Here is a 55,861-nt window from a genome sequence, read left to right on the forward strand (position 1 = left end):
AGCAATGTTCCTGCGCTGGCCGCGATTGGAACCGAAGAGCAAGCGGAGGTGAGGCAACTAGTCGCGGCCTAAAAAGTTAGAATGAATCCCTCACCAATTAGGTTACGCTACGCAATTTCCCCGGACATCGGGGCACGGCCCCGATCGGAGAGGAGCGATCGACTGAACTTTAACACCAAGAAGATCCGCAACATCGCCAGATCGATGAGCTCCTGGTCCCAATTCAGCTAATGCGCGAAGATAGTCCTTCTCACGCGGAGTCAAACGATCGAAGCGTACTCTAAAAAAACTTTCATCAAGCTTCTTGATAGCCGCGACCGTGGCACGCAACACGACGGCTTTATCGATGGGAGACTTCGCGGCCAGATTCCAGGCTTGATATCCCCATTCTTGAAGGAAATATGGATAACCCTTGGTCTGGCTCATGATCTCTTTGAGAGCATCCTCCGTAAAAGCCACCCCTCCCTTCTTAACAGGATCTAGCACAGCCGCCATTGCGTCGGACGCAGTCAAAGGTCCGATTGCAGGGTATTGAAACAGACGCTCTGCGTAAGACTTGGATCTCCCGGCTAGACCAACGAGCTGCGGAAGACCAGCGGCAACGAGAACGAGAGGCAGTTGCCTTTGCGACACGCGATGAATTGCCATAATAAGCGCGCTCATTTCAGATTCACTCAAATATTGAATTTCATCGATAATGATTGCAATCGCAGTTCTCCGCTCCTTCGCCGCTTCCCCCAATGCAACGAATAGCTCCGACAAATCGGTCTCAAAGTCGCCGGAATCCGCCTTTCCCTTCTCCGGATCCATACTGAGCCCCATCTCAATATCGCCAACCATAACCCTCACTGATCCAATAAAGCTTCGTAGAACGCGAAGTCCCATTTTGACCTTACTGCTGACGCCCTCCATCTTGTCAAATTGGATCAACACTCCACGAAGGGCAGGGATGAGGAGTTCCGGAAGAGACCGGCTCTCTGTAGTCTCAACCAGAACAACGCCGTACTTTTGAGATTCAGCCAAGTCTCGAATACGATTGAGCAGGACCGTTTTACCCACACCGCGCAACCCCACAAGCATCAAGCTTTGTTCATAACGGCCGGCCTTGACTCTACCCAACATAACCTGCGCAAGCGTGAGCAGTTCATCGCGGCCCGCCAGTTCAGGTGGAGGATTTCCAGCTCCGGGAGAAAAAGGATTTTGAAGAGGATCCATTTATATCTAAGTTATCTAATTATACTAAGTTTATAATTTAGTTAGATAACTTACCTATAATTAGAAACCGCTATCGCCCTGGCAAATGGCTCCTATTATTATGACGCGACCCCTTAGGAAATGATGGCCAGGCTCGAGGTGTAGCCATGGACATAATTCTTGTCGCCCACCGGCCCGATCTCGCCCCCGGCGAAAAACCCCGCCAAGGGGATCGGCCCTTTCAAGGCCTGCACGAGGCCGACGTCGTGGTCGGGTTTCTTGTAAAGCCCCTGGCCGCGGCCCGCGCAGTTGACAAGAAATGCTCCCCGCGCGCCCTCTCGCCCGGGCAAACCCTCGAGAATGGCGCGCAGCTCCCTCTCAGAGGCCTCGGCATCGCGCAGTTGGAACTGGAAAGTCTGCCCGACGCGCAGAGCCGATCCTATCATCATGGCTCCGCTCTTGGGATCGAATCCCCCCAGGTTGCGGATCAAGAAGTCGCCCCTCCTGAAGCGAGAGCGGCGCTCGTCCATCAGAAGTCCTGCGAAAAGGGAATGCGCGGCCACGTCCCGATCCTGGGAGGGGACGGACTGCAGGAGTTCGCGCGCGATGTCGAAGGGCGGACGCCCCCCCAACTCGTAGAGGATGCGCCCCTCGGCCTTGGTGATGGTGAGCGGCGTGCCGATCGGGCGGCAGCCCTGGGCCACGGCGGTCGCAAAGCGCACCTCGCCGGAAAGAGCCACTCCCACGCAGCCGCTGGTGTAAAACTCCGAATTAAGCAGAAGCCAGCTCGGTTTTCCCAAGGCCGGGCCCGAGGAAAGTCCCCCGATCACCGGAGCCTTGGGGTAGGCCTCGTTGAAAACCTGAACCAGGTTCTCAATATCGCAGCTCATGGGGTCGGCCAGGGCCAGGAACTTAGGCTTGTCGGTGGGATAGAGATCCAGAAGTTCGAAGAGCTCCGAGGGCTTCTCCACGGCTTGACTCGGCTCGGCCGAAAGATAGAAAGGGGTCAGCTTGGCCCCGGGGAGCCTCATGCCCATCAAGGACACTCCAGGGGATTTCTCCACCTCACGGCTTCCCGCGATAACGCCGACGCCGTTGCAGCCGAGCAGGATCGAGGCTCCCAGGGAGTCCTGGACCATTTTTGGCAAAGCCGAGGGCGCCACGGCGGGATAGAGCTCGGCCACGAACAGGAGGGCGAGGTCGCATCCGCCCCTCAAGTCCTGGCGGACCTTCTCGCAGGCCGCTGCGACGGCTTTTCCCCAGTCCTTGTCCGTGGAAAGAGCGCAGGCAAATTCTTTCCGGGCCATCAGCTTTTGGCCCTGTCCTCGGAGAGCTCGAACATCCGCTCGATGGGGCGCCGGGCCCTCTCCCGGATCTTGGACGGCACGTTGATGCGGTGGCCTGCCGAGGGTTTTTCCATGACTCGAAGCACATGCTCGAGGTCGGTCGCTTTCATGTACGGGCAGAGCCGGCACATGGGCACGAATTTTTTATCGGGGAAGCGCGTGCGGGCCAAATCCCCGAGCCCGCACTCCGTGATGAGCATGTAGGCGGGGGCCTTGGTCTTCTCGACACGGGACATCATGTCGCCCGTGCCCCCGACGAAGTCGACCACGGACACCAGGCCCGGGCTGCACTCCGAATGGGCCAATATTTGGACCCCCGGGTACATTCTGCGGTAGAGCGCGACGGATGCCGCGTCGAAGTTCTCGTGCACGATGCATCGCCCCCGCCAGATCACCATCTCGCTTCCCAGCTCCTTGCCCAGGGCCTTGGCGAGGTTGCGGCCCATCATCTCGTCCGGCAGGAAAATGACCTTGCGGTACTGGTCGTAGAGTTTTCCCAATATCTGGACCGCGTTGGCGCTGGTCACGATGACGTCCGACTCGGCCTTGACCGCGGCCGAGGTGTTGATATAGGACGCGACCGGAGCTCCCGGATGCTCGGTCTTGAGCCTGCGCACGTCCGCGGCCTCGATGCTCTCCGAAAGGGAGCAGCCCGCCTCCAGGGCGGGGAGAAGAACCTCCTTCTCGGGATTGAGGATCTTCGCGGTCTCGGCCATGAAACGCACGCCGCAGAAGACGATCCTCTCGGCCTGGGCCTGTGAGCACAGCTTGGCGAGCTTGTAGGAGTCTCCCACGAAATCCGCGATTCCGTGGATGATTTCCGCCCTTTGATAGACGTGCGCCGCAATCACAGCCTTCTGGGAAGCCTTCAAGGAGTTGATTTTCCAGGTGAGCCGGGCGCAGCGCCCGAGCTCCGCGTCCGAGTAGCCGAGATCGCCCAGGCCTTTGGCGGCCAGGCGGTCCATCTCTTGGTCGAGTTCCTCCCGGGTCGGCTCCGGGGCCGCCGTCATTATAGTCGACATTAAACCTTGATCTCCGGGAAATTGCTGAATATGCCGTCCACCCCAAGCTCCTTGAGGCGGTCGGCGTCCTTCTGCTTGTTGACCGTGTACACCAGAACGTCAAGATTCCTCTTATGGCACTCGCGCAGGCCGCGGACCCCCACCTGCCTCAAATTCATGTGCAGGCTCTCGGCCCCGAGCTCTCCAGCCTGGGCGAAGGCCCTCTTCATGACAGTGGCCCCCAGCAAATACCCGATGCGGACGCCCGGATCAAGTCCCCGCACCTCGTAGAGGGCCTTATGATCGAAGCTCGAAACCACGATCCAGCCATGCGCCCGGCGCCTGCCGATCAAATCAACGACGCGCTTCTCTATGCCCGGATACAAGCGCGAGCCGCTCTTGATCTCCAAATGGAGCTCGGCCTTGCCTTGAGTCAAGTCCAAGACGTCCTCCAGGCGCGGCACGCGCTCGGCGGCAAAGCGCGGGGCAAACCAAGAGCCCACGTCCACCAGGGAGAGCTCCTCCCAGGGAACGGCCCCCACCCGGGCGCGCAGGCCCGCCACGCGCCTCAAATCCTCGTCATGGATCACCACGAGCTCCCCGTCCCGGGTCTGGTGCGCGTCGAGCTCGATGGAGCGGGCCCCCATCTCGAGGGCCAAAGCGAAAGCCGCCATGGTGTTCTCGGGGGCGTGGGCGCTCGCGCCGCGGTGGGCTATCAGGCGCACCGCGAAAGCCTCTCCATGAATCGGTCAAAGACCCGGTCCGGCACCGCCACCCCGAGGGCGCGATTGCGCCCGCTCCCGGGGCCGTGAAAATCCGATCCTCCGGTCGCCAGAAGCCCGCGGCTCTCGGCCAAGGCCGCGTAGCGCGCGGTCTCGCTTGGCGAGTGCAGCGCGTAATACGCCTCTATCCCCTCCAGCCCCTGCTTCATCCAGCCCTCCAGGCTCTCTAAATCCCCGACCGTCTTAGGGTGCGCCAAGCTCGCGAAGCCCCCTGCCTCCCGGATGAGCGAGATGGCCTCCTCGGGGCTCGGCCCCATGGATTCGACATAGCCCGGGCGGCCTTGAGCCAAAAAACGATTAAAGGCCTCTTGCCGGCTCTTCACCCAGCCCTTGCGGATCAAGGCGTCTGCCACGTGAGGCCGCCCCAAGGTCTCGCGGGACGCGGCCCGGACATCCTCGAAGGACAGGGGCACGCCCTGCTTCTGGAGAGCCTCCACGATCCGCCGGGCCCTGAACTCCCGGCGCGAGCGGAACTCCTCCAAGCGCCGGACAAACCCGGGGTCCCGCCAGTTCAGGCCGTAGCCCAGGATGTGGACTCGGTCCGCCAGCCGCGTGTTGATCTCGATGCCGCAGCGTATATTCAAGCCAATGGCACGCCCCGCCGCAAGGGCCTCTGGAAAGCCCGAGACGCTGTCGTGGTCGGTCAGAAAGAATACCTCGAGGGAGGAAGCCTTGGCCTTGGCGACAAGCTCCGCGGGGCTTAATGTCCCGTCCGAGTAGCGGGAGTGGGCGTGGAGATCGAGGCGCTTCAGATGGCGACGACTTCCTTGATCTCGGGAACTTCCTGCCGCACCATGCGCTCGACCCCGCCCTTGAGGGTCATCATGGCGCTGGGGCAGGACCCGCAGGCCCCATGCAGGGATACCTCCACTATTCCCGTGTCTTCGTGAACCTCGACCAAGGAGATGTCTCCCCCGTCCGACTGGATGTAAGGCCGGATTTTCTCGATGACCTTCTCCACCCTTTCCTTAACCGTTGCCATGCGCTCCCTCCGACCGGCCGGAGACGCCGCCCAGCATCAATTCCACCCCATCGCAAGGAGACTTCTCCTCCAAAATCTGGGCCAAGGTGATGCCGTCGAAATAGTCCTCGATGAGGCTGCCCAAGCGGCGCCACACCGGGGATATCCCGCAGTGAGTCTGGCGGTGGCAATCCTTCTGGCCGTGGTCATACTTGTCGCAGACGCTCTCGAAAATCGGACCCTCCACCGCCCGCGCCACCTGCCCCAAGGTGACCTCCGACGGCGGCTGGGCCAGGAAGTAGCCGCCCCTGAGGCCCCGCTGGCTCCGCACCAGACCCGCGCGCTTGAGCCTCAGGAAGAGCTGGTTGATGTAGCCGACCGGTATGTTCTCAGCCTCCGAGAGCTTCTCGGCCGAGAGCGGGGTCTGCCCATGGACGCGGGCAAGGCTCACCATGAGCCTTGCCGCGTACTCCACCGAGCTCGTAATTCTCATATTTTAATAAATTCCAAGGTGGTCCTTGGCTTCCTCGCTCGCCATCACTCGGGGATCCCAATTGGGATTGAAGCTCAAGTCCACGTCCACGTCGCGCACACCGGGAATTTTGGCCAAGGCGCCGTGCACCGAGGCCATCAGCATGGGGCCGTAGGGGCAGGCGGGAGATGTCAGGCTCATGACCACCTTGACCGAGGCCCCGCCCTTCTCCGACTCGCTCACCTGGGCGCCGTAGATGAGCCCCAAATCGACCACGCTTATGTGGATCTCGGGGTCGTTGACGGGCTGGAGGGCCTCGCCGATCTGCTTGAAGGAAATCGAAGGCATGTCCTATTCCACCTCCTGGAATTCGCCGGCCGCAGCCGGGCTCGAAAGGCCTTGAAGCAAGGTGTTCCAAGCCAAAGTGGCGCATTTGACCCTCATGGGATATTTTCGAACGCCTTCCAACGCCGCCAGGGCTTCGAGCTCTGTCGGGAGGAGCTTCCGCTCCGACCCGGAGAGCATCATCTCCTTAAAAATTCCCACCAACTCCCTAGCCCTGGAGAGACTACTCCCTTCCAGGGCCTCCGCCATCATGGCCGAGGAGGCCTGGCTGATCACGCAGCCGTGGCCCTGGTAGCGGATAGCCTGAATGCTCCCTTGCGGGCCCAAGCGCAGCGTGATCTCGACCTCGTCGCCGCAGACCGGATTGATCCCGTGGGAATGGCAGTCCGCCGGCTCCACCTTGCCCTTGCGGGAGGCGCTCCGGAAGTAATCCAGGAGCACGTCCCGGTAAAGGTCCTGCAGCTCCGCGTCTCCCTCGGCCATGGTCTATACCGCCGTCGTCTTTTTAAAGAATTCCCGGGTCTTGCGCAAGGCCGGGCCCAGCTTCTCCACTTCCGCGAGCGTATTATAAAGGTAGAAACTGGCGCGCGCCGTGCCTGCGACCTTCAAGCGCATCATGAGAGGCTGGCAGCAGTGGTGCCCGGCCCGGATGGCGATGCCGTCCAAATCGAAGGAGGTTCCGACGTCATGGGGGTGGAGTCCCTCGATGTTGAAGGAAACGACCCCGCCCCTCGCCTCGACATCGGCGGGGCCGTAGACAGCGACCTCGGGCTCCGCTCTGAAAATCTCGAGGGCCCGGCGAGTGAGGGCTTTTTCATGCTCGCGAACCGCCATGAGCCCGACCGCGCTCAAATAGTCCAAGGCCGCTCCGAAGGCGACGGCATCGGCGATGTTCGGGGTCCCTGCCTCGAACTTATGGGGCAGGACGTTGGGGGTGAAGCGCTCGAGGAATACCCGCTGGATCATGTCCCCGCCTCCGAGAAAGGGCGGCATGGCATCGAGGAGCTCCTCCCTGCCGTAGAGCACGCCGATTCCGGTCGGGCCCAGCATCTTGTGCGCGGAAAAAGCGAGGAAATCGCAGTCCCAGCGGCTCACGTCCGTGGGAAGATGGGGAGTCCACTGAGAGGCGTCCACTAAAGTCTTGGCCCCGGCCTGCTTGGCGAGTGAAATCAGCCTCTCGACCGGGTTCAACGTGCCCAAGGCGTTGGAGGCGGCCGTGAAGGCGACGAGCTTGGTCTTGGGGCTCACCAGACGCGAAGCGGTGTCCATATCCAAGGTCCCCTCGGCGGTGACCGGGATGAAGCGCAGGCGCACCCCTTTCTCCTGGGCCAGCATCTGCCAGGGCACGAGGTTGGAATGGTGCTCCATCTCGGTCAGGAGTATCTCGTCCTGGGCGGCTAGGAATTTCCGGCCCCAGGAGTGCGCGACCAGGTTGATGGCTTCGGTGGCGTTGCGCGTGAAAATGACTTGGGATGGCTTGGGAGCCCTTATAAAGGAAGCGGCCTTGGTCCGGGACTCCTCGACGAGCTGGGTCGCCTCGTCGGAGAGGGTATGCACGCCGCGGTGGATGTTGGCGTTGTGATTCTCGTAAAAGCCGATTAGGGCCTCGAGCACCTGTCGCGGCTTTTGGGTGGTGGCCGCGTTGTCGAAATACACCAGGGGCTTGCCGCGCACCAGGCGCGAGAGAATGGGAAAATCCTTGCGCAGATCCTTCATCAGCCCGCCTCCACCAGTATATCCTCCCCTTCCACCCGCACGGGAAATGTCCTCACGGGAACCACGGCCGGCATGCGCGTGACCGCCCCGGTCCTGACGTCAAAGCGCGCCCCATGCCGCGGGCATTCCACCTCGCAGCCGCGCAAAGTTCCCTCGCCCAAGGGCCCGTCGTCGTGGGTGCATACGTCCTCGACCGCGTAGAAACGGCCCTCCACGTTGCAGAGGGCGATGCGCAGCCGCCCGGCCTCCACGACGCGCATGCTCCCGGCTGGGATATCAGAAACGCTCGCGACTTTCGCAAATCCCATGGCTACTCCTTCCTCAAAAGCCTCTGGGCCATGCGCGACTCCAGGCGCGCGCCGATCTCGGGACTCGGGATTTTGGCCAAAACCGGGGCGAAAAAGCCCATCACCAGCATCTGCTCGGCCTCCTCGACGGAAAGCCCGCGGGAAGCCATGTAGAACAGGTCATCCGCGTTCAGAGGCCCCGCCGTGGCCCCGTGCTTGCAGCGCACCGCGTCGGTCAGGATCTCCAAGAGCGGCGTGGTGTCGGCCCGGGCCTCGGAGGAGAGCAGGAGATTGTGGTTGGCCTGGTAGGCGTCGCACTCGACCGCGCCTTCCTCCACGCGAATGAGACCCGTGTAGATCGAGCGCGCCCGGCCCATGAGCACCGAGTCGAAAAGGAGGTTGCTCTGCGTGTTCGGGGCGGCATGCCTTTGCGAGGAATGAAAATCGAAAACCTGTTCCTTGGATCCCAGGATGGCGCCGTTGAGCTCCGTCCTGGCTCCGGCCTCTTGGAGATCGACCTCCAGACGGCTCTTGTGGACGCGGCCGCCCAATAAAATCGAGCCGTGCTGGAGGCTCGCCTGGCTCTTGAGCTCGCAGCGCTGGCTCCAGAAATGAACGTCATCGGCGCCCACGTCCTGCAGGTAGAAGTATCGGGCCTCGGCCCCGGGGCCGAGGGCTAAATGGGAGAAGGCAATCGAGGAGCCCGAGGACTGTGCCGCTCCCGCGGCACGGTGTTCCTCTATGATCGTGGCCGAGCTGCCCTCCTCGAGAACCGCGACCACGCGCGGGAAGGCGAATCCCCTCCCATATGAGAAGCAGAGATGCAGGGGCTGGGCGACCTGGACGCCCTTGGCCACGTGCACGAAGGCCCCCCGGCTCCACAGGGCGCGGCTGGCGAGCTCGAATTTGCGGTAAGCCGGCGACGCTTGGACGTCAAGCCCCCGGCGCGCCAGCGCCCCGAAGCGCTCGTCTCTTAAAGCTTCCTCGAGGGGAAGCATTGAGACGCCTTGGGACGAGTTCCGTGCCTCCAAAGTCAGGCCCGCGCCGTCCGGCATGGGCGCCTTCAAGCGGGCCAGGCTCCACTCGGAAAAACGAGTGCGCCGCCATTCCTCCACGGTCCTGGCGGGCTCCGGCTCCTTGAGGAACGCCTCGAAGGCCTCGAGCTTGGCCGAAAGGATCGAATCCTGCGCGGGGGCTTGGGAGCTCATCCGACGGAACCCTCCATCTCCAGCTGGATCAGGCGGTTAAGCTCCACTGCGTACTCGAGGGGAAGCTCGCGCGTGAACTGCTCGAAAAATCCGTTGACCACCAAGGTCACGGCCTCGGTTTCCTTGAGCCCCCGGCTCATCAGATAGAAAAGCTGCTCCTCGCCGATCTTGGAGACCGAGGCCTCGTGCTCCACGGCCACGCGTTGGCTGTCGATTTCCATGGTAGGGTAGGTGTCGGAGCGGGACTTATCGTCCAAGAGGAGGGCGTCGCAGCGCACGTTGACCTTTACGTCGTGGGCTTGGGGATGGACCTTGACCAGGCCCCGGTAGCTGGCCCGGCCCCCGTCCTTGGAGATGGACTTGGAGACGATGGTCCCGGAGGTGTAGGGGGCGGCGAACACGAGCTTGGCCCCCGCGTCCTGGTGCTGGCCGGCGCCGGCCATGGCGCAGGAAAGGATGTCGCCCCGCGCCCCCTTGCCCACCAGGTACACGCCCGGGTATTTCATGGTGAGCTTGGAGCCGAGGTTGCCGTCCACCCACTCCACGATGGAGTCCTGCTGGGCCACGGCGCGCTTGGTCACGAGGTTGAAGACGTTGTTGGACCAGTTCTGAATGGTCGTGTAGCGGATGTGGGAGCCGGGCATGGCCACGAGCTCCACCACCGCCGAGTGCAGGGAATCCGAGGCGTAGTTGGGAGCCGTGCAGCCCTCGATGTAGTGAACCTTGGAGCCCTCCTCGGCGATGATGAGGGTCCTCTCGAACTGTCCCGCGTTCTTGGCGTTGATGCGGAAGTAAGCCTGGAGAGGCATGGTCACCTGCGCCCCCTTGGGGACGTAGACGAAAGACCCGCCGGACCAGACCGCGGTGTTCAAGGCCGCGAATTTGTTGTCCGAGGCCGGGATCACGGTGCCAAAATAGCGCTTGATGACGTCGGGGAACTCGCGCAGGCCGGCGTCCATATCGAGAAAGATCACTCCCTGCTTTTGAAGCTCCTCGTTGATACGGTGGTAGACGGCCTCGGAGTCGTATTGGGCCGTGACCCCTGCCAGGAACTTGCGCTCGGCCTCGGGAATGCCCAGCTTCTCGAAGGTATTTTTGATGTTCTCCGGGACCATTTCCCAGCTGGTCTCGGCCTTCTCGGTGGGCTTCAAATAGTAGTAGATGTCGTCGAAGCGGATCTGGCTCAGGAAAGCGGTGTCTCCCCAGTTGGGCATGGGCTTGCCCATGAAAAAGCGGTAGCCCTCCATGCGCTTCTCCAGCATCCACTCCGGCTCCTTCTTCATCCAGGATATCTGCTGGACGGTTTTCTCGCTCAAGCCCTGCTCGGACTTAAACAGCAGCTTCTCCTCGTCGTGAAAGCCGTATTTGTAGTCGGATTTTATGTCGTTGAGGTTGTCCTTTCTCATGAAAGCGCCGCCTTGCCCTGGAGCCACTCATAGCCCTTCTTCTCGAGCTCCTCGGCGAGCTCCGGCCCTCCGGACTGAACGATGCGTCCTTCCATGAATACATGGACGAAATGGGGCTTGACGTACCGCAGGATGCGCTGGTAGTGGGTTACCAAGAGAATGGCGTTCTGCGGGCCGGAAGACTTGTTGATGCCGTTGGCCACTATCCTCAAGGCGTCTATGTCGAGCCCGGAATCCGTCTCGTCGAGCACGGCCAAGGCGGGGGCCAGGCACGCCATCTGTAGGATCTCGAGGCGCTTCTTCTCGCCGCCCGAAAATCCATCATTGACATAACGGGTGGCGAACTTCTCATCCATCTCGAGGAGAGACATCTTCTCGCGCAAAGTCTTGCGGAACTCCCGGATCCCTTGCTCGGAGCCCAGCACGGACTTCATGGCGGTGCGGATGAAGTTAGCCACAGTTACACCGGGGAGAGCATGCGGGTATTGAAAGCCTAGGAAAATACCCTTGCGGGCCCTCTCATAGGGAGCAAGCCCGGCGATGTCTTCGCTTTGGTAAAGAATTTGCCCGCTCTTGACCTCGTACTTGGGGTGGCCCATGATCACATGGGACAAGGTGCTCTTGCCCGAGCCGTTGGGGCCCATCAAGGCGTGCACCTCTCCTTTCTCGAGCTTCAAGGAAACCCCCTTTAAAATGGGCTTTCCCTTGATCTCGGCGTGCAAATCCCGCACTTCCAGCAAAGGGGCCATAATTCTCCTATGTTTTACTAAGGAATAAGCCGACAACTAGGAGTATAACATTGTTGACTATTTTAGTCAAGTTAACGGCGTCGAGGCGCCTCTACCGACTTCGCGGAAGGAGGCCCGAGTCCTGAATGGCTTTGCGGAGCTTGTCCGTCAACTGACTGAAGCTCCTTCTAGTCCTGATGGCGGATTCCAGCCTTTCTATGCGTTCCCGGGTGGAAGGATGGTCGTATGCGTAGCTGGACAAGGGGTTTTTGTCAGTGGGATCTTTCACAAAACGGGAGGCTCTCTTCAGCGCCCTCGGCGCCGCCATCGGATCGTAACCCGCGCGTTCCAGCAAAGTCAGGCTCATAAAGTCGGCCTCGAGTTCCTGGGCTCGGGACAAAGGAAGCGACACGGACATGGCGAAGAGACTAGAATAGAGGGCATCCATGGTGGGATAATTCAACGGGTTGCCTCCCGAGGCCACAGTCATGAGCGCTGGGGCGTATTGGCTTAGCTCTATCTTCCGCAGCTCCGCCCCAGCCTTCTCGAGAGGATGATGAGCCAACACATGGCTCACCTCATGGGCCAGGATCGCGGCCATGCCAGACTCGTCCTGGGCGATGGGCAGAATACCCTCGAATATGACGATTTGCCGACCCGGATACGTCATAACGTTCGGGGCGCCCCTGCCCTCGCAGCTCTCCACGAGATACGTCGTCCACAGGCGAGGGTCCTCCCCGGCGGCCAACAAAATCCTCAAGCCCGCCTTCCCGGTCAGCTGGAACAATTTTTGGCTCCCGCTCGGCCGGCAGGAGGAGATGATGCCCTGAACGCGCGGGCCCATAATAGCGTCGAACACGCTCTGTGACATGGGCAGCCGCTGTTTGCGTCCCGTGATGGGCACGGTCGCCTCCACGCTGATATCCATGTCCTGGGCGCGTCCGGGCCCCACCCCTAGGACGAGCACGATCGCGGCCAAAACGCCTCTTATTCTCGCCATGCAATAATGATAGGCTCCGGCACTCCGGGGCGCGAGGGCCTGAAGTCCTAAACAGGCGTGGACCGAAAGACCTAGCAGGAAAATGATATACTCCTCGACCCCATGGCTTTCGTTTGTTCACTTCTCCTGAGCGCCGCGTTTGCCTCATCGGCGCATGCCAGCCACGAGACCGAAATCTCCGTCCCCGCCCCCGAGCTCGCCGCAAAGCCGGCTCCGCCCCCTATCGCGGCCTTAAAACCGGCGGCCGCCACCGAGCCCCGGCCTAATCCAAGCCGGAACAGGACGCCGATACGCGGCATCCACCTCACCGGCTGGGTGGCGGGATTTGCCAAGGCGCGCCGGCAATTCATAGCCGAGGCCAAGAAGGCTGGCCTCAACGCAGTGGTGATCGCTCTCAAGGAATACGACGGCCGGATGTTCGTGCGCGGCGTGGCCGAGGCGAAGGCTCTCGGCTCCTACGTCAACGCGATCCCGGATCTGCCCGCGGCGGTCCGCGACTTCAAGGCCGCGGGCCTCTACACGGTCGGGCGCATCGTCCTCTTCAAGGACGATTGGCTGGCCCGCAGGAGGCCGGACTGGGCGGTCCGAAAGCCGGACGGCTCGCTTTGGACCAACGACAAGGGCGTGGCCTGGGTGGATCCCTACCGCCGGGAAGTCTGGGAGTACAACCTCGCCATCGCCGAGCGCGCGGCCGCGGCGGGCTTCGACGAGATTCAGTTCGACTACATCCGATTTCCCTCGGACGGCAACACGGCCCTTTGCCGCTACTCGCGTCGCGACCATGGCGACAAGACCGCGGCCCGGAACCTGCGGGACTTCCTGGCCCTGGCCGGAAGCAGGCTCAGGCCCCGAGGGGTCAAGCTCTCCATCTGCGTTTTCGGGATGACCACGAGCGACGACAGCGGTATGGGCATCGGCCAGCACATCGCGGAGCTCGTCCAAGGCGCGGATTTCGTCTCTCCCATGATGTACCCCTCGCATTACAGCAAGGGCCAGTACGGCATCCGCAATCCCAACCGCGAACCGTATAAAACCATCCATCTGGGCCTTCGAGACGCGACGCGGAAGCTGGGAGGGCTTTCTCCCCGCCTGCGCCCCTACCTCCAGGACTTCTCCCTGGGCTGGCGCTACCGCGCCGAGCAGGTCCGCGCCCAGATACTGGCCGCGGCGCGGATGGGCGTGACGGACTGGGTTCTATGGAACCCGCAGAACCATTACACCTGGGCCGCCATACCCAGCGAGGAACAGCTGAAATTGCATGAATCGAAATCCCCTTAAAGCCGCAAGGCTCGCTTGGACGCCTCTTTGTCTTCTTATCCTTCTCGGCCCGGCTTGTCCGGCCCGGGCCGAAAACTGGGCGCCGCTTGTCCCGCAGGTCTTGGAAGCGCCCAACCCCCAGGACCCTCTCAAAGCCACCATTCACAGGCTGGAAAACGGCCTCACCGTTTATCTCAGCCCCAACCCCCAGGAGCCGCGCATCGCGGCCTGGATCGCGGTGCGGGCGGGCTCCAAGCACGACCCCGCCGACAACACGGGGCAGGCCCATTACTTGGAGCACATGCTCTTCAAGGGCACGAGTGCCATGGGCAGCATCGACTACGCCAAGGAAAGGCCTCATCTTGACCGCATCGTATCCCTCTACGACAAGCGTTTCGCCTCCAGGGATCCCAAGGAACGGGAGGCCCTCTATAAGGAGATAGACACCGAGAATATCGCGGCCTCGCGCTACGCCGTTCCCAACGAGATAATCAAGCTCTACAATCAAATGGGCTTCCAAGGAATCAACGCCTTCACCTCCGACGAGATGACGGTTTACGTCTGCGACCTTCCCGCCAACCGCCTCGAGGCCTGGGCCCTGGTCGAGGCCGAACGCTTCGCCCATCCGGTTTTCCGCCTTTTCCAGAGCGAACTCGAGGCGGTGTACGAGGAAAAGAACCGTTCCATGGACAACCCCGAGAGGATTTTGGGCGAGGCCATGGCCAAGGCCCTGTACAAGGGCCACCCCTACGCCCGAAGCACCTTGGGCTCGGTCGAGCACCTCAAGAACCCGGCGCTCTCGGCCATGTACGAGTTCTACCGCAAGCACTACGTCCCGGGAAACATGGCGATCGCCCTCTCCGGGGATTTCGACCGGAAGGCAGCCCTGGCTGCGGTCAAGAAGTATTTCGGAGCGCTCCCGGGCAAGCCTCTCCCCCAGCCCCAAGCCCAGGCCATTCCCCCGCCGCGAGGCATCGAGCGCGTCGAGGTGCGCTACGAGGCGGAGGAGAAGGCGCTGATTTCCTGGCCCGTGCCGGGGATTCTTCATCCCGACAACGAGGCCCTGACCGTGATGAGCCTGCTCCTCGACAACTCCCAGGCGGGCTTGATTGACCTCGAGCTCAACCAGGCCCAAAAGGTAAAGGGTGCGGGCGCCTCGCTTTCAGTCGAGAACGAGGGCGGAGAGCTCACCCTCTGGGCCGTCCCGAAGCTCGGCCAGACCTTGGAGCAAGCCGAGGCCCTGCTGTTGGAGACCCTGGAGAGGCTGAAAGCAGGGGCCTTCACCGATGAGGACCTCAAGGCCGTGATTACGGATTTCGAGATCGGCAAGAAGCACCAGCTAGAGTCCAACGAGAGAAGGGTCGAGGCCATGGCCGAGTCCTTCCTAGCTTTTGAACCCTGGGCCCGCCGCGTCCAGCGCCTGGAGCGCCTCGGCCGGGTCTCCAGAGAAAACGTCCTGCGCGTCGCCCGCAAGTACCTAGGACCCAACCGGGTCGCGGCCTACCGACGCCCCGGCAAGCCCGACATCCCCAGCATCCCCAAGCCCGCCTTCACAAAGATCGCGATAGACCCAGCGCGGCAGTCCGCTTTCGCGGCCAAGATCCTGAATCTCCCCGCCAAGCCCATCGAGCCGCGCTGGCTGGCGCGGGGCAAGGATTATTTCATCGAGGACGCGCCCCAGGGCAGGCTCTACGCCGCCCCGAACCCCTTCAACGACCTCTTCGCCCTTTCCTGGGAGTTCGAGCGTGGAAGCCGCCAGGAGAGGACCCTCTGCGCGGCCCTGGGACTCCTCGAGCTCTCCGGGGCCGGAAGCCTCGGCGCCGAGGAATTCAAGAAGCGCCTCTATAGGCTGGGAACAAGCCTGTCCTACTCTTGCGGCGAGCGTTCCTCGGGCGTCCACCTGAGCGGGCTCAACGAGAACCTCTGGCCTTCCCTCGAACTCATGCGCGAGCGCTTCGAGACGCCCAACATCGCTCCCGATATCCTCAAAAAAGCCGTGGAGGTAGCTCTCGGAGCCCACCAGGACAACAAGAAGAATCCGGGCAGCGTCTACCAGGCCCTGGCGGAGTACGCCATGCGCGGCCGGAAAAGCGCGGTCCTCAACGAGCTCACGGATCGGGAGCTGAAGGCTCTGGCCTCGGCCTCCCTCGAGAAAATCATCAAGGACTTTCCATCCTACAAGCGCCGCGTCGGCTACGTGGGCAACCGCCCGCCCAGAGAGGTCGCCAAGCTCCTCGATTCAAGAACGTCCTGGCGGGACACCCCCAAGCCAGAGCCCTTGCTTCTCCAGAAGCCGCGCAAGACCACGGTCTACTTTACGCACCGCGACATGGTGCAGTCCCGGGTCGGGCTTTTCGCGGCCGACGAGACTTACGACAAGAGCCACGCCGTGGACTACGCCTTCTTCGGCGAGTACATGGGCGGAGGCATGAGTTCGGTCATTTTCCAGGAGATCCGGGAGGCCCGGGCCCTGGCCTACGCCGCCGGCGGGGGTTACGCGCGGGGCGAGCTCCTGGGCGACGAGAACTACGCCTACGGGCGCCTGGGCTGCCAAGCCGACAAGACCCCCGAGGCCGCGCGCCTGCTTGCAGAACTGTTCCAAGCCGTGCCGCTGTCGCAGGAGCGCTTCAAGGAAACCGCCAAGTCCATCGAGGAATCGCTCCGCTCCGACCGCATTTCTTTCCGGGCCGTTCCCGGCGCGGTCATGGACTGGGAAGACCACGGCCTGGATGGAGACCCCAGGCCAGAGCGCTTCGCCAAGGCCCTGAAGTACCGCCTCGAGGATTTGAAGGACTTCTCCGCGCGCTTCAAGGACAAGCCCATGACTTTCTACATAATGGGCCACAGGGACCGCTTGGGGCTGGGCGAGATCAACAAGCTGGGAGATTTCGAGGAGAAGGCCCTGGACCAGCTTTTCCCCTACTGAGGGTTTTTGAGCCCCTCGAGGGCTTGGACGAGCTGGACGTCCCGGGGGAAGCGCTCGAGGGCCTCCTCGAGCATGCGCAGCGCCGCGGCCTTCTGGCCCAGAGCCGCCAGGGCGTCGGCTCCGTGGAGCGGAAAAAATTTCTCGGCCGGGTAACGCTCGAGGCCTTGGCGGCAAAGGTCGGCGCAGTCCAAGAGCTTCCCGTTCTTTTGGTAGATCACGGCCAGGGCCATCCAGGCGTAGGCCTGCCGGCCCCGCTTTTCGAGCCACTCGCAAAGGGCCTCAGCCTCCCCGTACATCTGGAACTCGACCAAGGCGCAGAGAAGATCCTCAACGTAGCGGCTGGTCTCGCCCTCCTCGGAGCCGCGCAAAAGGCGCAGGACCTGCAGGAAATGCCGGCAGGGCATCCAGGCCGCGTCCTCGCCGCCCAAATCGAGGCGGACGAGCTTTCTCAAGTCCTCGTTCTTGAAATGACCAGCCTGGGGCAGGTATAGAAGCTTTCCTTTTCCCTTGGCGCCCCCCACTTCCACCTTGCCGTAGGCCACCTGCATCCCCGCGGGCAAAGTGAGCCGGGCCACAGGAAGGTTGTATAGCTCGGGAGTCTCGCCTGGGATCTCCCCCAATGACAGGGCCTTGACCTCTGGCCAGGAGAGCTGGACCGCGGCTCCCTCGTCCAAGTACAGCTTGATGCCCGAAAAGCACTTGATGCCGCGCAGCAGGCCGAAAACCGAGGCTGGATCGTGCCCCATCCAGAGAAATTCCTGGCCGGAGGGCGCCTGGAGGCCCTTGGCCTCCACGTAGAGAGCCACCGAGTCCTTGGCCGGGAATACCGGCACCCAGACCCCTCCCAACTCCGAGTCGCGGTCGGCCCAGATGGGGAAGCTCTCGGCCGAGCGCGTGACGCGCTTCTTCTCGGCCTCGGCCATGGGCTCATCCACGGTCAAAAGAAAGCTCTCCGAGCGCAGAAGCTCGCGGTAGAGGGGCAGGCGCGGCTGGCGCGGGTGATGGGCGGCCTGCCGGATCAAGTGTTCCAAGGTTTCAACCATCGCAGGCCCAGCTTAACCCGGCCCGCGAATCCTGTCAAGGCCTATGCCGCAGGCCTCCCCGCGGGAGGCGCGCAGCCGCGAAGGGGGCTTGCTCTAATGTTTGGAGGGTTCTGTTTTTGTGGCGCCGAAGCGGTTGATGCCCGGCGCCATTCTATCTTTGTAGCGTTCTGCTTTAACCTGCGGCAGTTCAGCCATGAGGCGATGGGAATGGAATCGGCCGTCGGTTGGATAGCTGACTATGGCGTCGTAGAGATCCCTCAGTCGAGGCCGGTAATTCGGTGAGGCTCGATGGTGGCCTCCGCCAGCCTCTTAAAGTTAGCATTTCTCCGCGAAAAGTGGCATCATGAAATAATGGTCGTGGGAACGGCAATCCGGAAGGTGACGGTGCTCGGCCATCCCGTCCTGCGCGCGCCGACGCGCGACTTGAGCCCGAAGGAGATACAAGCTCCCGAGGTCCGGCGGCTTATCGCCGAGATGGAGGCCTCCATGCTGGAGTACGCGGGCGTGGGGATAGCGGCCAATCAAGCAGGGGAAGGGCTGAGCCTCTTCCTGATGGGCTTGGAGCCGGGGGGCTCGCGCCACCCGGCCGGGATCGAACTCGCCATGGTCTTCAATCCCAAGCTTAAGCTCCTGGGGCAGGAGACGACCGAAGATTGGGAGGGCTGCCTGAGCGTCCCCGGCCTGCGGGGCAAGGTTCGCCGGCACCTCAAAGTCGAACTCTCCGGTCTCGACCAGGACGCCAAACCCTTCCGGCGCCTCTACGAGGGCTTCCCCGCGCGGGTCGTCCAGCACGAGTGCGACCACCTGGCTGGCAAGGTCTACCTCGACCGCATGGCCGATCTCACGACACTCTGCTACACCTAAAGAAGTTCAATAAGTTGCATAAGTTGCAAGTCTGACACCAGCATCAGCATTCCCATGATAGAAACCTGCAATCTCACCAAGGATTACCGCGTGCCGGAGAAGGACCCGGGGCTGGCCGGGGCCTTGAAGTCATTCTTCCATAGGCGCTGGCGGATAACGCGGGCCGTGGACAACGTTTCCTTCAGGATAGAGGAAGGCGAGCTCGTGGGCTTTTTGGGGGCCAACGGCGCGGGCAAGACCACGACATTGAAAATGCTCTCTGGACTGCTTACCCCAAGCTCCGGGAAGGCCACGGCCCTTGGGTACGTCCCCTGGGAGAGAAAATCCAGTTTCCAAAGGCGCTTCTCACTAGTCATGGGCCAACGCACCCAGCTTTGGTGGGAAATCCCGGCCCAGGAGACTTTCCGCCTGAATCAGGTGATTTACGGGCTCTCGGAGGGGGAGTATCGGCGCAATTTGGGGGAGCTCGTGGAGCTTCTCGAGCTCGAGGAATGCCTCTGCGTCCCGGTCAAGAAGCTCTCCCTGGGCCAGCGCATGAGGGCGGAGCTGGCCGCGGCCCTCCTGCACCGGCCGGCTCTCCTTCTCCTCGACGAGCCCACTTTGGGGCTCGACGTGGTGATGCAGAAGAAAGTGCGCACCTTCATCCGGGAATACAACAAGCGCCACAAGGCCACTATCCTTCTCACCAGCCACAACATGGACGACGTGGTCGAGCTCTGCCCGCGGGTGCTCATCATCGAGCGCGGGCGCATACTCTACGACGGCAGGCTCGACCAGCTCGTGTCCAAGTACGCGGAGCACAAGGTGATCCGCATGGTCTTCGACAAGGAGGTGGCCTTGGCCGACCTTAAGTCCCTGGGCACGGTCGTGGAGGCGGAAGGCCTCCGGGCCGCGGTCGAGGTGCCGCGCTCCAAGGTCTCCCAGCGCGCCGCCGAGTTCCTCAAATCCTTCCCAGTGGCCGACCTCACCATAGAGGAGGCCTCCATCGACGATATCGTGCGCAAGATATTCACACATGGCGCCTAACATTCATCTCTCGTGCTGAAATATTGGACGGCCTATTCGATCTCTCTGCAGCACGTCCTGCAGAGACGCTCCTCGCTGCTCATGGACCGATTAGGAGGAATCGCCGTGATCGTGAGCCTCTATTACTTCTGGATCGCCTTGCTGGGCAGCAAGAGCTCGTATCTAGGCTACTCCCGGGAGCAGATGCTGAGCTACGTCCTGGCCATGAATCTCCTGCGCTCCTTCGTCTTCACGGGGCGGGGTTGGGAGCTCGTGGGCGAAATCTCCTCCGGGCGCATTTCGTCGTACCTCGTGAGGCCCATCAGCTACCATGGCTACAGCCTGGCCCTGGACCTGGCCCAGAAAACGGTCCACGTGGCCGCGGCCTTCATCGAGATCGGGGTCCTGGTTCTTCTGGTCCGCGCCCCCGTTTATCTGCCCAAAAGCCCAATGGCTTGGGCCACTTTCGCCGTGGGCGCGGTCCTGTCCTCCTTGGTGTTTTTTTTCCTCGAGTTCATGGTGAGTTCCCTGGCCTTCTGGACCTCAGAGTCGGGAGGACCGCTCTTCTGCTTCGAGCTTTTTCTGCAGTTCGCGGCGGGAACATTTTTCCCGCTGGATGTCCTTCCCCTCGGCCTTCAGAAGGCCCTCGCCTTCACCCCTTTCCCTTATATGGTCTTTCTGCCCATCAATATCTATTTGGAAAGGCTCTCACCGGTCCAGGCCCTGAGAACGCTCGCCTTGCAAGGGCTATGGCTCGCGATTTTCTTGAAGGCAAGCTCCGCCTTGTGGAAGCGCGGCCTCCAAAATTACTCCGCGGAGGGCGGTTGAGAGGGAACCTCCGCTTCTATATGGCCGTTTGGCTGCGCATAGCCTCCATGAGCCTGCAGGGGCAGCTCGCCTATGCCCTGGGCTCGGTGGGTTTTCTCCTGGGCAAGCTCGTGCGCTTCGCGTTTTTCTTCGCCTTCGTGGCCGCGGTCTTCCAGCATACCGACACTTTGGCGGGGTATTCCTTGGTGGAGATGGCGCTGTTCTTTCTCACCTTCAACATCGTGGACATCGCGGCCCAGATATTCTTCCGCGGGATCTACGGAGCCAGGCGCGCGGTGACCGATGGGGACTTCGACTTCTACCTCATACAGCCCTGCTCTCCCCTGTTCCGTCTCCTTTTCGGTACGGTGGACTTCCTCGACATCGCGCTCACCGTCCCGGTCCTGGCCATGATGGGAGCGGTCTTGGCGCGGCTTCCGGCCGGCATCGGGATGGGCCGCTACGTCCTTTACGCGCTTCTCACGGCCAACGGCATAGGCATCGCCATGGCGATCCATGTCCTCGTGGCGGCCCTGGCCGTGCGCACCCAGGAGCTGGAGAACACCATCTGGATTTACCGCGACATCATGTTCATGGGAAAATTCCCCACGGACATCTACGGCGCCGCCGCGCGCCTGGTGCTGACGACGGCGCTTCCCATCGCGGTCATGGTCACCTTCCCGGCCAAGGCCCTCTTAGGCCTCCTGGAATCCCGCTGGACCGCCTACGCCTTCGCTCTCTGCGCCGTCTCCCTGGCCGCCAGCCGCTGGTTCTGGCTCGACTCGGTCAAGCGCTACACCTCATCCTCGAGCTGATTCGGGCGCTAGGAAGCGTCCGCCCAGGCAGTAGTAGACGGTCTTGAATATCTCGAGAATGGCCGATCGGGCCATGCCCTGGTCCTTCCACCAACAACGGGAAAACGATTCGTAAGGGGTCGCCGCGACGCGGACCGTGGCGCCTTCGAGGACGTCCGATAAAATCCTGCGGCTGCGCCGGGCATGGTAGCGAGAAGTCACGACCAGCACCCGCTTGCCGCGAGTCGCCGCGGCCCGGCGCAGGGCCAGGGCCTCGTCCACCGTGCTCACGACCCGATTGCCGTAGAAGTGTATCCTGTCCGCGGGAACCCCGCGGGCAAGCAGGATTTTCCTGTTGATGTCCTCTTCAAAAGGAAGGGAAATGCCCACGCTCTTGAGCAAGGGCTCTTCTTGGCCGGGATCTGGCCGGGATATCCAGACCTCGGGAGCGTAGCCCTTCTTGTAAAGCTCTGCGCCGTAGAAGGGCCTGGCGAATCCCCCCGCCAGGATCACCATAAGGTCGCTGGGCTGGGGGTCGTCCGAATAGTCTATCCACCAGCCCACGCCGAGGAGGGCGGCGCCCGCGCACAAAGACAGGGCCGCGAGCCCGGCCATGACCCTCTTGAGCCAGCGCCTCGCGGTTTTCACTTGGGAAACGGGTTGATTTTCGGCGGGGGATGTTGTTTAATGAAATTGAATCTCAATAAGATGCTGGGGTCAAAATCCAAGATCGTCTGCGCATGCCTCAATGTCAATGAGGCTCAGATCCTCGAGGCCATCCACGCCCGGCGGATCAAAACGGTCAAGGACATCATCGCCTACACCTCGGCGGGGGAGGGCTGCACGGCCTGCCATCCCATCCTAAAGGAATACCTGGAGCGCGAACTGCCGCGCGCCAATCCCTAGCCTGAATAATTCAGGCTAGCCCTTTTTTTCCTCCCCCAACTGCTCGGATAGATAGTTGGCCAGGCCGATCTCCCCGATCACGTGCAGCTGGGACTCGAGCCAATCCACGTGCTCCTCGGATTCCTCGAGGATATGCTCTAAAATCTCGCGGCTGCCTCCATCCTTGAGCTTGGCGCAGAGGTCGATGGCCTCGTTGTACGACTTGACACCCCCGATCTCGAGCTTCAAGTCGTTCTCGAATTGCCGTTTGACGTCGGTGCCCACGCGGATCACGTCGTAGCGGGCGATGTTGGGCACGCCCTCCAGGAATAGGACGCGGTCTATGAGCTTCTCGGCGTGGCGCATCTCCTCCAAGGACTCGTCGAAATGCTTCTTGGCGAGCTTGTGGTAGCCCCAGTTGCGGCACATCTTGGATTGGACGAAATACTGGTTGATCGCCGTCAGCTCTATGGTCAAAGCCTTGTTCAAAGCCTCGATGATCTTGGAATCGCCTTTCATGAATGACCCCGCTCTTCTGATTAATATTCTAAGGCTGGATATATTAACATTTTCCAGCCTAAACACCGCAAGAACCCCAGGTTTAGTCCCGGTGCTTGTCCAACAGGGGCGCCAAAGCCCAACTGAGACCGAAGGTGCCCGCCGTGCCCAGGATCACGAGCCAGCTCCAGCCCAACGGGAATATCTTGAGCTCGGAGAAATAAAGGAGGGTCGCGTTGACCCCCGCCATGATGAGCATCGAGGCCACGTTCGCCTTGTTGGCGCGCAGGTCCGTCAGAAGCCCGAATAGGAACACCCCGAGAAGGGAGCCGAAGGTCACCCCCCCGATCTTGAAGGCAAGCCATAGGATGCGGTCGAAGAAGCTGAAGAAATAGGCGATGGCCCCAAGCATGACGGCGAAGGCGGCCACGGCGAGGCGGGAGACGCGCAGGTAATGTCTTTGGTTGGCCTGGGGCTTGAACAGCGGCTTGTATATGTCGGTCACGAAAACAGCCGTGAGCGAGGCCAAGGGGGAGTCTATAGAGGCCATGACGATCGCGGCCAGGACCAGGCCCCTCAATATCTCTGGCATGCTCGTGGCCGCGAAGTGGGGAAAAATCTTGTCGAGCTTCTCCGGGAGAGCCATTCCGGGGTTGAGCTGATAAAAGACGAAAAGTCCAGTGCCCACCGCCATGTAGAGGATGAGCACGAAGAAGCTCCCGAATATGCTCAGCACCATGGTCTTCTGGCTTTCGACCCGGGTCTCAACGGTCAGGAGCTTCTGCATCATCTCGTGGTCCGTCCCGAAGGCGGCCATGGAGCCGAAGAAGCCGTTCAAGATCGCGACCCAGATGATGTTGGGGTCCGAGAAGAATTTATGGATGAACCCCTCCTCCCCCAAGGACGGCCCCCAGTTCACTATGTCGAGCTTCCCGGCCTGCCCAGCCACCTGGAGGACCGCGTCCATGCCGCCGTCTATACGGGAGTAGACGTAGCCCAGGGCCGCCAACCCCGCCGCGATGAAGGTCAAGGCCTGAAGGACGTTGGTCCAGACCACGGCCTTGATGCCGCCGTAGCCGATGTAGACCACTCCGATTAAGGAGAACAAGGCGATGACGGGAACGATATGCCAGCCCAGCAGCACGCTCACGGCCAGGCAAGCCGCCATGAGCCTCACCCCCGAGGCCAGCAGGCGGGTCGCGAAAAAGAAGCAGGTAGCCGTGTACTGCGTGTGTCGCCCGAAGCGGTGGCGCAGGAATTCGTAGATCGTGGTGCATTTATATTGGTAGAACGCCGGGATGAAGAGGAACGCGATGAATATCCTGGCCAAGGCCGAGCCGATAAAGAATTGGGCGTAGTTCCAATTCTCCCGGTAGGCCGTGGCGGGCACCCCGATGATGGTCATGGCCGAGATCTCGGTGGCGACGAAGGAAAGGCAGGCCACCCACCAGGGAATGGCCCGTCCGCCCAGGAAGAAATCCTCGGTGCTCTCCTCCTTGCGGCCGAAATACCAGCCCATCAAGAACATAACGGCCAGAATGGACGCAAGCACCGTGAAATCAGCGACAGAGAGGTTGGTCTGCCCCGAGAACCAGCGCGTCATTTCTTCCATAAAGTCCGCGGCCGGGATTCGCCTAGAACGGCATGCGGCCCGACACCTCCACTCGCCCCAGCAGGGCCTTGGCAGCGGCCTTCTGGGCCGGGCTGTTCTTCGAGAAGGCGCAAAGCCCCGCAGCCTTTAGGGTCTGGAACACGAAGGGACTGCCGAAGGAAACCACCCGGGCCCGGGGAAAACGGCCAAGCATGGATTGAATGCGGGCGATTTCCCCGCGGCCGTAGACGATCCTTCCGGTGTAGGCCCTGGGGCCGAGGAAGGAACCGACCACCAAAACGTCCTCTGGCTCGGCCCCTTGGTCCGGCCGAACCGGGCTCACCCGGGCCCCGGCTTGCGCGAGCTCTTTCGTAAAATCCTTGCCGAGCCAGTCCTTGGGATTCTCCTCCTCGGGCTCCCAATACCTGATCTGCGCGCCGGCCGTCAGGGGCTTGGGGCCCGCCGACCAGGCCAGGCAGGCCTCAGCCATCTTCCGGGCTATCTCACAATTCTTGGGCGAGCCCACTAGACTCAACGCATCTCCGGATGAGTCTCGGGGCCGCTCCGCGGCCGCGGAGCGGCCCACGGCATATCGCTCCCGGACCTCGACCAAGCGCCCGCAGGCCGCGGCCGCGGCCGCGGCGAGTCGGGAATCCTCCTCCACTGCTGAAAAGAGCGCGGCGACCAGGTCTCGGGGCTTTGCCGGAACCAGGAGGATGTCGGAGCCTCCCATGAGAGCCAGGCGCGCGGCCCGCGTCTCCTCGAAATGACCGGCCACGGCCTGCATGTTCAAAGCGTCCGTACACACCAAGCCCTTAAAGCCCAGCTTCTGGCGCAAGGTCTTTTCCACGTCCGAGGAAAGGGAATAGGGCAGATCCTTGTCCTTCTCCAAGGCCGGCACGCTCAAATGTCCGGTCATCACGGAGTCCCCCTCCTCGGCTAAATTCTGGAAGGGAACGAGCTCCCGCTGGGATAGAGTCGAGCGCGGCACCTCAAGAATGGGCAGCTCCAGGTGCGAGTCCTTGATAGTCTCCCCATGGCCGGGAAAATGCTTGAGGCAGGAAAGGGCCCCGCCCGCGTGCAGGCCCTTGATGTAGGCCCGGGCTAATCTCGTGACCGTGGCCGGATCGCTCGAGAACGAGCGCGTGTTGACGATGGGATTCTTGGGCTCGGTCGCCAGGTCCACGACCGGCGCGAAAACCCAGCGCACGCCCAAGGCCACGGACTCGGCGGCCGTGATGGCGCCCTTTTGGTAGGCCAGGCTCTCGGAGTTGGCCGCGCCCAAGCCCATGTTGGCGGAGAGGGCCGTGCCTCCGGGGCACTGAGAGGCCACGCCGTCCTCGTAATCGGCGCAGAAGAGAAGAGGCGTCCGGGCCTTGGCCTGGAGCGTTCGGGTAAAGCGCGCCACCTCGACGACCTCTCCGCCGTAAAGGCAGAAGCCTCCCACCCCCAGCTCGACCAGCTTCAGGGCCTCGTCAGGGTCGTCCAGGCCGAATTTAAAGCCTGGAAACACGAGCTCCGCAGGATTCACGGAAGCCATTATGGCATTTTCTAGCGGCGGGTAAAGAGGTCCCGCCCCTGCGCAGGGGCGGGGCCGGTCAGTGGCAGGGAGGGCCTACCCGGGGCATGCCCCTTTGGCCCTGGTAAAAGGCAGCCTGGCGCAACATTTATATAATACATGGCTTCCATAATACCCCTGGGCTGCGGACCAGCAATCGGGTAGCGTCCGTAGTTATCCACAAAACTTTCCCAGGAAATTTTTGTGGATAACTACCGCTCCTGATTTCTAGACCATGCGATCATTGGCGCGACGACGCGAGCTGTGAGAAAATACTATATCTGCGCCCTAACGGCGCTTTCATTCGGGCTGGGATATTCCTTGGCGCTTGGCCTCGAGGCGCCTCCGGCCACGCTTAACCCGGCAACCGCGGCCGTGGGCCACGCCTTCTCCGCAAGCCAAATCAAGCTCCTCGTCAAGAACCACTACCGAATCCGAGCCGACGGCTCGATCCTCGACCCCAGTTCCCAAGCGGTCCAAGCCTCCGAGATACCCTACCTTCTTCAACGCTTGGAAAGCGCCCAGCGCCTGCGGGCCTTCCTACAGATCAAGCTCATCCTCGGAAACAGCGATGGAGAGAAGAATCTCACCCCTCTTGAGCGCGAGCAAATACGCGGCATTTTGCGCGAGAACTGGAGCGTCTTCACCTGGAGCACGCGCAAGAAATTCCGGGCCTATTTCACCTTGCAGGAGCTCGAGGAAATCAACCAGACCCCTCCCCCCATGGTGAGCGACGAACTGGCTTTGAGCGATATGAGAGACCCCGAGCCCGATCTTTCCCCGGAGCCGGAAGCGCCGGCCGAGACCCCCGGAGCGCTCGCGCAAGTTGCTCAAAAGCCCGTGCCCAACCCGAGCCTGGCCCCGCGGTGGGCGCCCCAGCCGAGGCCCTTCCTCGCCGCGCCGGCCATCGCCTCGCCTAGAATCGAGGGCTCCTCCGCGGCTGCTTCGCCCGCCGCGCCTCCGGCGTTCGCTGTTCCGGCCGCCGTTGCGGCCGGCCCTGTCGTGGCTCCGCCTCCAATCGCGCCTCAGCCGCCGGCCCCCGCGGACTTGGGAGTGCTCAAGCCCGTGCCGAGCGCCCCGGCCGTCGCCGCGGCCCCTCCGGCAGGAACGGCCGCAACGGTTGCTCCAGTAACCGCCGCCCCGACCGCGGCGGCCGGCGCATCCCAAGATCTGGTGGCCATGGCCGCGGCGGCCACGGTCCGGCCCCCGGCTGCCGCAGTTCCACCGGTACCCCCCTCGACGACTGCCGCGGCCGGGACAAGCGCCGGAACAGTCGCCCCCACCACGCCTCTTCCACCAGTCCCGGAAACATTGAAGGGCGTTTCGCACGCCGAGTTCGAGATGTTCTTGGCCGATGCGCCCTACTCCCGGGACATCAAGGCCCTGCTTCGCATGATCTCGGACAAGGCCCCGGCCTTCGCTCGGCCCCGGGCCCTGAACGCGCTCCTGGCAAGTCTCCCCCTGATCTCGATGGATTCAAATCGCGCCGGCCGGAGCCTTTACGGCAACGTCGTAGAGCAAACCGCCCCTTCCGGGGAGAAGAGCTACGTCATCGCCTTGAACCCCGGGGCGGTGATCGCCATCCGCAAAAAAATGTTCTGGGGGAAGGTCGAGAGCCTCCTTCCCGATTCTCCCGACTACCTGGCCCAGATCCACGTCTCCGACGTCAAGGTAGACGCATTGAGACGAGACGGGATGGCCGCCAAGCAGGAAATGGCGGAGTGGGGCATGTCCAAATTCTACGCGGACGACAGCCTGCGCGGGACTTTCTCCAACCAGGAGCAGGGGGGGCATCTCCTGCGCCAACTCCTCCTCTTGGAAGCCCAGAGGCAAAGCTGGGATCTCTCCCCTTACGCGGCCGAGCTCTACGCGCGCGGGGCCCAGATGATGTTCTACGCCAAGCTCCACAATGAATTGCAGGACGACCGTTTCCTCAACCCGGATCTTAGGCTCGCCTACCACGAGTGGCTCGAGCACCCCACGGAATACCGGGACCATTTGGTCCACGCCTTGGCCTCCTCTCGCGGCGGGCGCCTGGACCCCAAGAGGACGAGCCTGGCGCAATTCGCATCCTTCGTCCAAGGCCAGAACGCCTGTGACAACGCCCAGGGCCAAGCAAGCCCCGCCGCCTTGCGCGAAGCTCTCACTTACGACACGCGAGCCTTGGTCCGCGCCCGGCTCATAGACGAGGGCCAGGCCGAGAGCGCGCGCCAGAAAATCATGGTGGACACGGCCCGGGCCGCGGAAAAAATAAAACCCTGGACCGGCCAGGAGTGCCTCAAGGAGCATGAAGAAGTCCGCGCCGGCATCCAGAGGGCCGAGGGACTCTTGAACGAGATGCTCCTGGCCGAGCAGAAATTCAGGGAGGAGCAGGCCCATGAATAAGGCCCTTGCAAGCGCTTTCCTGGCGGCGGCTTTGGGGGCCGCGGCGATGCAAGCCCAAGCCCAGCTCGGCGGCTCCGATGTCGTCCATTACACGCCGCCCTCGCACGCGTTCTACTGCGACATCCCGGCGGTCGGCTGGGAGTCCTTCGAGGAGGAGGAGCCCTCGGGATTTGCCGTCCACCTTCTGGGGCCGGACAACCCCGCCGGGACCTACCGCCTCGGCATAGACATCCACTGGGTCGAGAAAGGACAGCCCGGCTGGGTGCCCTACAAGAAGGCCGTCGAGAACCTGCGCCGCTCAGCACCCCACCGCTCGGCCACCGCCAGCCGCGCCATGCGAATCTCGGGGTCCCTGGCCAAGGTCTTCGAGGTGAGCGAGACCCGGCGCCTGCCGGCGGATCTCGTGCCCATGGTGGAGGAGGAGATCCACCACTTCATGGCCGTGGTCCCGAGCGGCGAAAGCTACTATATGATCCGGCTTTCCTCCAGCCAAGAGAACTTCATGGAGTACCGCAACCTCTTCGTCAAGTTTCTGCGCTCCTTCAAGATGATGGGAGAGAAGTAGGTCATTTTATCCGGATAAAATGACCTTATGGGTGATATTGTAAAACCGCAGCCCGATTGCGCGCGCGGAGATAGGCCCAAAGTCCCGAAAACTGTCTAGGTCCAAATCCCAATCACCTTACCCTTTCGGCCCAGGCATTTTGAAGCCAGCGGGCTTATCCTCGGTCCATGAAGAACTTTCTCGCCGTCTGTCTCGTCTCCTGGTTTGGAATTCCCGGCTGGTCCCAAGGACCCCTTGGGATCACGACCGACAACTCCGCCGCTTTCAAAGAGCTGTCAGGCTTGACTGACTGCCCCCGATGCTGGAAGCGCAGCGACAAGCCGGGGCCCCTGGCCGCAAAGACCGCGGCCGGGCCGAAGTTCAAGATCGTCTGCGAACTGGGCGGCAAGCACGGCGCCGACCCCGACAGGGTGAAGCATGATCTTGAGATCGCCCTCATCCAACAGGCCTACGAGAACGTGTTCGATCGGCTGCCGCCGCACCTTCAGCAAATCGCGCTTGAGACGACGGCCGTCATCAATCACAAGGACAAAAGCACCGCTTTGGGCTGGTCCGCGGAGGACGATCTCGACTACCGCTACCCGGACACGGAATTCTACCCCAAGGGCACGATCAAGATCAATTACACGGAATTCTTCGTGCGCCGGCTGGAGCTGGGCCGCAAACTGGGCCTCAACGATCCCAAGGTCGCCAAAGCCTTTCAAGAAGACGCTGGAGACGCCATCACCCACGAGCTCACCCACGCCTGGCAATACCACAATCGCCCGGTCCGGGATCTGATGATGGTCCAAGGAAGCTGTCCGGATGGGTTCTGCGATGAAGCTTTGATCCGGGAAACCGCCCTCAAGATCGAGTACGAGCGGGAAGCCTACGCCGGGACGAAACGATTCGACCCCGACCGACGCGGGATCATCTCAGACGCCTTGGAGAATTATTTCCTGGCCAATCCCCAGGAAAACGCGCCGGGAGGCTCCTACCACGGCCTCATGGCCGAGAAAGTGCTCATAGGGATCATCGCCAGGGGCCGAACGGCCTCCGCGCAGGAAAGAGCCGGGATCAATCCCATCGAGACCCACCGCATAGTCTACTATGGCCAGTATATCCCCGCCCGCAACGTGCGAGCCTTGATCGAGCTTAAAAAGTCCTATCTGTCGGACGGCCATTTCCAAGTATGGGAAAACGGAGACCGCCTGACGAACCGCTGCGGCCGCCTCAATGATATCGCATCCGAGACCGCGCCGTATTTCAGCGGCGAGGAGGGCGGGCAGTTGAAGGAATGGTATCCCTACGTGAGCTCGGTGGAAAACCGCTACCGCCGGGAGATGGGCGCGTTGAAGGAAATCCTGAGATCCAGGGGCCTTAGCTGCGACGGCCTAGACTTTTAAAAGGGCGGATAGCCAATCAACGACGGTTCGGGCCAGCCAATCACGGCGATCGAGGAAGTCATGTCTGGCCCCCGGGACCTTGACCAGCTTCTTGGGCTCATGAGCCGCCGCGAAAATCCTCCGCGAAACGGCGAGGGCCACCATCTCGTCTGCCTCCCCATGGATGAGCAAAAGCGGGCATCGGAGCTTTGCCGCGCTTCGGGCTGGATCCCAGCGATGAACCGCCGCGATGAAATCGCGATGGAGGAAGTCGGCTGATTTGACCCTCAAGGGCTGGCAGAGATGGGCTATTTTCCTGCGGGTGTCCGACGTGACCATCTCGGGCCCGCCCACGGGTGCTACCGCGGCCACGCCCCTGAGCCCGGGCTCCAAAGAACCCAGGCTGATGGCGGTCCAGCCTCCCATGCTGAAGCCGAAAACGGCCAGCCTTCGGGCGTCCACGAAATCCTGGCCGCGCAGGAATTTTAGCCCGGCCTTCGCTTGAAAAGCCAGATCGCCGAAGGAGAAGAGCCCCTCGCTACCCCAAGCCCCGCGAAAATGCAGGGAAAAACTGGCGATTCCATGCTTGAGAAGCTCCCGCTGAATATCCGTATTTTTCTCAGCTCCGGGAAACCCGTGAAGAAACAAGACAGCGGGAAGCTTTTGGTTCTTGGAAGACTCAAGCCAATTCAAGACCCCGACCATTTTCACGCCCTTGTAGCGGAATACTTGAGAAGCGCTGTGGGGGCGCATGTCAGCCTCCGACCCGCTTGACCTGATAGCCCTGGGCCTTGAACTCCGCCTCCAGGAAATCGCGGTGGTCCCCCTGAAACTCAAGGGCCCCCTCCTTGACCGCCCCGCCGCAGGCCAGCCTCTTCTTGAGCCGGGATAGAAGCTCGGCCTTAAGCGTGGGGTGCAGGCTCAGCCGCTCGATGCGCGTCATTCCAGCGCCCTTGGAGCCGCGTAGAAAGCGAAGACGCAGGGGTTCAGGCTGTTTCATGGAGTGGCACCCAGCAAAAGCTGGAAAGAACGGTCGTGGCGCTCGGCCATGTCGAAATGGCCGAGGTCGTGCTCTTCGTAAGTATGCCGGACCCCCAAGCCCTTGAGGACACGGGAGAGCTTGCGCGCACCCAGATGCAGGCAAAACTCGTCGCGGCGGCCGCAGTCGAAGTATAGGGTCTTTAATTTCTTGAGATTGGCGCGAAAGCGTTGCGCGGCCTCGACCGGATCTTTTTCCCTCCAGCGCGCCCATGTTTTGGGGATGAGCTCCCCGGTTCTCGTGTCGAAGGGAAAATCAAAGCCCCAGGGGCTTCTCGGATTGGGCGAATAGCAGGCGGCCATGGCCAAGATATTGACGGCCGCATGGTCGAGAAGGTCTTTGCGCTTGGACTTCAAGAACTCCCTCACGAGGCGTGCGGCCGACCCGCCGCGCTGATCCAGGCAATTGATAAATTTGGGGATGTCCATGCCATAGCACCTTTCAAAAAGCATGTCCCCGCTGTGGCACAGCGCATGCCCGAAAACCTCGGGGTATTTCATCCCCAAGCTCAAGGCCCCGTAACCCCCGCTCGACTTGCCCATGACGGCGCGCCCCTCGGGGCCGCGTCTGAGGTGAAGCTTGTCTTCAAAATAGGGGACAAGCTCCTTCACGACGTGGTCCTCGTAGCGCCCGACCGCGGAAGAATTGACGTATTGGCTTCCACCAAAGGCCGTGAAGCAGTCGGGGATGATCAGGACGCACTCCCGGACCTTGCCCCGGGCAATCAAGCGGTCGAGCCTTTCGGCCAGATTTTCCTTCCAGGGGTTGTAGTTGAGCACGCTCCGGCCCCCGCCGGTAAAGCCCGCGAGATAATAGATCACCGGATAGGGCTTGCCGCGCTTTTTCCCGTAGGACGGCGGCAGGTAGACCGGGATCTCTCGGCGGTGAGGGTCGCTCAAGGGATTTCCCTTCAAGACGGAACTCGAGACCGCCTCGATCTGGACCTTACCTTTCACAGACTCTCCAAGGCCCGGCGCAGGGACCCCGCTTTCTCGAGGGCCAACCGGGCATCGGACAAGGAAAGGCCGGACCGGGCCATGAGCACCGCGAGCTTCACGCTCCAGCCGGACTTTTTGAACAACCCTTGGGCCCGGGCCGGGCTCACGCGGCCCAAATCGCAGATGATGCGCACCCCTCTCAGGCGGAGCTTGCGCGAGGTGGGCTTCAAGTCCACCATCCAATGGTCGTGCACCTTGCCCAGGCGAATCATGGCTGCGCTCGTCAAAGTGTTGAGCACGAGCTTGGCCGCGGTGCCGGACTTCATGCGGGTCGAGCCCGCGATCACCTCGGGCCCCACGCGCGGGGCGATGGTGATCTCGGCGGGATTGCCGGCGGGCCGGCCGTTCGAAGTCACCAGAACCGTCCGGCAACCCCGGCGCCTGGCCGCCTCGAGCGCGCCTTGGACGAAAGGGGTGATGCCGCTGGCCGCGATCCCCACCACCACGTCCCCGGCCGAGAAGCCCCGCACCGCGGCGGCCCCGGCGCGAGGGTCGTCCTCGGCCCCTTCCTTGGAGCGAAACACAGAGGACTTGCCGCCCGCCATCACGGCCTGTATCTGCCCCGGCTCGGTATTGAAGGTAGGCGGGCACTCCGCCGCCTCCAGCACGCCCAGGCGCCCGCTCGTCCCGGCCCCAACGAAAATGAGTCTTCCGCCGCGGCTCAAGCAAGCCGCCGCGACCTGGGCCGCCCGCGCCAGGGACGCGGCCTCCCGGCCCACGGCCCGGGCCACGCCCTCGTCCTCCCGGTTGAAGACGCGCACAATCTCGAGCGCGCTTTTCAAATCTATATGCCGGGTCCTGGGATTGGGCTTCTCGGTGGGAAGCCGGGCGTAGACGCCGGGATGATGGGCCACGCCTACTGGACTTGCGTCGGCTGGACCGCGGGAGCGGCCGGCCCTGGCGAACCCTCGGGAAGCGCGTCGTCCGCCACGGGCTCCGGCTCGGGCTTGATCGGGTTTGCGATCCACTCCACTATCTTGCGGCACATGCCGCCGTTCAAGAGCTTGGCCCCGTCGCGGTCAGGGACGGAGATCAGCGTGGCGTTGCGCTCGCCGGCCGAGCGCTTGGCGAATGCATAGAGGATAGGAGTCTCCTTGGCGGGATATTTGTCGCGCTCCGAGTAGATCAGCAGGATGGGGCGGTCCTTGTAGGCGCGCACGGCGTTCACCGTGACCACCTCCTGGTGGCTCATCCCCGGAGAGAGCCACGCGAACATGGGGACTTTCGGATGCACGGCCGCGTATTTGGCGCCCACCGACCCCCCGACCTCGAAGCCGATGAGCCCGATTTTATCCTCGGATATTCCAAGGCCCCCCAAGTGGGCCACCGCGGCCTGAATGTCCAGGGACATGTCGGCGTAGTCGTTCTCGCCCTTGCCGGCCTTGAACTGCTTCCAGGTCTTGGGCTGGCCGTCCGGAGCCGTGGCGCTCCCTCCGTGCCCGCGTAGGTCGAGGCCGAGGCAGCCGTAGCCGGCCTTGGCCAGCTCAAGCGCCAGGCGCTGCCAAAACTCCTTGCGCTGCTTGCGGCCGTGCAGGAGGATGAAAGTCAGCCTCTCCTTTTGAGCGGGAAAGTAGCGGCCCTTGAGGGTCCAGCCATCCTGGGTTCTGAGCTCGACAAGCTCTCCCGGAAGCTCGGGCAACGTCTTGGCGGGTTTGACCGCTGAAGCGCCCCACGCTCCCCCGATGACCAGCGCGGCCCAGAGGAGCCTCACCTCAATATCTCGTCGGGGGAAAACCAGAGCTTGACCTCTCGGGCGGCGTCGGCCGGATCCGAGGAAGCGTGGATGACGTTCTCGAATTGTCCCGCCGTGGTGATGCGCCCGAAGGAGCCCCGGATGGTGCCGGGAGCGGCCTGCTCGGGGTTCGTAGCGCCCGCGATCTGGCGCACCTTGGCAATGGCCCCTTCCCCGCGGTAGACCATGGCCAGGACTCGGTTGTCCTTGAGCCCGTGGAACTCCCCGCGGATGTACTTGATGAGGCTGGCGAAAAACGGCTTGTCCGAAAGCGCCTTGTAATGCTCCCGGGCGAGATCCTCCGACACGCCGACCATTTTGGCGGCCACCATCTCGAGGCCCGCGGCGTCGAGACGGTCGATGGTCAGCCCAGTGAGCCTGCGCGCCAGACCGTCCGGCTTGATGAGTATGAGGGTTTCTTCTATTGCCATTGAACGATTTTAATAAAATCGGAGGCCCGGCTCAAGTGATTGACTCGATCCCGGCTAAGTGTTAGAATGGGATCGAGCTCCTCTAAAGATATGGCCCATATCATGATCGTCGACGACGAGAAGGACGTCGTGACCCTCCTTAAGTACGTGCTGGAGAAGGACGGACACCGGGTGAGCGAGGCCTACAACGGGGCCGAAGCCCTTCAAAAGCTCGGGCTGGAGCCCGAGGCGGCCTCGGGCGGGGAGCCTCCCGATCTGATCCTTTTGGACGTGATGATGCCTATCCTGGACGGCTACTCGCTGAGCTCCCGGCTCGCCTCCAACTCCCGCACGCGCTCCATCCCCATCGTGGTGATTACCGCCAAGGGCGGAATGCGCGACCTCTTCCAGCTTGCCCCCAACGTCGCCACCTATATCGAAAAACCCTTCGACCCCCACAAATTGCGCGAGCTCATCAGCAGCATGCTGAAGTCCTCCCGGCGATAGCCGCCGCGCCAGGCATGTCCACCATTCTCGTCATCGACGATGAGCCTGAAATCGTCACTCTTTTGCGCTTCATGCTGGAAAAGGAGGGCTACAGCGTCCTCGAGGCCGGCAACGGCCGCGCGGCCATGCAGCTCCTGGGCATGGACCCGCCCAACCCCCAAGCAAGCATCCCCGACCTTCTCATCCTCGACATCATGATGCCGATAATGGACGGCTACACTTTGAACATGAAGCTGCAGGAGCATCCCACCACGAGCAATATCCCGATACTGGTCCTGACCGCCAAGGGGCAGAAGATGCGCGACCTCTTCGAGATGGCCCCCAACGTGGCGGCTTACGTGCAGAAGCCCTTCGATCCCAAGATGCTCAAGGAATTGATAGCGGGAATCCTGGTCGGCAGGAAATCTTGATGGAAGCGCCCAAGCCGGCGCAGGCCGACGAAGGAACCTCGTTAGAAGAAATTCTAGCCCTCAAGAAGGCCAAGGTGGCGGAGCTTCGGTCCCGCGGAGTGGACCCTTACCCGGCGAAAAGCGCGAGGACCCACGCCTGCGCCCAGGCCCTCGAGCTCGGGGCTCCCTTAGGAGCCTCCGAGCATAGCGCCCGCGAAGTCGCCTGCGCGGGACGTCTCCTGTCGCTGCGCGACATGGGAAAGTCCATATTCGCCCACCTGCAGGACGGCACCGGCCGCTGCCAACTCTATTTCAAGAAGGACGCCTTGAAGGAAGAGGATTTCTCACTCATCAAGAAGGACTTGCACGCCGGGGACTTCATCTCCGCGGCGGGGACGGTGTTCAAGACTCGGACCGGGGAGATCACGATCGCGGTCTCGCGCTTTACTTTGCTCTCCAAGGCCCTTCGCCCCATGCCCGAAAAATGGCATGGCTTGAAGGACGTGGAGCTGCGCTACCGCCACCGCCACCTCGACCTCATGGGCAGCCCCGAGATCCGCGAGAGCTTCCTGAAGCGCTCACTCATGATTTCCACCGTGCGCAAGACCTTGGACGGACTGGGCTTCCTGGAGGTGGAAACGCCCATACTCCTCTCCCAGGCCGGCGGCGCCTCGGCCCGGCCCTTTAAGACTTTCCACAACGCCCTCCAAAACGACATGGTCCTGCGCATCGCGACCGAGCTCTACCTAAAAAAGCTCATCATCGGGGGCTTCGACAAGGTCTACGAGATCGGCAGGATCTTCCGCAACGAGGGCATAGACACCAGGCACAACCCGGAATTCACCATGCTCGAGGCCTACGAGGCCTACTCGGACTACGAGGGCATGGCCAAGCTCTTCGAGCGGCTCATGGGCGAGTGCGCCGAAGCTCTGAAGATGAGCAAGGCCGTTCACGGGGAAAAGGCCGTGAGCCTCCTCCCCCCTTTCCGGCGTCTTTATCTTCCCGAGGCTTGGGAAAAATACTGCGGCGATAAAATCGGCTCGATACTCGAGGGCAAGCGCTTCAACCGCAAGGCCCTGCTGGCCCTAGCCGCCACACTCCATGTCCCGGCCGACGAGAAGACTCCGGGGGCCAAGATTTTCGAGAGGATTTTCGACGCCAGGATCCTCGAGCACTTGGACGAGCTCACCTTCGTCTTCGACCATCCCACCGCCATCACCCCCCTGGCCAAGCTCAAGGCCGGCTCGCGGGGGGGTCTGGTCGAGCGCTTCGAATGCTTCGGGCTCCAGCAGGAGCTTTCCAACGCCTACAGCGAGCTCAACGATCCCCAGGACCAGAGAGAGCGCTTCCTCGAGCAGACCCGCCAGCGCCGGGAGGAGGGCGACGAGGAGGCGGAGGCCCTGGATCAGGACTTCGTCGAGGCCATGGAATGCGGCATGCCCCCCATGGGCGGGATCGGGGTGGGCATTGACAGGCTCGCCATGCTCTTCCTTGGACAGAGCTCCATCCGTGAAGTCATCCTGTTTCCCACCTTGAAGCCTGATGACGTTTGAGCTTTTCGTGGCTTGGCGCTACCTCCGGGCCAAGCGCAAGGGGCTCTTCGCAGCGCTCACGACCTCGATCGGGGTGCTGGGGGTCACCACGGGAGTGGCGGCTCTCATCACGACCCTTTCGGTGATGAACGGCTTTCAGAGCGACATCCAGAAAAAAATCATCGGGGCCCAGGCCCATATCACGATCTACGGCCAGACTTGGGATTCCCGCAAGCTCGCCGCGGCGGTGGAGAAGGATCCCGAGGTAAGCGCCACGGCCCCATTCATCCTGGGTCAGGCGATTTTCACCTGCAAGGACCGGACCGTGGGCGCGGTTTTGAAAGGCCTGGACCCGGAGAAGGAATTCCAGGTCAACGACTTGGCCAAATCCCTGCGCGAGGGGTCCTGGGCCGGGATTAAGGGGAACAAGACCCCGGGGATCGTCCTTGGAGAGGAGCTGGCCCGGCATCTGGGAGCCTGGGTCGGGGAGGAGGTGGTGCTGGTCTCCCCGCAAAGCGCGGCCGGCCCCCTTGGGCTCCTCCCCAGGATGCAGAAATTCAAGGTGGAGGGCCTCCTCCATACCGGCTATTACGAGTACGACGCCAGCACGGCCTACACGAGCCTCGAAGCCGCGGCCGGGTTTTTCGGCGTCAAGGCCGAGGCCACCGGCCTCGGGGTGAAGGTGAAGGATCTCTCCCAGGCCGAGAGCGCGGCCAAACGACTGCAGAAGGAACTCGGCCTGTCGTTTCTCGTGCGCTCCTACCAGCAGATGAACCGGACCCTCTTCGCCGCGCTCAAGCTGGAGAAGGCCGTGATGTTCCTCATCCTCGCCCTCATCATCCTGGTCGCGGCCTTGAACATCGCCTCGACCTTGATCCTGCGCAGCGTGGAGAAAACCCGGGACATCGGCCTCTTGAAGGCCATGGGTGCTACACCCGGGCAGATCCGGCGGGTATTCGCGGCCGAGGGCCTGCTCATCGGCGGGCTGGGGCTGTCCAGCGGGCTCGGCCTCGGCCTCATCCTCTGCTGGATCATAAAACGCTATCCCATCGTCGAGCTTCCAGCGGATATTTATTATCTTTCGCAGGTTCCGGTCTCTGTCGAGGGCAGGGACGTCCTGGCCGTGGCCGCGGTCGGCATAGCGTTGTGCCTCTTGGCCACGATTTATCCCGCGGCGCGCGCCGCCAAGGTGGACCCGGTAGAGGCCATCCATTATGGCTGAGGTCGTGCTTCAGGCCAAGGGCCTGTCGAAAAGCTACGGCCGGGGTCCGGCCGCGGTCCGGGTCCTGCGGGGGCTCGACGTCTCTCTCGAGGCGGGCAAGCTCACGGCTCTGCTCGGCCCCAGCGGTTCGGGCAAATCCACCCTCCTGCATCTCTTGGGCCTCATGGACACGCCCGATTCCGGGGAGATATTCTTCGCGGGCCGGCCGGCGGGCGCCTTGAGCGAGGAGGGAAAAGCGGCTCTGCGCAACCGCCGGCTCGGCTTCATGTTCCAGTTCGACTCCCTGCTCCCCGAATTCACCGTTTTGGAGAACGTGCTCATGCCGGCGCGCATCGCCGTGGCCCAGACCGCCCTAAGCGGTCTGGGCCAAGCGCGCCAAAAAGCCGAGGAGCTTCTGTCCCGCTTCAACTTGAAAGGGCTCTCCCACCGCCTGCCCTCCCAGCTTTCGGGTGGCGAGCGCCAGCGCGCGGCCCTGTGCCGGGCTCTTGTCAACGAACCCGCCGCGGTCCTGGCCGATGAGCCGACGGGGAACCTGGACAAGCACAGCGGAGAATTGGTATTTAAAGACCTGGGGGATTTAGCCCGACAGCGCGGGGTCGCCGTCCTTTTGGTGTCCCATAACGAGGCCGTCTCGCAGTTCGCCGACGTCGTTTTACGCATGGCGGACGGAACCCTCTTGGAGCATTCGGAGAAGCCATGAAAATATACATCAACGGCGAATACTACGAAAAGGACGAGGCCAAGGTTTCCGTCTTCGACCACGGAGTGCTTTACGGCGACGGGATATTCGAGGGCATACGGGCCTACAACGGCCGGGTCTTCAAGCTCGATGAGCATTTAAAGCGCCTCGAGGACTCAGCCAACGCCATCATCCTGAAGCTTCCTCTGCCTCTTGCCGAGATCAAAGAGGCCGTGGTCGGAACGGTCAGGCTCAACAAGCTCAAGGACGCCTACATTCGCCTGGTCGTCACCCGCGGCGTCGGAGACTTGGGCCTCGACATGCGCAAATGCAAGTCCGGCCCGACCCTCTTCATCATCGCCGACAAGATCGAGCTTTACCCCGAGGCCTACTACGAGAAGGGCCTGGAGCTCATAACCTCGACCTTCCGCCAGAAGGGCCCGGACCAGCTCACCCCCAGCGTCAAGTCCCTCAATTACCTTACCAACATCCTGGCCCGCGAGCAGGCGACCCGAGTCGGGGCCCAGGAGGCGATACTGCTCAACTCGGAGGGCTACGTCACCGAGTGCTCGGGAGACAACATTTTCCATATCAAGGCCGGCCGCATCTACACCCCCCCCTCCCACGCCGGCATCTTGGATGGCATCACCCGCCAGGTGGTGATCGAGCTTTCCCGCGAGAAGCTGGGAATCGCCGTCTGCGAGGAGATGTTCTCCCCCTTCGAGCTCTACCGCGCCGACGAGGTCTTTCTCACCGGCACGGGGGCCGAGGTGATCGCCGCGGTCAAGATAGACGGCCGCGTGATCGGCGGCGGCGTGGCGGGCCCCGTCACCAAGAAGATCACGGCTCTCTTCCGGGAATACGCCCGCTCCGTCGGCACCCCCGTCTACGAGGAAAGCAAGGTCCGCTAGGACGCCGTGAAGCTCGTTTCCTGGAACGTCAACGGCGTGCGCGCCGCCCACCGCAAGGGCCTGCTCGATTGGATCACAAAGGATAATCCCGACGTCCTCTGCCTGCAGGAGACCAAGGCCCAGCCCGAGCAGCTCCCCCCGGAGCTTGCCGCCCCCGCCGGCTACGTCGCCGAGTGGCATTGGGGCGAGAAAAAAGGCTATAGCGGGGTCGCCACCTTCAGCAAACACAAGCCCCTGCGCGTGGACCGCGGCTTTGACCTCGCGGCCTTCGACAACGAGGGCCGGGTGCTCACCTTCGTCTACCCCGACTTCACCCTCTTCAACATCTATTTCCCCAACGGCAAGGCCAGCCCCGAGCGGCTCAAGTTCAAGCTCAACTTCTACGAGGCCTTCCTGGAAGTCATAGACCGCTACCGCAAGCAAGGCGAGGATAAAATCGTGATCTGCGGCGACGTCAACACCGCCCACACCGAGATTGATCTCGCCCGCCCCAAGGAGAACCGCAAGATCTCGGGGTTTCTCCCCGAGGAATGCGCCTGGCTCGATAAGCTCTTGGGGAGCCATGGATTTATCGACACCTTCCGCGTTTTCGAGAAAGGCCCGGGGCACTACACCTGGTGGGACATGCAGAGCCGGGCCCGCGAGCGCAACGTGGGCTGGCGGATAGACTATTTCTTCATCTCGGAGAACTTGAACCCCCGCATCAAGAAAGCCTTCATCCTGCCCGAGGTCCTGGGCTCGGATCACTGCCCGGTCGGGATCGAGCTGCAGTGATCTGCAATTCCTGCCACAAAGAGCAGGCCTGCGTCTTCATCAAGCAGATCGTAAACAACCAGGTCTCGCAGACGGCGCTCTGCGCGGACTGCGCCCGGAACTTCCAGGCGAGCCTCAACCCATTCGACGCCTTCCTAAGCCTCCTCTCGGAGGCGGCCCGGCCCGCTCCCAAGCCCAAACCCCAGAGTTGCCCGACCTGCCGGACCACTTTCAAAGAGTTCCAGAGCCGGGGGCGCTTCGGCTGCCCGAACTGCTACGAGCGCTTTGCGCCGCTGCTCAAGAACATCATCCCGCGCATCCACGCGGGGGCCTACCAGCACAGGGGCAAGCGCCCAAGGGGCCGGGACTGATGCAGCTCCAGAAGATGCTGGACTTGAGGATCGGCTGGGCCCAAGAAGGCGAGGAAAGCGCCATAGTGCTGTCCTCCCGGGTGCGGCTGGCGAGAAACCTCGACAAGACGCTATTTCCCTCCCACGCGCCTGAAACGACTTTAAAGGAAACCCTAGAAAAAATCTTCGCCGCGGCCCGCCGGGCAGCCCTCGAGCGGGCCGCTTACTTGAAGCTCTCCGACCTCGACGCCGTGGATCTGCGCTTCCTGGTGGAGAGGCATCTCATCAGCCCGAACCACGCCGCGCTGCCCCGGCAGCGCGGCGTGGTCGTGGGCGCCGGGGAGACGGTAAGCCTCATGGTCAACGAGGAGGACCATATCCGGCTTGCCTGCCTGCAGCCGGGGCTCAACCTCAAGGAGGCCTTCGCTCAAGCCAACGCATTGGACGACGCCTTAAGCGAAAGCCTCCCCTTCGCCTTCCGCGAGGATTGGGGCTATCTCACCGCCTGCCCCACCAACCTCGGGACCGGCCTGCGCGCCTCGGCCCTGGTCCATCTCCCGGGCTTGGGCCTGTCGGGGCAAACCAACCAACTCCTCGAGAACCTCTCCCGGGCGGGGCTCATCGCCCGCGGGCTTTACGGGGAGGGAACCCAGATCATGGGAGATCTGTTCCAGATCGCCAACGCCACCTGCCTCGGCCGGACCGAGGCAGAGATCCTGGCCGCGCTCGACGAGGCCGTAAGCCGGCTCGCGGAGAAGGAGGCCGAAGCCCGGCAGGCCTTGAGCTCGGGGAACGGCCGCGCCAGACTAGAGGACATCGTGTACCGTTCGTTGGGGATTCTCTCCCAGGCGCGTCTCCTATCCTTCGAGGAGGCCTGCCAGCACCTTTCCGCCCTGCGCCTGGGTTTAGGTCTCGGCTGGAAACTCCCGGCCGGGATCACCGCGGTCAACGAGCTCTTGATCCTGTCCCAGCCCGCCCACCTCCAGATGCGGGCCGACAAGGAACTCGGACCCGGCGAGCGCGATTTTTTGAGGGCGGCGCTCATCCGGGAGCGATTGGCTCGTTAAGGGGTCGCGTCATAATAATATGACGCGACCCCTAAGCTCACGGCGAATTGTTAACATATATGCGCTCAAAAATAGAATTCCTGGAGAAACCATGGCATTCAACCTGAGTCCCAAAGAGGAAAAATTCTTCGAGCTCTTCGAAGCTCAAGCCGGGCGCAACGTGGAGGCGGCGCGGGTTTTCCACGAGCTCGCCGGCAAATGGTCGCTGGAGTCCCCTGCCTTCGCCCAGCTCGAGGACATCGAGCACGAGGCCGACATCACGGCCCATGAGATCTACGACAAGCTCAACCGCACCTTCGTCACCCCCTTTGACCGTGAGGACATCCATGCCCTGGCCAGCGAGCTCGACGACATCGTGGACTTGATTCAAGCCATCGCCTCCCGCATGCAGCTTTACCGCGTCGAAAAAAGCTCGGACGACTTGAAGGAGCTGGCCGACATCCTCTACCACTCCGCGGAAAACGTGCGCAAGGCCATCGTCGAGCTCAAGAACCCGGAGAAAAGCCGCAGGGTCCTCGACTACTGCATCGAGATCAACCGTTTGGAGAACGCCGGGGACAGGGCGCTGGCCGTGGCCATCGGCAAGCTCTTCCAGGGCAAGCCCGACCCGCTCGAGGTCATAAAGTGGAAGGAGATCTACGAGGTGACGGAAACGGCCATCGACAAGTGCGAGGACGTTGCCAACACCATAGAGTCCATTCTGGTCAAGCACGCGTAGCCTTATGGCCCACCTCCCGCTGGTTTTGTCCATCATAGGACTGGCCTATTTTTTCGATTTTTTGAACGGCATGCACGATGCCGCAAACTCCATCGCCACGGTGGTTTCTACCAGGGTCCTCTCCCCCCGGCAAGCCGTGGCCTGGGCCGCGTTCTTCAACTTCGTGGCCGCCTTCGGCTTCGGGGTGCACGTGGCCAACACCATCGGCAAGGGCCTGGTGGAGCCCTCCGTCATAGACAACGCGGTCATCATCGGGGCGCTTGTCGGAGCCAGCCTCTGGGACTGGCTCACCATCGTCCTGGGAATTCCCGTGAGCTCCTCCCACGCCTTGATCGGTGGCCTGGTCGGGGCCGGGGTAGCTAAGGCCGGATGGGGATGCCTCCTTCCAAAAAAACTCGCCATCACGCTCGCCTTCATATTTCTCTCGCCGGCGATCGGGCTTATTTTCGGCTTTGCCCTCATGATTGCCATGTACTGGATTTTCCGGCGCAAGTCTCCCGGGCAGGTGGACTCCATCTTCCGGGTCGGGCAGCTTCTCTCGGCGGCCCTCTACAGCCTGTCCCATGGGGCCAACGACGCCCAGAAGACGATGGGAATCATCTCCGTCCTCCTTTTCAGCAACGGCCTCTTGAGCGGCGAGTTCCGCGTGCCGTGGTGGGTGATCCTCTCCTGCCACGCCGTCATAAGCCTCGGGACTTTGATGGGAGGCTGGAAAATCGTCAAGACCATGGGGCACCGGGTCACCAAGCTCAAACCGGTGGGGGGCTTCTGCGCCGAGACGGGGGCGGGGCTTTCCATCCTCATCTGCTCCTTGGCCGGCATCCCGGTTTCCACCACCCACACCATCACCGGGGCGATCGTAGGGGTAGGCTCGACACAGAGGCTTTCCGCCGTGCGTTGGGGAGTGGCGGGCCGCATCGTCTGGGCCTGGATCCTCACCATCCCCTGCGCGGCCGTCACCTCGGCGCTCATCTACCTTCTAATTTCCTCCTTTTGCTAAAATTGGGACATGACCAACCATCCCAAGCTCAAGCAGTGGGTGGAGGAAGCGGCCAAGCTCTGCCGGCCGGACCGAATCGTCTGGATAGACGGCTCGGAGGAGGAGAAGAGGAGGCTTGAGGACGAGGCCGCGGCGAGCGGAGAACTCCAGCGCCTGAACTCCGAGAAGCTCCCCGGCTGCTTTTACCACCGCACCGCCCCCAACGACGTCGCCCGCACCGAGCATTTGACTTATATTTGCACGAAAAAGAAGGACGACGCCGGCCCCACCAACAATTGGATGTCTCCCGAGGAGGGCTACCGCCGGGCTTCTCAAATTTTTTCCGGCTCCATGAAGGGCCGGACTTTGTACGTGATCCCGTTCTCGATGGGCGCGGTGGGCTCGCCCTTCTCCAAAATCGGCGTGCAGCTCACCGACAGCATTTACGTCGTCCTCAACATGCGCATCATGACCAGAGTGGGCCGGAAGGTCCTGGACCAGCTCGGGACCGATGGGGCCTTCACCAAATGCCTCCACGGCAAGGCCGGGCTCGAGGTGGAGAACCGCCTCATCCTGCATTTCCCCGAGGACAACGCCATCTGGAGCGTAGGCTCGGGCTACGGGGGCAACGCCCTTTTGGGCAAGAAGTGCCTATCCCTGCGCATCGCGAGCTGGCTGGCGCGCCAAGAGGGGTGGCTGGCCGAGCACATGCTCATCCTAGGCGTCGAGGACAAGAAGGGCCGCGTCGAGTACGTGACTGCGGCCTTCCCGAGCGCCTGCGGCAAGACCAACCTCGCCATGCTCATCCCCCCCGAGGGGCTCAAGCACAAGGGCTACAAAATCTGGACCGTGGGCGACGACATCGCATGGCTGCGCCTGGGCCCCGACGGCCGGCTATGGGCCATGAACCCCGAGTCCGGCTTCTTCGGCGTGGCCCCCGGGACCAACTCCCGGAGCAACCCCAATGCCCTGGCCACGGTGCGAAAGAACGCGATTTTCACCAACGTCGTCCTTTCCAAGGACGGCACGGTATGGTGGGAGGACGGCGAGGGCCCTGCCCCCGCGGAGGGCTGGGACTGGCGGGGAAACCCTTGGAAGCCGGGGATGAAAGACGCCCAGGGCAAGCCCGTCCCCGGGGCGCATCCCAACAGCCGCTTCACAGCCCCGGCCTACCAGTGCCCGGCCATCTCCCCCCATTGGGAGGACCTCCAGGGAGTCCCCATCTCGGCCATCATCTTCGGCGGACGACGCGAGAAGGTGGCGCCCTTGGTCTACGAGGCCTTCGACTGGAACCACGGCGTCTACATGGGGGCAAGCGTGGCCTCCGAGAGAACGGCGGCCCAGGTCGGCAAGCTAGGCGAGGTCCGCCGAGACCCCATGGCCATGCTCCCCTTCTGCGGCTATAACATGGCCGATTACTTCACCCACTGGCTGGAGATGGGGCGGCGCATCCCCAAGGCCCCCAAGATATTCCACGTCAACTGGTTCAGGAAAGATGAGAAGGGAAAATTCCTTTGGCCGGGCTTCGGCGACAACCTGCGGGTGCTCGAGTGGATCTTGGCGCGCTGCCATGGCCAGGGAAAAACCCGCAAGACCCCCATCGGCTGCGTCCCAACCCCCGATGGACTCGACTTGACGGGCTTGACCCTCGAGGGCGGCGCCATGGACAAGCTCCTTGAGGTGCGGCGCCAGGACTGGGAGGCCGAGCTTCAGGACCAGAAGAAGTTCTTCGAGAGTCTGGGACCTCGGCTCAGCCCCGTCATCTGGAAGCAGTACCAGGGAGTAGCCGAGCGCTTCAAGGCCGCGGTCGAGGCTTAATAAGCCGAACAGCCGGACCTCCCCGCATCCATTTGGAAGACTCTATCATCGGCGTTGGGGCCATCCTCCTGCAATCGGGGGTGCTCATGGGACTCCTCTCCTCGCTTTTCGAGGTTAGAGAACTCTCCTCCCGGCTTCCCCTGGCCAAAGCGGCCGGACTTCCGGCCGCCGCCAACCTCCTGTTGATCTTGTTTTTGGCCGCCTCCTGGACTCTTTTCGCTGTTGGGCTCTTGGCATTGTTTTTCCCCATCGTGATATTCGCGCTCCCCCAATTCTTCATCGAAACCTTGCGCCGCCTCTTCAGCAAGGCCTCGGATTTGTCGACATTCGCGGGATTGCCTCCCTCCATGTTCCTGTTGGCCCTGGCCTGGATGGCCGCGGGCCTGGTTTGGGCGCCAAAAATCCAGGCCGGCCTCCTGGGCTACGCGGCCCCCGCGGACATCCGAATTCGCCTCGGGATTTATTGGGCCCTGCTTCTCGCCGCGCTCCCCGTCGGAAACCTCTGCTGGATGGGGCGGCACGGCCCCATCGCATGGGGACTGATCTCCAGTGATGAAACGACGCGGCAGGAAGCCCTACGCCGGCTGGAGGAATCGAACCCGCAAGAAAAGAATACCTTGGCACCCGCGCTCATGAAAATGGCATCGGAGGGAAAATTCAACGGCATTCCCATTGGCGAGGCCTATCTCGCCTTTCTTAAATTAGGCCCTGACGCGGCCATTCCCATCCTGATCGAGGCCCTGCGCTCCCATCCGAACCCCGAGGCCTATGTCACGGCCCAGGATGTCCTTGTCAAGATGAAAAGCCAGGCCGCTCCCCCTCTGGTGGAGCTTCTAGGGAGCTCCGATGTCGAAGCGGGAGAGTTGGCTTTAAATGCCCTCAAACGCATGGAGCCGGCCGACCGGGAAGCGGCTCTCGCTTCTGCGGCCGCAAGAAAAACCGCGCCAGGCCTCATCTCCCATCTCAAAAGCGACGAGAAAAGCGCCCGCCTCTACGCCTATAGGGCGATAACCTTGTTGGGACCTTCCGCTGAGGACGTCTTGCCGTTGGTGGTGCTTGGACTTAAGAAGAAATCCGACTGCTGTTACGCGGCGCAAGCCCTCGGCGCCATCAAGCCCGCGGCTTTGAAAGCGCCTTCCGCTCCGGATTGCGGCGGCCGCTGTCAGCGCGGCCCTCGGTGATTGGGAGAGCCCCCTTCGGGGTCGTTGAACTCCCCATCGCGGCGCGAGGGGCGCTGCGAGTCATCCGGATCGGACGGCAAGGGCTCTTCCTCGTCATAATCGTCGCTCCGCGACGCGCCCGCCTCGGGATCCGTCTTGCGGGGCTGCCTCACCGGGGGCTTGGCGCGCTTTATTTTGACGGCTTTGGGCTGGGGCTTGGTTTTAGGCTTGGCCTTGGGAGCGCGGGGCTCCCCCCCGCCCTTGACCTGAAAAGCGACGGCCCCCTCGTCTAGAACAGCGGCGACACGGCCCCCGGCCCGGCGCAAATTCTGGGCGAAGAGATTCGCGCTGAAAGACCCCAAGACAGCGGCTAAAATCGCGAGTGTTTTCATACTCAATTGTCGCAGCTTTTCAGACGAGAGACCAGGGGCAAAGGGCCTACTCTGGCCTGGGCCTTAGGGCCCCCAGCGGCAAGCTAGGCCTCGGACTTATCCACCGAACTTCGCGGCGAAGTCCTGTGGACAACTTCCAAACAGGCGTCGAGCCGGGAAGCCAGCTCCCGGGCCGCGTTCCTGTCCTTGAGGCCGGAGAGGTTGATGCGGACATTCTCGGCAGCGCAAAGTACCGCGGCCTTCAAGAGGTGCAAAGCGCAATTCATGTCGGAAGCCACCGCCGCGCCGGTCAAAGGAAGAGCCTTCTCCACCACGGAGAAGGCCTGATGGGCCTTCTCCGTGGTCGCTAGAGGCACCTCGGCGGCGTGGAGGAGGGCCGCCTGCATCTTGATGACCCTCTCCGAGCTGTCTTTGGGAAGGCCGACCGCAGCCATGAACTGGTCGAAGGCGGCCGCGTCCTCGGTGGTAAGGCGGTGGAAATCATCCTTGAAGACATTCAAGGATTGAGAGGATCTCTCCAGCTCAGGCCGAAATTCCGGCCTGAGCTTCTTGGACTTCAGACTAATCCCGATCGCCATCATCCCGAGGCCGCAGCCCATGGCCCCGGAGATGCCCGCGGCCGAGCCCCCGCCTGGGGTGGCGTCGGTGTTGGAGAGGGCCTGGGCCACGAGCTCGGCGGCCTCCTGCCAGCTTGAAGAAGCGCTAGGAGCTGCGACGGCCGCGAGCCTTCTTTCCAGGATCTGGACCTCGGGATTGAAATTCTCGAGGCTCAATGAATCCACGGCGAAGCCGATCAAGGCCTCCTGCGGGAGAAGCCCCACGATCTCGGCGGTCAGTATCTTGGCCCCGTGCTCCGCGGAGAGCCGCGAAACCTCGGAGAGGACCTTGGCCATGGGCGTGGTCTTGTAGTCAGTGAGCACGGTAGAGATCTGGACCTGTTTGCGCGCGGAAAGCTCTATCTCCTTGGCCCTGACGCAGGGCAACCCCCCTCCCGAGGCCCGGACCCGCTTGGCTATGTCCTTGCCCGCGGCCATGTCCGAGGTGGAGAGGTTCAGGTTGAAGTTGATGATTTGCCGCCTAGCGCCCACGGCCACGGCCCCGGCCATGGGATGGATGCGGTTGGGGCCGAAGTCCGGGGTCCGGGAAAGATCCTTGCCGATGAGATCCCTCAAGCCCTCGAACTGCCCCTTGCGCACGTTGGCCAAATCCTTGCGCTCCGGAATGCGTGCCGCCTGGTCGTAGAGGTAGGCCGGGAGCCCAAGCTCCCGGCCTATGCGCTCGGCAAGGCGCGCCGCCAAGGCCGCGCAGTCCTCCATGGAGACCCCGGAAACCGGAATGAAGGGAATCACGTCCACCGCCCCCATGCGGGGGTGCTCGCCTTTGTGCTTGTTTAAATCAATGAGCTCGACCGCCTTCTTGGCGACCGCGAAGCACGCCTCCAAGGCGACCTCGGGGGAGGCCACGAAGGACAGCACGCAGCGGTTGTGGTCCGGGTCGGTCTCCACGTCCAAGATGCTGACCCCGGAGACGGCCCGGGCGGCATCCACCACCTGGGCGACCTTGGCCGCATCCCGGCCCTCCGAGAAATTCGGCACGCATTCGACTAAAGCGCTCATATTTAAGCTCCTCAAGTGTATTTTGCCATTCTTGCCCGCCATAGTTCCACTTGGGCCTAGGCCCAAAGACCTCGATTTTTTCTCCTAAAGGCCCATGAGCCCGGTTCGTAAATTTTTTATTTTCAAATGAAACATTTCTGGAGGACATATGCGAACATTCGCTCTTATCTTAAGTTTTGCCTTTCTCCCGCCAGCCGCGGCCTCGGCCCAGGAGTGGGGGTATTCCTGCCTCGTAGCCAAAGAAGAAAGCTTGACCAAGCTCCTCCCCGCGGGCGAGAGTATCGACGGCTTTCTGCACGGCTTGTCGCCGGAAAAAATCCAAAGCTTGGGCGGGGCGGCCATCGACAAATCGCCCCAAGCCGATGTTTTGCGGCAAGCCGACGGCTTCTTTAATACCCTCGAGTTCACGGCGGCATATGAGAAAGGAAAAGCCTATTTCTTGGACCAGGATAAGAGAGAGCGCTTGTTGGAAAGCGCGATCTCGCCCATTTTAGGGACAAGAGCCATCGAAGGTTTTGAAAGGGATTTCATCTTCTCCGCCTATCGCGCTCTCTGGCTGTTTTCCGACAAGATCAAGGACCAAACAGCCAAGAGAAGCTCCCCCTTTCACGCCGCCATAAACGATGTCGCCCTGGTGAGCGTCTATTCTCCCGTGGGCGTGCGGATGTATGCGCCTCAGGAAGAGACGGGGGGATTTTATACATCTTCAGTGGAGAAGAGGACTGACGGAAAGATTCTCAAAAACATCCCTCTCCAGCACAACCAAATTCAAATCGGCTACCGCATCGGCGCCCACCCCCCGCGCGGCGGCATGCTGGACGTGGAATTTAAGAAAGCGGCCATTTCCGGCTCGAAGAACGTCAACGAGTATTGGCTGCCGGGAAGCCCGCTTCACGTCGAGGATGATAACATCGGCCGGGCCGTGGTGGATGGAACGGCTATAGTAGGGAAATGTACGGCGGTCAGATGAGGATCTTCCTGGGCCCTGCGGCCCAAGGGCAGGCCTACGGTTTTATCACCAAGGTACGCAGCTCCGTGAACTCCTCCATGGCGTAGCGCGCCCCTTCCCGGCCCGTTCCCGAGTCCTTGGTGCCCCCGTAAGGCATGGCATCCGACCTGAAGGAAGGGATGTCATTAACAATGAGCCCGCCGACCGGGATATTTTCCCAGGCCTCGAAGACTCCACGCAAATCATTGGTGAAAATCCCCGCTTGCAAGCCGTAGGGGCCTTGGGCGATTTTCTCAAGCCCCTCGTGCCGGGACGCGACCTTGCGCAGGATGGCCACCGGGCCGAAGGCCTCCTCGCGGGACAATCGGCAGGTCTCGGGGGCATTCTCGATCAAGGTGGGTGGAAGCAGGCTCCCCTGGCGCTTGCCTCCGCGAAGAACCCGGCCTCCTCCCTTTACGGCTTCTTCGATCCAAGCCTCCACGCGCTCGGCGGCCTCTTGCGAGATGAGAGGCGCTATGTCGGTGTTTTCGTCCAGGGGTGCGCCGATTCTAAGCTCCGCGATGTTTTTAAGGAGCAAATCCTTGAACTCCCCGTAGACCGGCGCCTCGACGTAAATGCGCTGGACCGAGATGCACACCTGCCCGGAGTAATAATAAGCCCCCCAGGCCGAGCGCGCCGCGGCCCAGGGCACGTCCGCGTCCGCGGCCACCAGAACCCCGGCGTTGCCGCCCAGCTCCAAGAGCACGTGCTTTTTGCCGGCCAGGGACTTGATATGCCAGCCGACCTTGGCGCTGCCGGTAAATGAGAGGATTTTAAAGCGCTCGTCCCGGACCAAGGCCTCGGCCTCCTCGTTGGAGACCACAGCCACGGCCATGGCCTCCTCGGGCCAGCCCGCGGCTCTCACGACCTCGGCGAGCTTTATGGCCGTGCGCGGGGCCTGCGGCGCGGGCTTCAAGACAAAAGGAATGCCCACGGCCATGGCCGGGGCCACCTTGTGGGCGACGAGGTTGAGCGGGAAATTAAAGGGCGTGATGAACAAGGCGGGTCCCCTTGGGAACCGCCTGACAAGAGCCAACCGGCCCTCCGCGTTGGGGTCGAGGTCCAAAGGCAGGACCTCTCCCCTAAAACGCTTGGCCTCCTCGCTCGCCCAGCGGAAGGTGAATACCGCCCGGCCCACCTCGCGCCGGGCCTCCTTCAAGGGCTTCTGCACCTCCTCGGCGATGAGACGGGCGAAAGTCTCGGCCTCGCGCTCGATCGCCGCGGAAACCGATAGCAGGGCCTTGGCCCGGGCATGGGAAGGCCAGGCCGCGGTCTTGGCGAAGGCCGCCGCTGCCCTGCCGACGATGGCGTCAAGTTCGTCCTTGTTCATTCCTTTATGCCGAACCATTGGAGCCAGAGCCTCGCCGGGGTGAAATCCCGGGCCAAATAGTCGGGCTTGGATTCGACCAAAGACTGCCAAGAGGCGAATCCCGTTCCCACCGCCACGGTCTTGAATCCCGCCTTGCGCCCGGCCTCCACGTCCAAGGGGGTGTCTCCGATCACGTAGACGTCGGAGTCATCGATCACGGCTCCGGCCAGCTTCTCGGCCCGGCGCACGGCCCTCTTGAGCAAGCCGGGCCTGTGGAAGGAGTCCGAGCCGTAGCCCCCGAACAGGAAATAGGCGTTGAATCCCGAGGGCTCGAGCTTGATGCGGGCACCCCGTTCCATGTTGCCGGTCCCAAGACCCAGAAGCACCCCCTTCTCGCGGCTGAGCCTCTTGAGGAGAACCTTAATGCCCCGCGGGTGCACGTAGGACTTCTTCCGGAGCGCGGCCTTGATGTAGCGCGGCAAAAGGCGCAGGTACTCTTGGTGAAGCTCCTCCAGCTCCGCCCGACTCGGACTCCGGCCTCGCGACTTCTCAAAGGCCGCGCGGAAATTCCAAAGGTCGGTTCTTCCGGCCAAGCTGAACTCCGCGCAGATGTTTTTCTTTCCGTAAAGAAGATAGACCGCGCGGTTCAAGGCCTTGCGCCCCGCCCCGCCCGCCCTCACCAACGTCCCATCTATGTCAAAAAGAAGAACTTTGAGAACTTTGACTTTGGTGCCAGTCATTTATATTCTTAACTTGCTTAACTTCCTCACAGCTTCAAGTCCTCACTGGAGTAAACCACGGCGCCGGATTTCATCACCCACGCAGTGCCCGAGTTTCCAAAATAGTATGGGATTTCTCTGTAGTCCTGAGCCTCATAGCAAAGAATATCGGCCTTTTTCCCCGGCTCGAGCGAGCCATGCGTTCGTCCCAGGCCCAAGGCCCAGGCTCCGTTGATCGTGGCCGCCGTGATAGCCTCGGCCGGGGCCATTTTCATCTGGGTGGTCGCGATCGAGAGGATTTGCCTCATGTCCCAGCAGGGACATGTCCCCGGGTTGAAGTCCGTGGCCAAGGCCACGGCTGCGCCCGCATCGATAAGCTCGCGGGCTGGCGGGTAAGGCTTGTCTAGGAAATAATTGGAGCCCGGCACCAGGCAGGCCACGGTCTGGCTGTGGGCCAAGACTTTTGCGTCAGCAGGGCCCGCGCAATCCAAATGATCGGCGGATGCGGCGCCGCATTCCACAGCCAGGGCCGCGCTCCCGGCATGGGAGAGCTGCTCCGCGTGGATTTTAGTTTGGAGCCCGGCCTGCCGGGCCGACTGAAGTATTCTTTTCGATTCCTCAATAGTGAAGTAGCCTCTCTCGCAAAATACGTCCACGAAAACCGCCAATTTCTCCTTGGCCGCGGCCGGGATCATCTCCTCGCACACTTGGCGGACGTACTCGCCCCGGCGGCCGTCCAGCTCCGGCGGAAAGGCGTGGGCCCCGATCAAGGTGGGGATTATCTCCAAGGGGCCTTGCTCCGCCACGGTCTTGATGGCCCTCAGCATCTTCATCTCCGCCTCGAGCTCGAGGCCGTAGCCGGACTTGGCCTCCAAGGTGGTCGTCCCGGACTCGATGAACTTGCGGGCGCGCTCTCGCAGCCCTTGGGACAGCTCGCCTTGGCTCGCGGTTCTGACGCCGCGCACGGTGGAAAGAATACCTCCTTCATTTTCCGCGATCTGGGCGTAAGTACTGCCCTTGATCCGCGACTCAAAATCATCCAAGCGCGGGAAGGCGAAGACCGGGTGGGAATGGCTGTCCACGAACCCAGGCAGGACCACGCGCTTGCCCGCGTCTATGATCCGCGCCGATCCGGCCTTTTCATGGCGTAGCACCTCGCCGCGCGGGCCTGCGGCCAGGATTTCCCCGTTCTCGACCAGGACCGCCCCGTCTCGGACCAGGCCCAAGGAGCCCATCTGGGCGCCCTTGCGCGGACCCGGGCCGGCCATGGTCAAGAGTTGTGAAATGTTAAGAATTAACGCAGACATTCGAGTATTTTACTAGGCCCAACGGGCCGAAGCAAGCTGGGCCAAAGGACCCTTGTCGCAACGATGACAATCCCAAAAACTATACCATGAAAATAAAGCAAGTAGTCCTCATTGCGGCGGCGGCTGTGCTGATCCCGTACATTCTTCGTGCCGAACATACCTTCGAGGACATGAAGCGGTCCCACGAAATAGAATTGTCGGCAAATCTTGCCACTGCGTCAGTGCGGATGAAAAAAACAAGAAATTGCACCAGCGAGCCATTTCGCTCTGAGGAAACAAGGGAAACAATAAAATGGGAGGAAGACCGCGACAACCTATACCAGCCTATTAGAAATCTGGAAGAATCGGGGCGTATCATTTATGCGGTCAATCGCAAAGACTACAAACCGTCAGGACATATCGCCATAGAAACCCGATATTACACGGTCATAAAGTATGTCTTGCCCGCAAGAGAATGGGAAATGCTCGACAATGGTGAATGCAAGGGAAGTACAAAAGTGCTCAGTCTTACCAGCGCTCGCGAAGACATAACGGAATTCATGAAAGACACCACCAATGCTGTCCTGCGCAGACATCTAAAAAATGCAGGCTATAAAATCCTTTCCACTTCGATGGGCAGATTTGGACGAATGACGGTAAATTTCCGCATTAGAAGACGCTCTGATTAACCTGAACTATTCAGTTCGGGACAGGTTCCGGGACAAAAAGATCAATAGGCCTGGGCCCCAGGAGCTAAAACAGAGAGCAGATGCATACCTACCGTGGCCGGCCACAGCAGGTATGCGCCCGTAAGTTGAATAGCGTGTTTATCGAGACCGAGAAAATAAGCGAAAAAGAGGGGATGGAATTATCCCGACCCTTCAGACGCTGAGAGGCACCCAATCGACTATTTTAGGTTAATGCTGAATCAGCGAAAATTCTTGAACTGCAAATCTATACCGAAGCTCTTGCCCCGGATCAAGGCCATGGCGGACTGAAGTTCGTCCTTGGACTTGCCCGCTACCCGCACCTGCTCGCCCTGGATGGAGGCGACAACCTTGAGCTTTTCGGCCTTGATGGCCGCCGCGATCTCCTTGGCCTTCTCCGAGGGGATGCCCGCCTGGATCGCCACCTCCATCCGCGCGGTCTGGCCCAGGGCCTGCTCGAGTTTGCCCTTCTGGAAATTCTTCAAGGGAAGGCCTCTCTTGGCCATGCGGGTGTTGAGGATGTCCAGCACCGCTTCGATCTTGAACTCATCCTCGGCGCGAACCACGAGCTTTTTTTCCTTTTGATTGAGCTCTATGGAGACCGCCGAGCCCTTGAAGTCGAAGCGGTTGGCTATCTCCTTCATGGCCACGTTGACGCACTCCTGGACCAGGTTCAGGTCCACTTCGCTCACGACATCGAAAGAAAATTCAGATGGCATATATCCCTCCTTTAGAGTCTCAAAGTCCCCATTTGAGCTTTTTCCCCTTTGCGGTTTTAACGGCTTCAGGATAACCAGCATCGGCATGGCGGACCACCCCGAGGGCGGGGTCATTGGTGAGAACCCTCTCCAGGCGCGCATCCATGCCCTTGGTCCCGTCGGCCACGCAAACCTGGCCCGCGTGGAGCGAATAGCCGATCCCCACCCCTCCTCCATGGTGGAAGCTCACCCAGGAGGCTCCCGAGGCGGTGTTGAGGAGGGCGTTCAAGATGGGCCAATCCGCGACCGCGTCCGAGCCGTCCTTCATGCCCTCGGTCTCGCGGTGGGGGCTGGCCACCGAACCGGCGTCCAAATGGTCCCGGCCGATCACGACCGGGGCGGCGAGCTTTCCCTTCCTGACCAAATAATTGATGCGAAGCCCCATCTCGGCCCGGGCTCCCAGGCCCAGCCAGCAGATCCGCGCGGGCAGGCCCTGGAAGGCGATTTTCTCACGGGCCAGGCGAATCCAGCGCGCCAAGGCCTCGTCCTTGGGGAATAGCTTCAAGACCTCCTGGTCGGTGACCGCGATGTCGCGCGGGTCTCCGGAGAGGGCGGCCCAGCGGAAAGGGCCTTTGCCCTCGCAGAAAAGCGGCCGGATGAACTCTGGGACGAATCCCGGGATGTCGAAAGCGCGCTTAACCCCGGCCTGGTAGGCCATGGCCCGGATATTGTTGCCGTAGTCGAAAGCGATAGCCCCTTGGCGCTTGAGCTCGAGCATGCCCTGGACATGCTTGGCGATGGATTGCCGGGCCCGGGAGAGGTACTCTTGGGGATTGGCGGCGCGCAGTCCCGCAGCTTGACCGAGCGACAGTCCCTTCGGGATATAGCCCACCAAGGGGTCATGGGCCGAGGTCTGGTCGGTGAGCAAATCCACCGGAACTTTTCGACGGGCGAGCTCGGGAATAATGTCGGCGGCATTGCCCAAAAGCCCGACGGAAAGGGCTTCGCCTTTCTCTCGAGCCTCCTGGACGCGGCACAGGGCCGCGTCCAGACTGGTCTCCATGGCGTCGAGGTAGCGGGTCTTCAAGCGCATCTCGATGCGGGCGGGGTCCACCTCCACGGCCAGAAAGGCAGCCCCGTTCATGGTCGCGGCCAGGGGCTGGGCCCCGCCCATGCCCCCGAGGCCCGAGGTGACGACCAGCCGGCCGCTTAAAGAGCCGTTGAAATGCTTGCGCGCGGCCGCGGCGAAGGTCTCATAGGTTCCCTGGACGATGCCCTGGGTGCCGATGTATATCCAGGAGCCCGCCGTCATCTGCCCGTACATCATGAGCCCCTTTTTCTCGAGCTCGTTGAAATGCTCCCAGGTGGCCCAGCGCCCGACGAGGTTCGAGTTGGCGATGAGCACGCGCGGGGCGTGCTCGAAAGTGCGGAAAACCCCGACGGGCTTGCCGGATTGGACGAGCAAAGTTTCATCATCCTTCAAGGCTTTTAAGGACCTAACGATAGCCTTGAATGACTTCCAGTCCCGGGCGGCCTTGCCGCGCCCGCCGTAAACCACCAGGTCCCGGGGCCTCTCGGCCACCTCGGGGTCAAGGTTGTTCATGAGCATGCGCAGGGCCCCCTCCTGCTGCCAGCCCCGGCAGGAGATGCGGCTCCCCCGCGGCGCCCTGACGGCCCTCATGGATCGAAGCCTCCGGCCAGGACGAGCTCGCGCGCCCGCTCCATCTTGCCCGAAAGGACCTCGTCGCCGCGGTTGGGCTTGATCTCCCGGCGCAGGAGCTCCAAGCCCCGGGCCACCCCGCGCCCAGGCACAAGCGGGGCGTGGGCCTCGACCCCCTGGGCCGCGCAGAGCATCTCGATGCCCGCGATCTGGGCCGCGTTCCAGGCGATGCGC

59 protein-coding genes (1 of these 59 cut by a window edge) are annotated in these 55,861 nt (G+C 62.1%); 25 read left to right on the plus strand and 34 right to left on the minus strand.

Going from position 1 to position 55,861, the window contains the following annotated elements; genetic code table 11:
* Positions 1–102: 102 nt before the first annotated feature.
* The 15 genes from HY921_10745 to HY921_10815 all read right to left on the minus strand — a co-directional run bounded on the left by HY921_10745 (position 103) and on the right by HY921_10815 (position 12,446).
* A complete protein-coding gene (locus tag HY921_10745; GenBank protein MBI5631346.1) occupies positions 103–1,215 on the minus strand; it encodes an AAA family ATPase in 1,113 nt (370 codons plus the stop codon).
* 113 nt (positions 1,216–1,328) lie between these two features.
* Entirely contained in the window at positions 1,329–2,501 is a 1,173-nt protein-coding gene (locus HY921_10750) for an FIST C-terminal domain-containing protein (GenBank protein MBI5631347.1), read from the minus strand.
* Entirely contained in the window at positions 2,501–3,550 is a 1,050-nt protein-coding gene (nadA, locus tag HY921_10755; GenBank protein MBI5631348.1) for a quinolinate synthase NadA, read from the minus strand. Before nadA ends, HY921_10750 begins: the two co-directional genes overlap by 1 nt.
* An 11-nt stretch (positions 3,551–3,561) precedes the next feature.
* Entirely contained in the window at positions 3,562–4,266 is a 705-nt protein-coding gene (locus HY921_10760) for a glycerophosphodiester phosphodiesterase (protein MBI5631349.1), read from the minus strand.
* A complete protein-coding gene (locus HY921_10765) occupies positions 4,257–5,186 on the minus strand; it encodes a PHP domain-containing protein (GenBank protein MBI5631350.1) in 930 nt (309 codons plus the stop codon). The genes HY921_10760 and HY921_10765 overlap by 10 nt, the downstream gene beginning before the upstream one ends.
* A complete protein-coding gene (locus HY921_10770) occupies positions 5,072–5,305 on the minus strand; it encodes a NifU family protein (protein ID MBI5631351.1) in 234 nt (77 codons plus the stop codon). The genes HY921_10765 and HY921_10770 overlap by 115 nt, the downstream gene beginning before the upstream one ends.
* Positions 5,292–5,777, minus strand: coding sequence for an Rrf2 family transcriptional regulator (locus HY921_10775; protein MBI5631352.1), 486 nt, complete (start codon positions 5,775–5,777; stop codon positions 5,292–5,294). The genes HY921_10770 and HY921_10775 overlap by 14 nt, the downstream gene beginning before the upstream one ends.
* A gap of 3 nt (positions 5,778–5,780) precedes the next feature.
* Positions 5,781–6,104 (minus strand): metal-sulfur cluster assembly factor, encoded by a 324-nt coding sequence (locus HY921_10780; protein ID MBI5631353.1) that lies wholly within the window; start codon positions 6,102–6,104, stop codon positions 5,781–5,783.
* 3 nt (positions 6,105–6,107) lie between these two features.
* Complete coding sequence (locus HY921_10785; protein MBI5631354.1) at positions 6,108–6,584, minus strand: SUF system NifU family Fe-S cluster assembly protein; 477 nt, start codon at positions 6,582–6,584, stop codon at positions 6,108–6,110.
* A gap of 3 nt (positions 6,585–6,587) precedes the next feature.
* Positions 6,588–7,817 (minus strand): cysteine desulfurase, encoded by a 1,230-nt coding sequence (locus HY921_10790; protein MBI5631355.1) that lies wholly within the window; start codon positions 7,815–7,817, stop codon positions 6,588–6,590.
* Positions 7,817–8,125, minus strand: a complete 309-nt coding sequence (locus HY921_10795) for a non-heme iron oxygenase ferredoxin subunit (protein MBI5631356.1) — start codon at positions 8,123–8,125, stop codon at positions 7,817–7,819. The genes HY921_10790 and HY921_10795 overlap by 1 nt, the downstream gene beginning before the upstream one ends.
* 2 nt (positions 8,126–8,127) lie before the next feature.
* Positions 8,128–9,312: a Fe-S cluster assembly protein SufD gene (gene sufD, locus HY921_10800; protein ID MBI5631357.1), complete on the minus strand. Its 1,185-nt coding sequence runs from the start codon at positions 9,310–9,312 to the stop codon at positions 8,128–8,130.
* Positions 9,309–10,718, minus strand: coding sequence for a Fe-S cluster assembly protein SufB (sufB, locus tag HY921_10805; protein ID MBI5631358.1), 1,410 nt, complete (start codon positions 10,716–10,718; stop codon positions 9,309–9,311). Before sufB ends, sufD begins: the two co-directional genes overlap by 4 nt.
* Positions 10,715–11,467: a Fe-S cluster assembly ATPase SufC gene (gene sufC / locus HY921_10810; protein ID MBI5631359.1), complete on the minus strand. Its 753-nt coding sequence runs from the start codon at positions 11,465–11,467 to the stop codon at positions 10,715–10,717. The genes sufB and sufC overlap by 4 nt, the downstream gene beginning before the upstream one ends.
* 91 nt (positions 11,468–11,558) lie before the next feature.
* Positions 11,559–12,446 (minus strand): M48 family metallopeptidase, encoded by an 888-nt coding sequence (locus HY921_10815; protein ID MBI5631360.1) that lies wholly within the window; start codon positions 12,444–12,446, stop codon positions 11,559–11,561.
* 102 nt (positions 12,447–12,548) lie between these two features.
* Here HY921_10815 and HY921_10820 point away from each other — a divergent pair, with 102 nt between their 5' ends.
* Positions 12,549–13,724, plus strand: coding sequence for a GTP-binding protein (locus HY921_10820; protein ID MBI5631361.1), 1,176 nt, complete (start codon positions 12,549–12,551; stop codon positions 13,722–13,724).
* A complete protein-coding gene (locus HY921_10825) occupies positions 13,705–16,629 on the plus strand; it encodes an insulinase family protein (protein ID MBI5631362.1) in 2,925 nt (974 codons plus the stop codon). The genes HY921_10820 and HY921_10825 overlap by 20 nt, the downstream gene beginning before the upstream one ends.
* Here HY921_10825 and HY921_10830 read toward each other — a convergent pair.
* The gene (locus HY921_10830; GenBank protein ID MBI5631363.1) at positions 16,623–17,672 is read right to left on the minus strand and encodes a hypothetical protein; all 1,050 of its coding nucleotides are present in this window, start codon (positions 17,670–17,672) and stop codon (positions 16,623–16,625) included. The genes HY921_10825 and HY921_10830 overlap by 7 nt on opposite strands.
* 357 nt (positions 17,673–18,029) lie before the next feature.
* Between HY921_10830 and HY921_10835 the strand changes: the two genes are divergently transcribed.
* The 4 genes from HY921_10835 to HY921_10850 are packed head-to-tail and all read left to right on the plus strand — an operon-like array spanning position 18,030 to position 21,163.
* On the plus strand, positions 18,030–18,536 hold the full coding sequence (locus HY921_10835) for a peptide deformylase (GenBank protein ID MBI5631364.1): 507 nt from the start codon (positions 18,030–18,032) through the stop codon (positions 18,534–18,536).
* 54 nt (positions 18,537–18,590) lie between these two features.
* A complete protein-coding gene (locus HY921_10840) occupies positions 18,591–19,562 on the plus strand; it encodes an ATP-binding cassette domain-containing protein (protein MBI5631365.1) in 972 nt (323 codons plus the stop codon).
* Positions 19,563–19,574: 12 nt separating this feature from the next.
* Complete coding sequence (locus HY921_10845) at positions 19,575–20,369, plus strand: ABC-2 family transporter protein (protein ID MBI5631366.1); 795 nt, start codon at positions 19,575–19,577, stop codon at positions 20,367–20,369.
* Between the two features lie 20 nt (positions 20,370–20,389).
* Positions 20,390–21,163 carry an ABC-2 family transporter protein gene (locus HY921_10850; protein MBI5631367.1) on the plus strand — a complete coding sequence of 258 codons (774 nt, stop codon included), beginning with the start codon at positions 20,390–20,392 and terminating at the stop codon, positions 21,161–21,163.
* Here the strand turns inward: HY921_10850 and HY921_10855 are convergent.
* Entirely contained in the window at positions 21,149–21,790 is a 642-nt protein-coding gene (locus HY921_10855) for a YdcF family protein (protein MBI5631368.1), read from the minus strand. The genes HY921_10850 and HY921_10855 overlap by 15 nt on opposite strands.
* A 39-nt stretch (positions 21,791–21,829) precedes the next feature.
* Between HY921_10855 and HY921_10860 the strand changes: the two genes are divergently transcribed.
* Positions 21,830–22,048 (plus strand): (2Fe-2S)-binding protein, encoded by a 219-nt coding sequence (locus HY921_10860; protein MBI5631369.1) that lies wholly within the window; start codon positions 21,830–21,832, stop codon positions 22,046–22,048.
* Positions 22,049–22,063: 15 nt separating this feature from the next.
* Here the strand turns inward: HY921_10860 and bfr are convergent, their stop codons facing one another.
* The 3 genes from bfr to HY921_10875 form a co-directional block, all read right to left on the minus strand.
* Positions 22,064–22,546, minus strand: coding sequence for a bacterioferritin (gene bfr / locus HY921_10865; GenBank protein ID MBI5631370.1), 483 nt, complete (start codon positions 22,544–22,546; stop codon positions 22,064–22,066).
* A gap of 82 nt (positions 22,547–22,628) precedes the next feature.
* Positions 22,629–24,137 carry a sodium/solute symporter gene (locus HY921_10870; protein ID MBI5631371.1) on the minus strand — a complete coding sequence of 503 codons (1,509 nt, stop codon included), beginning with the start codon at positions 24,135–24,137 and terminating at the stop codon, positions 22,629–22,631.
* Between the two features lie 22 nt (positions 24,138–24,159).
* The gene (locus HY921_10875) at positions 24,160–25,647 is read right to left on the minus strand and encodes a hypothetical protein (GenBank protein ID MBI5631372.1); all 1,488 of its coding nucleotides are present in this window, start codon (positions 25,645–25,647) and stop codon (positions 24,160–24,162) included.
* A 291-nt stretch (positions 25,648–25,938) separates the two neighbouring features.
* Here HY921_10875 and HY921_10880 point away from each other — a divergent pair, with 291 nt between their 5' ends.
* The 3 genes from HY921_10880 to HY921_10890 all read left to right on the plus strand — a co-directional run bounded on the left by HY921_10880 (position 25,939) and on the right by HY921_10890 (position 30,009).
* The gene (locus HY921_10880; protein ID MBI5631373.1) at positions 25,939–28,059 is read left to right on the plus strand and encodes a hypothetical protein; all 2,121 of its coding nucleotides are present in this window, start codon (positions 25,939–25,941) and stop codon (positions 28,057–28,059) included.
* A complete protein-coding gene (locus tag HY921_10885) occupies positions 28,052–28,624 on the plus strand; it encodes a hypothetical protein (GenBank protein ID MBI5631374.1) in 573 nt (190 codons plus the stop codon). The genes HY921_10880 and HY921_10885 overlap by 8 nt, the downstream gene beginning before the upstream one ends.
* Positions 28,625–28,791: 167 nt before the next feature.
* Complete coding sequence (locus HY921_10890) at positions 28,792–30,009, plus strand: hypothetical protein (protein MBI5631375.1); 1,218 nt, start codon at positions 28,792–28,794, stop codon at positions 30,007–30,009.
* Here the strand turns inward: HY921_10890 and HY921_10895 are convergent.
* Genes HY921_10895 through HY921_10920 form a run of 6 tightly spaced genes read right to left on the minus strand, consistent with a single transcriptional unit; the run spans position 29,998 to position 34,182 of the window.
* The gene (locus HY921_10895) at positions 29,998–30,741 is read right to left on the minus strand and encodes an alpha/beta hydrolase (GenBank protein ID MBI5631376.1); all 744 of its coding nucleotides are present in this window, start codon (positions 30,739–30,741) and stop codon (positions 29,998–30,000) included. The genes HY921_10890 and HY921_10895 overlap by 12 nt on opposite strands.
* A 1-nt stretch (position 30,742) precedes the next feature.
* Positions 30,743–30,988, minus strand: a complete 246-nt coding sequence (locus tag HY921_10900; protein MBI5631377.1) for a translation initiation factor — start codon at positions 30,986–30,988, stop codon at positions 30,743–30,745.
* Entirely contained in the window at positions 30,985–31,983 is a 999-nt protein-coding gene (locus tag HY921_10905; GenBank protein ID MBI5631378.1) for an esterase, read from the minus strand. The genes HY921_10900 and HY921_10905 overlap by 4 nt, the downstream gene beginning before the upstream one ends.
* Complete coding sequence (gene murQ, locus HY921_10910; protein MBI5631379.1) at positions 31,980–32,879, minus strand: N-acetylmuramic acid 6-phosphate etherase; 900 nt, start codon at positions 32,877–32,879, stop codon at positions 31,980–31,982. Before murQ ends, HY921_10905 begins: the two co-directional genes overlap by 4 nt.
* Positions 32,880–32,881: 2 nt before the next feature.
* Positions 32,882–33,736: an alpha/beta fold hydrolase gene (locus HY921_10915; protein ID MBI5631380.1), complete on the minus strand. Its 855-nt coding sequence runs from the start codon at positions 33,734–33,736 to the stop codon at positions 32,882–32,884.
* Positions 33,733–34,182: a nucleoside-diphosphate kinase gene (locus HY921_10920; GenBank protein MBI5631381.1), complete on the minus strand. Its 450-nt coding sequence runs from the start codon at positions 34,180–34,182 to the stop codon at positions 33,733–33,735. The genes HY921_10915 and HY921_10920 overlap by 4 nt, the downstream gene beginning before the upstream one ends.
* Before the next feature lie 108 nt (positions 34,183–34,290).
* Between HY921_10920 and HY921_10925 the strand changes: the two genes are divergently transcribed.
* The 13 genes from HY921_10925 to HY921_10985 all read left to right on the plus strand — a co-directional run bounded on the left by HY921_10925 (position 34,291) and on the right by HY921_10985 (position 46,273).
* The gene (locus tag HY921_10925) at positions 34,291–34,674 is read left to right on the plus strand and encodes a response regulator (GenBank protein MBI5631382.1); all 384 of its coding nucleotides are present in this window, start codon (positions 34,291–34,293) and stop codon (positions 34,672–34,674) included.
* Positions 34,675–34,688: 14 nt separating this feature from the next.
* Positions 34,689–35,084 (plus strand): response regulator, encoded by a 396-nt coding sequence (locus HY921_10930; protein MBI5631383.1) that lies wholly within the window; start codon positions 34,689–34,691, stop codon positions 35,082–35,084.
* A complete protein-coding gene (lysS, locus tag HY921_10935) occupies positions 35,084–36,616 on the plus strand; it encodes a lysine--tRNA ligase (GenBank protein ID MBI5631384.1) in 1,533 nt (510 codons plus the stop codon). Before HY921_10930 ends, lysS begins: the two co-directional genes overlap by 1 nt.
* A complete protein-coding gene (locus HY921_10940; protein ID MBI5631385.1) occupies positions 36,606–37,817 on the plus strand; it encodes an ABC transporter permease in 1,212 nt (403 codons plus the stop codon). Before lysS ends, HY921_10940 begins: the two co-directional genes overlap by 11 nt.
* Positions 37,810–38,517, plus strand: a complete 708-nt coding sequence (locus HY921_10945; GenBank protein MBI5631386.1) for an ABC transporter ATP-binding protein — start codon at positions 37,810–37,812, stop codon at positions 38,515–38,517. Before HY921_10940 ends, HY921_10945 begins: the two co-directional genes overlap by 8 nt.
* Positions 38,514–39,407, plus strand: coding sequence for a branched-chain-amino-acid transaminase (gene ilvE / locus HY921_10950; GenBank protein MBI5631387.1), 894 nt, complete (start codon positions 38,514–38,516; stop codon positions 39,405–39,407). Before HY921_10945 ends, ilvE begins: the two co-directional genes overlap by 4 nt.
* A 6-nt stretch (positions 39,408–39,413) precedes the next feature.
* A complete protein-coding gene (gene xth / locus HY921_10955; GenBank protein ID MBI5631388.1) occupies positions 39,414–40,181 on the plus strand; it encodes an exodeoxyribonuclease III in 768 nt (255 codons plus the stop codon).
* Positions 40,178–40,531: a hypothetical protein gene (locus tag HY921_10960; protein ID MBI5631389.1), complete on the plus strand. Its 354-nt coding sequence runs from the start codon at positions 40,178–40,180 to the stop codon at positions 40,529–40,531. The genes xth and HY921_10960 overlap by 4 nt, the downstream gene beginning before the upstream one ends.
* Positions 40,531–41,577, plus strand: coding sequence for a protein arginine kinase (locus tag HY921_10965; GenBank protein ID MBI5631390.1), 1,047 nt, complete (start codon positions 40,531–40,533; stop codon positions 41,575–41,577). Before HY921_10960 ends, HY921_10965 begins: the two co-directional genes overlap by 1 nt.
* 91 nt (positions 41,578–41,668) lie before the next feature.
* Positions 41,669–42,295: a DUF47 domain-containing protein gene (locus tag HY921_10970; protein ID MBI5631391.1), complete on the plus strand. Its 627-nt coding sequence runs from the start codon at positions 41,669–41,671 to the stop codon at positions 42,293–42,295.
* Positions 42,296–42,299: 4 nt separating this feature from the next.
* Positions 42,300–43,295: an inorganic phosphate transporter gene (locus tag HY921_10975; protein ID MBI5631392.1), complete on the plus strand. Its 996-nt coding sequence runs from the start codon at positions 42,300–42,302 to the stop codon at positions 43,293–43,295.
* A gap of 9 nt (positions 43,296–43,304) precedes the next feature.
* Positions 43,305–45,092 carry a phosphoenolpyruvate carboxykinase (GTP) gene (locus HY921_10980; protein MBI5631393.1) on the plus strand — a complete coding sequence of 596 codons (1,788 nt, stop codon included), beginning with the start codon at positions 43,305–43,307 and terminating at the stop codon, positions 45,090–45,092.
* A gap of 86 nt (positions 45,093–45,178) precedes the next feature.
* Positions 45,179–46,273, plus strand: a complete 1,095-nt coding sequence (locus HY921_10985; GenBank protein ID MBI5631394.1) for a hypothetical protein — start codon at positions 45,179–45,181, stop codon at positions 46,271–46,273.
* Here the strand turns inward: HY921_10985 and HY921_10990 are convergent.
* Both HY921_10990 and ftcD read right to left on the minus strand, forming a co-directional pair.
* Entirely contained in the window at positions 46,255–46,644 is a 390-nt protein-coding gene (locus HY921_10990) for a hypothetical protein (protein MBI5631395.1), read from the minus strand. The genes HY921_10985 and HY921_10990 overlap by 19 nt on opposite strands.
* An 83-nt stretch (positions 46,645–46,727) precedes the next feature.
* Positions 46,728–48,260, minus strand: a complete 1,533-nt coding sequence (ftcD, locus tag HY921_10995; protein ID MBI5631396.1) for a glutamate formimidoyltransferase — start codon at positions 48,258–48,260, stop codon at positions 46,728–46,730.
* Positions 48,261–48,408: 148 nt separating this feature from the next.
* Here ftcD and HY921_11000 point away from each other — a divergent pair, with 148 nt between their 5' ends.
* Positions 48,409–49,230, plus strand: coding sequence for a hypothetical protein (locus HY921_11000; protein MBI5631397.1), 822 nt, complete (start codon positions 48,409–48,411; stop codon positions 49,228–49,230).
* Positions 49,231–49,264: 34 nt separating this feature from the next.
* On the opposite strand, the gene HY921_11005 is transcribed toward HY921_11000, so the two are convergent.
* From HY921_11005 to HY921_11015, 3 genes are read right to left on the minus strand one after another with little or no spacing between them, the layout of a single operon-like run.
* Positions 49,265–50,578, minus strand: coding sequence for an aldehyde dehydrogenase family protein (locus HY921_11005; protein MBI5631398.1), 1,314 nt, complete (start codon positions 50,576–50,578; stop codon positions 49,265–49,267).
* A complete protein-coding gene (locus HY921_11010; GenBank protein MBI5631399.1) occupies positions 50,575–51,297 on the minus strand; it encodes an HAD family hydrolase in 723 nt (240 codons plus the stop codon). The genes HY921_11005 and HY921_11010 overlap by 4 nt, the downstream gene beginning before the upstream one ends.
* 26 nt (positions 51,298–51,323) lie before the next feature.
* The gene (locus tag HY921_11015) at positions 51,324–52,583 is read right to left on the minus strand and encodes an imidazolonepropionase (protein ID MBI5631400.1); all 1,260 of its coding nucleotides are present in this window, start codon (positions 52,581–52,583) and stop codon (positions 51,324–51,326) included.
* Positions 52,584–52,669: 86 nt separating this feature from the next.
* Between HY921_11015 and HY921_11020 the strand changes: the two genes are divergently transcribed.
* Positions 52,670–53,251, plus strand: coding sequence for a hypothetical protein (locus HY921_11020; GenBank protein ID MBI5631401.1), 582 nt, complete (start codon positions 52,670–52,672; stop codon positions 53,249–53,251).
* A gap of 239 nt (positions 53,252–53,490) precedes the next feature.
* Here the strand turns inward: HY921_11020 and HY921_11025 are convergent, their stop codons facing one another.
* The 3 genes in view from HY921_11025 to hutH are tightly spaced (at most 19 nt apart) and all read right to left on the minus strand, a layout consistent with a single transcriptional unit that may run on beyond the window.
* Positions 53,491–53,988: a YajQ family cyclic di-GMP-binding protein gene (locus HY921_11025; protein ID MBI5631402.1), complete on the minus strand. Its 498-nt coding sequence runs from the start codon at positions 53,986–53,988 to the stop codon at positions 53,491–53,493.
* Positions 53,989–54,007: 19 nt separating this feature from the next.
* Positions 54,008–55,648 carry a urocanate hydratase gene (gene hutU / locus HY921_11030; GenBank protein ID MBI5631403.1) on the minus strand — a complete coding sequence of 547 codons (1,641 nt, stop codon included), beginning with the start codon at positions 55,646–55,648 and terminating at the stop codon, positions 54,008–54,010.
* On the minus strand, positions 55,645–55,861 hold the final stretch of the coding sequence (hutH, locus tag HY921_11035; protein MBI5631404.1) for a histidine ammonia-lyase. It continues 1,364 nt past the right edge of the window; the window shows 217 of its 1,581 coding nt (coding positions 1,365–1,581); the start codon falls outside the window, past its right edge — the gene reads right to left on this strand; the stop codon is at positions 55,645–55,647. Before hutH ends, hutU begins: the two co-directional genes overlap by 4 nt.

The sequence above is a fragment of the Elusimicrobiota bacterium genome (genome assembly GCA_016218575.1).
In the GTDB taxonomy this organism is placed as follows: Bacteria; Elusimicrobiota; Elusimicrobia; order UBA1565; family UBA9628; genus JACRDN01.

Excerpts from the sequence above, each read along its gene's own strand:
- HY921_10745 (MBI5631346.1), bottom strand. The coding sequence starts at position 1,215 with ATGGATCCTCTTCAAAATCCTTTTTCTCCCGGAGCTGGAAATCCTCCA.
- HY921_10750 (MBI5631347.1), bottom strand. The coding sequence starts at position 2,501 with ATGGCCCGGAAAGAATTTGCCTGCGCTCTTTCCACGGACAAGGACTGG.
- nadA (MBI5631348.1), bottom strand. The coding sequence starts at position 3,550 with ATGACGGCGGCCCCGGAGCCGACCCGGGAGGAACTCGACCAAGAGATG.
- HY921_10770 (MBI5631351.1), bottom strand. The coding sequence starts at position 5,305 with ATGGCAACGGTTAAGGAAAGGGTGGAGAAGGTCATCGAGAAAATCCGG.
- HY921_10775 (MBI5631352.1), bottom strand. The coding sequence starts at position 5,777 with ATGAGAATTACGAGCTCGGTGGAGTACGCGGCAAGGCTCATGGTGAGC.
- HY921_10780 (MBI5631353.1), bottom strand. The coding sequence starts at position 6,104 with ATGCCTTCGATTTCCTTCAAGCAGATCGGCGAGGCCCTCCAGCCCGTC.
- HY921_10785 (MBI5631354.1), bottom strand. The coding sequence starts at position 6,584 with ATGGCCGAGGGAGACGCGGAGCTGCAGGACCTTTACCGGGACGTGCTC.
- HY921_10790 (MBI5631355.1), bottom strand. The coding sequence starts at position 7,817 with ATGAAGGATCTGCGCAAGGATTTTCCCATTCTCTCGCGCCTGGTGCGC.
- HY921_10795 (MBI5631356.1), bottom strand. The coding sequence starts at position 8,125 with ATGGGATTTGCGAAAGTCGCGAGCGTTTCTGATATCCCAGCCGGGAGC.
- sufD (MBI5631357.1), bottom strand. The coding sequence starts at position 9,312 with ATGAGCTCCCAAGCCCCCGCGCAGGATTCGATCCTTTCGGCCAAGCTC.
- sufB (MBI5631358.1), bottom strand. The coding sequence starts at position 10,718 with ATGAGAAAGGACAACCTCAACGACATAAAATCCGACTACAAATACGGC.
- sufC (MBI5631359.1), bottom strand. The coding sequence starts at position 11,467 with ATGGCCCCTTTGCTGGAAGTGCGGGATTTGCACGCCGAGATCAAGGGA.
- HY921_10815 (MBI5631360.1), bottom strand. The coding sequence starts at position 12,446 with ATGGCGAGAATAAGAGGCGTTTTGGCCGCGATCGTGCTCGTCCTAGGG.
- HY921_10820 (MBI5631361.1), top strand. The coding sequence starts at position 12,549 with ATGGCTTTCGTTTGTTCACTTCTCCTGAGCGCCGCGTTTGCCTCATCG.
- HY921_10825 (MBI5631362.1), top strand. The coding sequence starts at position 13,705 with ATGAATCGAAATCCCCTTAAAGCCGCAAGGCTCGCTTGGACGCCTCTT.
- HY921_10830 (MBI5631363.1), bottom strand. The coding sequence starts at position 17,672 with ATGGTTGAAACCTTGGAACACTTGATCCGGCAGGCCGCCCATCACCCG.
- HY921_10840 (MBI5631365.1), top strand. The coding sequence starts at position 18,591 with ATGATAGAAACCTGCAATCTCACCAAGGATTACCGCGTGCCGGAGAAG.
- HY921_10850 (MBI5631367.1), top strand. The coding sequence starts at position 20,390 with ATGGCCGTTTGGCTGCGCATAGCCTCCATGAGCCTGCAGGGGCAGCTC.
- HY921_10860 (MBI5631369.1), top strand. The coding sequence starts at position 21,830 with ATGAAATTGAATCTCAATAAGATGCTGGGGTCAAAATCCAAGATCGTC.
- bfr (MBI5631370.1), bottom strand. The coding sequence starts at position 22,546 with ATGAAAGGCGATTCCAAGATCATCGAGGCTTTGAACAAGGCTTTGACC.
- HY921_10870 (MBI5631371.1), bottom strand. The coding sequence starts at position 24,137 with ATGGAAGAAATGACGCGCTGGTTCTCGGGGCAGACCAACCTCTCTGTC.
- HY921_10885 (MBI5631374.1), top strand. The coding sequence starts at position 28,052 with ATGAATAAGGCCCTTGCAAGCGCTTTCCTGGCGGCGGCTTTGGGGGCC.
- HY921_10890 (MBI5631375.1), top strand. The coding sequence starts at position 28,792 with ATGAAGAACTTTCTCGCCGTCTGTCTCGTCTCCTGGTTTGGAATTCCC.
- HY921_10895 (MBI5631376.1), bottom strand. The coding sequence starts at position 30,741 with ATGCGCCCCCACAGCGCTTCTCAAGTATTCCGCTACAAGGGCGTGAAA.
- HY921_10900 (MBI5631377.1), bottom strand. The coding sequence starts at position 30,988 with ATGAAACAGCCTGAACCCCTGCGTCTTCGCTTTCTACGCGGCTCCAAG.
- HY921_10925 (MBI5631382.1), top strand. The coding sequence starts at position 34,291 with ATGATCGTCGACGACGAGAAGGACGTCGTGACCCTCCTTAAGTACGTG.
- HY921_10930 (MBI5631383.1), top strand. The coding sequence starts at position 34,689 with ATGTCCACCATTCTCGTCATCGACGATGAGCCTGAAATCGTCACTCTT.
- lysS (MBI5631384.1), top strand. The coding sequence starts at position 35,084 with ATGGAAGCGCCCAAGCCGGCGCAGGCCGACGAAGGAACCTCGTTAGAA.
- HY921_10940 (MBI5631385.1), top strand. The coding sequence starts at position 36,606 with ATGACGTTTGAGCTTTTCGTGGCTTGGCGCTACCTCCGGGCCAAGCGC.
- HY921_10945 (MBI5631386.1), top strand. The coding sequence starts at position 37,810 with ATGGCTGAGGTCGTGCTTCAGGCCAAGGGCCTGTCGAAAAGCTACGGC.
- ilvE (MBI5631387.1), top strand. The coding sequence starts at position 38,514 with ATGAAAATATACATCAACGGCGAATACTACGAAAAGGACGAGGCCAAG.
- HY921_10965 (MBI5631390.1), top strand. The coding sequence starts at position 40,531 with ATGCAGCTCCAGAAGATGCTGGACTTGAGGATCGGCTGGGCCCAAGAA.
- HY921_10970 (MBI5631391.1), top strand. The coding sequence starts at position 41,669 with ATGGCATTCAACCTGAGTCCCAAAGAGGAAAAATTCTTCGAGCTCTTC.
- HY921_10975 (MBI5631392.1), top strand. The coding sequence starts at position 42,300 with ATGGCCCACCTCCCGCTGGTTTTGTCCATCATAGGACTGGCCTATTTT.
- HY921_10980 (MBI5631393.1), top strand. The coding sequence starts at position 43,305 with ATGACCAACCATCCCAAGCTCAAGCAGTGGGTGGAGGAAGCGGCCAAG.
- HY921_10985 (MBI5631394.1), top strand. The coding sequence starts at position 45,179 with ATGGGACTCCTCTCCTCGCTTTTCGAGGTTAGAGAACTCTCCTCCCGG.
- HY921_10990 (MBI5631395.1), bottom strand. The coding sequence starts at position 46,644 with ATGAAAACACTCGCGATTTTAGCCGCTGTCTTGGGGTCTTTCAGCGCG.
- ftcD (MBI5631396.1), bottom strand. The coding sequence starts at position 48,260 with ATGAGCGCTTTAGTCGAATGCGTGCCGAATTTCTCGGAGGGCCGGGAT.
- HY921_11000 (MBI5631397.1), top strand. The coding sequence starts at position 48,409 with ATGCGAACATTCGCTCTTATCTTAAGTTTTGCCTTTCTCCCGCCAGCC.
- HY921_11005 (MBI5631398.1), bottom strand. The coding sequence starts at position 50,578 with ATGAACAAGGACGAACTTGACGCCATCGTCGGCAGGGCAGCGGCGGCC.
- HY921_11010 (MBI5631399.1), bottom strand. The coding sequence starts at position 51,297 with ATGACTGGCACCAAAGTCAAAGTTCTCAAAGTTCTTCTTTTTGACATA.
- HY921_11015 (MBI5631400.1), bottom strand. The coding sequence starts at position 52,583 with ATGTCTGCGTTAATTCTTAACATTTCACAACTCTTGACCATGGCCGGC.
- HY921_11020 (MBI5631401.1), top strand. The coding sequence starts at position 52,670 with ATGAAAATAAAGCAAGTAGTCCTCATTGCGGCGGCGGCTGTGCTGATC.
- HY921_11025 (MBI5631402.1), bottom strand. The coding sequence starts at position 53,988 with ATGCCATCTGAATTTTCTTTCGATGTCGTGAGCGAAGTGGACCTGAAC.
- hutU (MBI5631403.1), bottom strand. The coding sequence starts at position 55,648 with ATGAGGGCCGTCAGGGCGCCGCGGGGGAGCCGCATCTCCTGCCGGGGC.